Here is a 57,671-nt window from a genome sequence, read left to right on the forward strand (position 1 = left end):
TTTCCCAATGGTTCGAATTGCCTGTAGACCTCATGGCGTTCCTGTTCCAGCCCTGGTCTATTGTCTCCTACTCTTTTTTCCATGCAGATTTCTTCCACCTGTTCTGGAATATGCTGTTGCTCTATTTCTCTGCCAGGATCTTTTTGAACCTGTTCTCTGCCCGTACCCTTGTTAATGTATACTTCCTGGGAGTAATCCTGGGCGGACTCCTATTCGTGCTCAGCTATAATGTCTTCCCCGTTTTCCTGGGATCCAATTCAGCCATCATAGGTGCCTCAGCCGGGGTAACCGCCGTACTGATCTTTATATGCGCCTATATCCCCAACCAGGAGGTGCGGGTCCTTTTTTTCAATATTAAATTATGGTACATAGGGGCATTTTTTGTCCTTGTCGATCTCATCAGTATCCCGGCCAGCAACTCTGGTGGACATCTGGCCCACCTCGGCGGGGCACTCCTGGGCTATGTTTACGCCCGTCAACTCGCTAAGGGAAAGGATATAGGTGAAGGTTTTTCGAAACTACTGGATGGCCTGGGAGCCATGTTCAAACCCCGGGAGAAGAAGGCCCCCATGAAGACCGTATACCGTAAAAAAAGTAAGGTCTCCAGCTCCAAGATCGATTATGACAAGGAGAGTCGGCAGCGAAAAATAGACAACATCCTCGACAAGATCAGCAAGTCGGGGTACGAAAGCCTGTCCAAGGCCGAAAAGGACTTCCTCTTCAAGGCGGGGAAGGAAGAATGAGTTGGATGAAAAGATCGGCTTTTTTTACTTTTTAGGCAGAGTGGTCTTACTTGCAGTATCCTTCACCCTACTGCTCTTTTGTCTCTATAAGACAGTATGTAATGCAGAAATCGTTTCCTTAGATCTCCAGTCCATAGTTCTTCCTACTTCCTAACACTAGTGTCCACCTCAATTTCGACGTTCAGTATTCAGACCATTATCCGGTCAGGGCATCATTCCGCCTTCCCCCCCGATAAAAAGGCAGTCCGTCCAATCTGCCAGCATGTGAAGCAACAATCCGATCCCCCAGATCCGCAAGGGTTTGAAAAATAGAAAGAGCGTATATACGCCCATGGCCCAATAGGTATGAAGCGGATGGAAATTGATGCTGCAGCGGTTAGGGTCAAAGATGGGATCAGCCCAAAGATGGTCTAAATCGATCAAAATGGCAGAAAGGAGTATCAATACCGCACGCCAGGGACGAGCCCTGTAAAACAGGAAAGCTACTGCAAAGGGCAATAAAAAGTGTATCCCGTAATGTAGGAAGAGTCTAAGCATGTTCCAAATTTAATGGCAGGGACCTCAGGTAATCCGCTGCGTGGGTCCCTTCGTTAAACAGGAGATCCAGTATACTGAGGTTGGGAACAAATCCGTGTTTTTCCGTAAATACCTGGGTATATTGAGGAGGTTCAAAGGCCAATGGTTTTTTTGCGTTCACCAGATGCCTCATGTCTCTGACACCCTTCAGAACAGGTTCGTATTGTTCCGTTCTCCCTACCGGGAAAGGGAGTCCGAGGAGGGTACAAATCACATGGATGCATTCCAGGTTGAAGTCGAGCAGAAACGTATGTGATTCACGGAACAATGGGGCCAGATCCTCCTCGTAGTATTCAAAGAATGGGGAAGACCTGTAGGCGGTTTCCAGGGTGCGCCAGTGCAGCCTTTGCCAGGCATAGGAATTGTCGACCTTTACATCCCTGTAATACTGTTTTCCCTGTTTCCCGCCTACGTGTTTGATCGGGATGCTTATCAGGTGTTTTCCCTGATCCGTACAGATACAGGTCCTGTTCCTGAAAGTCTGTTTCTGGTAAAAGTCACAGACTTCCCACTGACACTCCTCTCGGGTGATGAGGGCCATCGTGCCTATATTAGGAAAATACGCGGGATGAAGGACATGGAGCATGACTACAAGGCTCGGATCTATTTCGTGCTGCTTTTTTTCCTCCGCTTGCGGACAAAATCAAAGAGAAACCAGGCCGCCAGGGCCATGAGGAAATAGCGGAAATAGGACACGGGTTCCCCCTCTCCATTTACCGTGGTAAAGATCCGGTCCCACCGGGGTTTCCAGTGTGCTATCCCTTCGTTGAAATTGTCAAAGCTCAACCAGATGAAAATGGGGGTCCCCACGATATGGTTTTCGGGGACATAGCCCCAGGTCCGGCTGTCCTCCGAATGGTCCCTGTTGTCTCCCATCATCCAGTAGTAATCCTGTTGGAAGGTGTATTGCTGTACCGCCTCCCCGTTCACGAGTACCTGGTTTCCGGAAACACCTACGGTGTTGCCCTCGTAATCCCGGATGATCTTTTTATAGAGGGGAAGTACATCGACATTGAGTGATACCGTACTCCCCTTCGCGGGAATGAAGATGGGTCCGAAATTGTCATTGTTCCATGGATATTCAGGATTCTGAGGAAAAACACTAATGTCTCTATCCCCTTTAGGTTCGATGATCTTAACGACGGAATCGATCTGAGGGTTGGCGCGGAGCTGGGCCACCATCTCATCGGTAAGGGTGGCCCGTCGCTCCCTGTCCGTGATCTCCCGAAGGGACAACCCCAGGCTTCTTATTACCTCAGCGGGGATCCCTCTGCTGTCCGTGAGGATCACAGGGGGGTTATTCTGGCCGAAGACCGCAAATCCTGAAGACTGGAGGGCCATTATCTGTTGCGGACTAAGGGTTTGTGCCACATAGGTCCTGTTGAATTCAGAAACGCCAAGCTCCAGCAACAACCTGGAGGAAACCCCATCCTGGGCGTACAGCATATAATCATACTGGGGCTTCGCCCGGTCAGACAGTTGGAGTTGCTTTCCGTCTATATACACATAGCCGTCCCTGATTTCGAGAGAATCCCCGGGAAGCCCAACGCACCGTTTTACATAGTTGGATTTCTTGTCAATGGGTTTGACCACCCCTGCTTCCTTCTTGAAAAAGGCCCTGACCGTATCGGCCGGCCAGCTGAAGACCACAATGTCATTGCGATCTACCTTGGTAAAGCCGGGCAGCCTGAAATAGGGGAGTTGCGGTTTTTTAAGGTAGGAACGCGTCCCAAATACTGGTAGCGTATCATGAACCATAGGGGCTGCGATGGTGGTCATGGGTGCCCTTGCCCCGTAGTGGAATTTGCTGACGAACAACAGGTCACCTATACGTAGGGTGCGTTCCAGGGAACCTGTCGGGATCACATAAGGCTGAATAAAATAGGTATGTACCAGGGTGGCTGCCACCACTGCAAAGACGATCGAACTGACCCATTCCCCGGAACTGCTCTTGGGATGCAGGCTTCTATCCTTGATGTGGCTCACTTCCAGGGCGTAGTTGACGTAATAAATATAGAATCCCAGGGTCAGGATGGTCAGCCAGGTATCTGCCAGGCTGTTGCGTCCAAAACTCCTGACGGTCTCCACCCAGATGACCGGGAACATGAGCAGGTTGATGATGGGGATGAATAGGAGGATCACCCACCAGGCCGGACGGTTGATGATCTTCATCAATACCACGGCATTATAGATGGGAATGGCTGCTTCCCAGGGTTTTCTGCCCGCTATTTTATAGAGTTTCCAGGTACCCAGAAAGTGGATGACCTGTACCAGAAGTATAAAGAGGATCCATTGTGTTACGTCCATTTGAAGCTTTTTTTGGCGTTACGGGGGCAAGGTATCATTTTGTGTTCACTTACGACCGAGGTTTAACACGTCTTTCATACTAAAGACCCCCTGTTTTCCGAGGATCCATTCAGCGGCCACCACCGCCCCCAATGCAAATCCCTTCCTGCTGAAGGCCTCGTGGCTGATACGTATCTCATCAACCCCCCCTGTATAGGTAATCACGTGGGTGCCTGGAACCTCCCCCTCCCTGTGGGAATAGATCGGAATGGTTTCCGGCCCCTCTTTGTCCAGAGCCCATTTTTTATAGCCCGAATTCTCAATGATCCCTTCGGCCAGGGTGATGGCCGTGCCGCTGGGGGTATCCAGTTTGTGGATGTGGTGGGTTTCGTCTATGCCGACCTCGTATTCACCTGTTTTGTCGACCATACTGGCCAGGATCCTGTTGAGTTCAAAAAAGATATTGACGCCCAGGCTGAAATTGGAGGCATAGAGGAATGCGCCTTTCACTTTTTCACAGTGGTCGCTCACCTCCCCAAATCGCTCCAGCCAGCCCGTGGTACCTGAAATCACCGGAACACCTTTGGAAAGGCAGCCTTTGATATTGGTTACGGCCGACTCAGGTACGCTGAAATCGATAGCGACCTCCATTTCACCATAAGGGATCTCCCCGGGTTTTTCGTCTATCCGTGCTACGATCTGGTGCCCTCGTTCAAGGCTGATCTCGTCGATCATCCTGCCCATTTTCCCGTATCCGAACAATGCGATCTTCACCCGCTAGAATTTAATGACCATGGCGACCCCGTAATTCGGGGCAGATGTGATGGGATGGTTTTCCAAATAAGGCCTGACATCCAGGCTGAGGTCGTCATTGACATTGAACTGTTTCAGGTGGGCATCCACATTGGCATCGATAATATTGAAGGCATAAAGACCGATGGTGATCAACAAAGCCAGGTCGCGGTCTCTCTGGTATCTTTCCTGAGCGTCCTGCAGGGCCTCGTCCGAGAGGTCCGGACTTCCGGCTACGATCCCGCTCCCGTTGATATCGTAGAATTCATCATCCGTAAAACCGGCCCTTCGGCGTTTGAAGGCGGATCGGAAACGATCGTAGAGATCGTCGTTGTAGACATAGGCATATACACCGGTACCAATGGCTCCGTAAACGATAGGGACCTTCCAGTACCTGCGGTTGTATATCTGTCCCAGTCCGGGGAGTATGGCGGAATAAAAGGCTGCTTTGCTGGGAGCCAGGGGGTTTACTTTTTTCTTCTCGATACGGCCGTCGACAACGATCCCTTTACCCTTGAGGTTGTTCCTCAGAGAATCCGTATCCGATTCCTTCTTCTGAGCATGGGACTGGGCCAAACAGAAAAACAGCAGGAGAAAAAAAAAAGGCCCCTTATTCACCAGTGATCAGTTTAATGATTCGGTTCAACTCCTCTTTGGACCTGAATGAGATGGTCATCTTCCCCTTTTCATTGTCCTGCGTATTCAGGGAGACATCGGTTTCCAGGTAGTGGGACAGGGCGATCTCGTTGTTGATAATAAAAAGGGACTTATCGGACCTTTTACTGACCGTTTTGTTCTGGACCTTCCCGGATTCGTGATATTTCCTCACGAGGTCCTCTGTTTGCCTCACAGAAAGACTGTTCTCAATGATCTGTTCGTAAATCTCAAGCTGGTCTGATCGCTTTTCGATGTTGACAAGTGCCCGGCCGTGGCCCATGGTGATAAAACCATCCCTCATCCCCGTCTGAATAATCGGGTCTAGTCTCAGCAGGCGCAGATAATTGGTGATGGTCGACCTTTTCTTGCCCACCCGGTCACTCAATTTTTCCTGTGTCAGTTCGATCTCTTCGATCAGGCGCTGATAGGACAGGGCGATCTCTATGGGGTCGAGGTCTTCCCTTTGAATATTTTCCACCAGGGCCATTTCAAGGGATTCCTGGTCATTGGCGATTCGGATGTAGGCCGGGATAGTCTCCAGACCGACCAACCTGGAGGCCCTGTAACGGCGCTCCCCCGATACCAGCTGGTATTTGTTGAAGTCCAGTTTCCTGACCGTAATCGGCTGTATGACCCCGAGTTCCCTGATAGAGGAGGCGAGCTCCTGAAGGGCTTCATCATTGAAGTTAGACCTGGGCTGGAACGGGTTTACATCTATGGAGTCGAGATCGAGTTCCACGATATTTCCGACCACCTTATCCGCATTCTTGTCGGAGACGGATCGAATGTCGTTCTCAGGGTCTTTAAGCAAGGCCGATAATCCGCGGCCCAGGGCCTGTTTTTTGGTAGCTTTTGCCATTACACTTTCTCTTTGTTCTTCTTGAGAAGCTCGTTGGCCATATTCAGGTAATTAACTGCTCCTTTACTGCTGGCATCGTATTTTATAATGCTTTCCCCATAGCTAGGCGCTTCTCCAAGCCTTACATTCCTCTGGATGATCGTATCGAAGACCATGTCCGAGAAATGTTTCTTCACTTCCTCCACTACCTGGTTAGACAAGCGGAGCCGGGCGTCGTACATGGTGAGTACCATGCCTTCTATGTCGAGGTCCGGATTGTGGATGCGCTGAACGCTCTTGATCGTATTCAACAGTTTCCCGAGGCCCTCAAGGGCAAAATACTCGCACTGTATGGGGATGATCACCGAATCAGCCGCTGTCAGTGCGTTAAGGGTGAGTAACCCCAGGGAAGGGGCGCAATCGATCAGGATATAATCGTAGTCCTCCTTCAGGTCTACAATGGCCTTCTTCATCATATACTCCCTGTCATCCTTATCCACCAGTTCGATCTCTATGGCCACCAGGTCTATGTGGGAGGGGATCAGGTCCACGTTGGGAGAGGAGGTCTTTATAATGGTTTCTTTTGCGGAACAGCTATGCTCCAGTACCTGATAAGTTCCGAGATCCACGGATTCTACGTCAATTCCGAGGCCGGAGGTCGCATTCGCCTGGGGATCCGCATCGATCAGGAGTACCTTTTTTTCCAAAACACCGAGGGAGGCAGCCAGGTTAACTGTGGTAGTGGTTTTACCCACCCCGCCCTTTTGGTTTGCAATAGCAATAATTTTGCCCATCGTCATAGTAAGTTAGGGGTTAAAAATACAATTATTTGACCAGCCAGAAAATGTATTTTGTTAACAGAAAGTGGATAACTCTGGGAGGTTCGGTCCGATATGAGACCCCAGATGCATCCGGTAATAAGGCAGGTGTTATCCCCTTAGTCGAGTAGGATCTCCAGGATCTGAATGGCGGCATCGCTGATCCTGGTACCCGGGCCAAAAACGGCCACGGCCCCGGAGTCGAACAAATAATCGTAGTCCTGTTTTGGAATCACTCCTCCCACGATCACCATGATATCGCTCCTGCCGTATTTTCTGAGAGCCTCTATGACCTGGGGGACCAGGGTCTTATGTCCTCCGGCCAGGGAGGAGACCCCCAGGATATGAACGTCGTTTTCCACGGCTTGTTTGGCGGCTTCTTCCGGGGTCTGAAAAAGCGGGCCGATGTCCACATCAAATCCCAGGTCGGCATAGCCCGTGGCGACCACTTTGGCACCCCGATCGTGTCCGTCCTGTCCCATCTTTGCGATCATGATACGGGGTCTGCGCCCGTCCTGAAGGGCGAAGGCGTCCGCTAGTTGCCGGGCTTTCTTAAAGTTCTCGTCGTCCTTGATTTCTTTGGAATACACTCCTGAAAAGGTCTGGATTTTAGCGTTGTAACGGTTGAATACGGCCTCCAGAGCACTGCTGATCTCCCCCAGGGTAGCCCTTTTGCGGGCCGCATCCACGGCTAAAGCTAACAAATTAAGCTCATTTTTTCCGTTTGATTCTTCCGACTTTTTACGGGCTGCCTCAGTGAGCCGGTCCAGGGCCTCGCCAACTGCCCTGGCATCCCTTTCCTTTTTGATTTTTTCAAGCCTCTCGATCTGCTGTTTTCTCACCTTGGCGTTGTCTACTTCCAGGATCTGCAACATTTCTTCTTCTTCCAGCCTATATTTGTTCATCCCCACGATGATATCCTGCCCGCTGTCTATACGGGCCTGTTTTTTGGCCGCCGCTTCCTCTATCCTCAGCTTGGGGATCCCGGCCTCAATCGCCTTGGTCATCCCCCCCAGTTCCTCGACCTCTTCGATCAACTTCCAGGCTTTCCTGGCCAGGGCATCGGTGAGGTATTCCACATAATAGGAACCGGCCCATGGGTCTACCGTCCTTGTGATCCCGGTCTCCTCCTGCAGGTAGATCTGTGTATTCCTCGCGATCCTCGCCGAGAAATCCGTGGGCAAGGCGATGGCCTCATCCAGGGCGTTGGTGTGCAGGCTCTGGGTGCCACCGAAGGCCGCAGCCGCAGCTTCAATGGTCGTCCTGGCTACATTGTTAAAAGGGTCCTGCTCGGTCAGGCTCCATCCACTGGTCTGACAATGGGTCCGCAAGGCCAGGGATTTGTCGTTTTGAGGGTTGAACTGACTTACCAGTTTTGCCCAGAGCATACGTCCTGCCCTAAGCTTGGCGATCTCCATAAAATGGTTCATCCCAATGGCCCAGAAAAAAGACAGGCGGGGTGCAAAGGCGTCTATATCCAGGCCGGCTTTCAGGCCTGTCCTGATATATTCAAGGCCGTCTGCCAGGGTATACGCCAGTTCGATATCCGCCGTGGCGCCCGCCTCGTGCATATGGTAGCCGGAGATACTGATGCTGTTGAACCGGGGCATAAACCGACTTGTAAATTCGAAGATGTCTGCTACGATCTTCATGGATGGCCCGGGGGGATAGATATAGGTATTCCGGACCATGAATTCTTTTAGGATGTCATTCTGAATGGTGCCTGCGAGTTTTTCCGGGGGTACGCCCTGCTCTTCGGCTGCCACGATGTAAAAGGCCATGATGGGAAGGACCGCCCCGTTCATAGTCATGGACACGGACATCTGGTCTAAGGGGATCCCGTCAAAGAGGATCTTCATGTCCTCTACGCTGTCGATCGCCACTCCCGCCTTGCCCACGTCTCCCTGAACCCGATCATGGTCGCTGTCATACCCCCGGTGGGTGGGGAGGTCGAAGGCCACTGAAAGCCCTTTCTGACCTGCGGCCAGGTTCCTCCTGTAGAAGGCGTTGCTTTCTTCAGCCGTGGAAAATCCTGCATACTGCCGAATGGTCCAGGGCCGTTGCACGTACATGGTGGGGTAGGGTCCCCTGAGGAATGGCGGGATCCCGGCAGCAAAGTCGAGGTGTTCCAGGTCAGAGATATCTTCCTTCTTAAATCGCCGGGGCAGGTCGATCCCCTCAGCAAAAAGGGCGGTCCTTTCTGCTCCTGTGAAAGTGTCAGAATGGCCTTCAAGTTTCATATTTTGCAGGTTCTTCCTATTCATGCTCCAGTCTTTTTTTCTCCATGTTCTCTGCCAGCCTCTTTTCCAGGATAGGCTCCAAAAGGGTCTTTTCCGCCCGCTTCTGTGCAAAAGGAGTAACCTCCAACTCTCCTTTCATACGGTCCTCAGGGTTGGAGTAGGCATTCGTCCCGACCAGTACCAGTTCGTTTTGGTCAAAAGATTCCTGCTCCTTAGCCGCCTGCTCACGGATCTTCTTTTGTATGACGTGTTTTTTAAGGGCGGAGAGGAAGCCCCCTGAGGCTTCTATGGATTTAAATACCGCCAAAGCCTTTTTGGCCAGCTGGGAGGTCAGGGTCTCTATGTAATACGCCCCGTCTGCCGGATTGCTCACGGAGCCCAGGTAGGCCTCTTCCTTGAGGATCAGTAGCTGGTTCCTCGCGATGCGGTCACCAAATGGGTTTTCCTTGTGATAGAGTGCGTCGTAGGGCAGGTTGAGGACCGTGTCTGCCCCTCCGTTCACCGCCGCCATGCATTCCATGGTGGTCCTCAACATATTGGCGTTGTATTCGTAAAGGGTCTTGTTCCTCCGGGTAGGGCGGGCGATAATGTGGCAATCTTCCGGAGCCCCAAACTCCCGGGCAAGGGAAGCCCATAATAACCTCATGGCCCTGAGTTTAGCGATCTCGAAAAAATAATTGGAATCCACGGCCATCCTGAAAACGGGTTGCCGGAATGATTTCTCTTTTCCTTCGGATGCAAGGAGGTGCATGTATTCACAGGCATGGGCCAGGGTATATGCCAATTGTTGCACCCGGGTGGCACCGGCATTCTGGTAGAGGGTTCCATCCACAGAAAAAGGGTGTATACCAAACTGGCCACGGATAAGACCCACGCCCATCTCCAGGTCCTGTTTCATGGAATGGTGCCAGTTGCCGGTTCGGGCCAGTTGCCCGATGACATCCCAATGCAGGAATAAGGGCCCTTTTCCGGTACGAATAACGGAATTGTATTGTTCGGTGAATGAGTGGGATATGAAGGGTATCTCAAAATGCAAGGGAACCGTGCTGAGCTCCTTATCTGTTAAAAGATCTTTTAGATCGAACTCCTCTTCGACCTTAAAATAGAGGCTTTCAGCTCCTTTTTCGAGGGCTTCTAACGCCTTTTCCCTGGCTGTTTTGGCGTCCTTGGCGTCAATGATCTGTCCGATTATCCAGCCATCGGGAGATTTAATGTGCCGCTCGGCGAGGCCTTGCAGGTCCTCTGCATGGTAGAAGGGTTTTACCTTGAGTTGGTCCGGGCTGTCCCATACCAGGAGGTCATTGTAGTCCTTTCCCTTGAGCCCTACCTGTATTTGCTGCTTCCACTCCTTTGCGGTCACGGGCGGGAAATCGTAGAAAGGGGTCTTACTCTTCATCTTTTTTGTTTTTCAGGCTGTCCTCGTATTCAATGAGGTAGATCTCTTCTTCCTTTTTCTTAAGGTAGTACTTTTCCCTGGCGAATTTTTCGAGTTCCTCGGGATCCGACAGCAATTCGAGCGTTTTGCGGTCCTTTTCGATCTCGCTTTTCAGGAATTCCTTTTGTTTTTCAAGGTCGTTTATCTGTTTTTGCAATTCCCTATGGATCAAGAGGGAGTTCGTATCGAAAAAGACCATCCATACCACAAAGGCGGTCAGGACCACTACATACAAATTAGTGGCGATGGAAAACCATTTCTTCTTTCTCAGGTCCTTTAATCCCATACCGCTCAGTTCAATTTGTCATTAATTATGGTCCTCACAATGTCTACGGCCACCGTATTGTATTTGTTGTTGGGAATGATGATATCTGCGTATTCCTTGGTAGGCTCTATGAACTGGTCGTGCATGGGTTTTAGGGTGGTCTGGTACCTGGTCAGGACCTCCTGCAGGTCTCTTCCCCTCTCGTGTATATCCCGTTTGAGCCTTCTTATGAGCCTTTCGTCTGAGTCGGCGTGGACGAAGATCTTGATGTCGAACATCTTGCGGATTTCAGGATGGGTGAGTATCAGAATGCCTTCCACGATCATCACCTTCCGGGGATGGGTCCTGATGACGTCGCCCGTCCGGTTGTGTTTTGAAAAAGAGTAGACGGGCTGGTCAATGGGTTGCCCATTTCGGAGTAAGCCGAGGTGCTCTCTCAACAGATCAAAATCGATGGCCCGGGGATGGTCAAAGTTGATCTTTGCCCTTTCTTCATAGGACAGATGGGAAAGATCGTTGTAATAGGAATCCTGAGAGATCACTCCAACCTCTTTCTCCGGTATCTCATTGATGATCTGGTTGACTACCGTGGTCTTTCCGCATCCCGTGCCTCCGGCAATCCCAATGATAAGCATGCAGTTTACTTTTTGTTCAAAAATAAGGGTTTTAACCTTTACTTGTCGCCTGCCTGGCCGATGAATTTGCCCCGGTATCTTTACCCTCCGGAACCCGATGTGCTTTTTATAGAATTCAGGCGCAACATCTCTTTAAATCTGCTTGTCCTCGAGGCAGAACTATCCTTCCCCGGGCCCAAAAGGACATGGGTAAATAAATTTCACCCCCTTTTTAATTTTACATATCTTGCCTGTGGTACGCAATAAAAACAACTTCCGCGATATGCCTAAACCGTATAAGGTTACTGTCAATGGGACCTACGATTTTGAATTGTCTGAAAAGGATCTGGAGTCCCTCGACATCCTGAAAACCTCCACATCGAGGTACCACGTATTAAAGGAAAATGAACCCTTTCCCTCAGAGGTCCTCTCGAGCGATTTTAATGGGAAGACCTATCGCATTAAGGTCAGGAATGACATTTACGAGGTGCGTCTTCAAAATGAACTGGACCAGCAGATATCCCGGATGGGATTTTCACTCGGCTCTGTCAAGAATATCACTGCCATCTCGGCGCCTATGCCCGGACTCATACTTGAGATCAGGGTCAGGGAAGGGGATCAGGTCGCCGAGGACGCTCCTTTGCTGATCCTGGAGGCCATGAAGATGGAGAATGTGATCACTTCCCCGAGGGAGGGTGTCATCGAGAGCATTTCCGTCAAGGTGGGTGAATCGGTAGACAAGAAACAATTGCTCATTACATACGCCTAAAGTCCGAAACTTTATGAAAAAAATACTGGTCGCAAATCGGGGTGAGATCGCCATTAGGGTCATGAGGACCGCCAGGAAAATGGGCATCAAGACCATTGCCGTGTATTCCACGGCAGACCGCCATGCCCCTCACGTAAAATTTGCGGATGAAGCCGTCTGCATAGGGGAAGCCCCTTCTAAAGAATCCTACCTCAACGGGAAGAGGATTATAGAGGAAGCCACTCGTCTCGGGGCCGATGCTATACATCCCGGATATGGGTTCCTGAGTGAGAATGCCGCTTTTGCAAAGGCGGTGACCGAGAGTGGGATCACCTTTATAGGCCCGGGTCCCAGGGCCATCGAAATGATGGGCAGCAAACTGGCAGCCAAGGAAGCGGTCAAAAAATATGATATCCCCATGGTCCCCGGGGTCGATGAGGCTATTTCCGATGTGAATAAAGCCAGGGCTATTGCCAGGGAGATCGGGTTCCCGATCCTTATCAAGGCTTCGGCAGGTGGAGGGGGAAAAGGCATGCGGATCGTGGAAAAGGAAAAAGACCTGGAATCACAGATGGAACGCGCTATTTCGGAGGCCACCTCGGCATTCGGGGACGGTTCTGTATTTATCGAAAAGTATGTGAGTTCTCCCAGGCATATAGAAATACAGATCATGGCAGACTCCCATGGGAACATCCTGTATTTCTTTGAACGCGAATGCAGTATACAACGCCGCCACCAGAAAGTAGTGGAGGAGGCACCCTCCGCTATCCTTACCCCGGAATTAAGGCGGGAAATGGGCATTGCCGCCACCAAGGTGGCTCGTTCCTGTTACTATCTGGGTGCGGGGACCGTGGAATTCCTGATGGACGCAGGCCACAATTTCTATTTCCTCGAGATGAATACGAGGCTGCAGGTTGAACATCCAGTAACGGAGTTGGTTACCGGGGTAGACCTGGTAGAACTTCAGATCCGGGTTGCCAGGGGAGAAGAACTGCCTATGAAACAGGAAGACCTGACCATCAGGGGACATGCTCTGGAACTCCGCGTGTATGCAGAAGATCCTCTTAACAATTTTCTGCCAAGCGTCGGGACACTGGAGAGATATCGCCTGCCGTCAGGGGAGGGGATACGGGTAGACAACGGCTTTGAGGAGGGGATGGAGATCCCCATTTTCTATGACCCTATGCTAGCCAAGTTATGCACGTACGGCAAGAGCCGGCAGGAAGCCATTCAGCGTATGATCGAGGCCATAGACCAGTACGAAGTGGAAGGAATACAGACCACATTGCCCTTCGGTCGATTTGTATGTGAGCACGAAGCCTTCCGCAGCGGACAGTTCGACACCCATTTTGTTAAGAACCACTATTCCCCTGAAGTGCTTTTGAAAAAGGAACAGGAAGAAGCTCGGATTGCAGCACATATCGCGTTAAAAAAATACCTTGAAGATCAGAAATCGTTAAGGATACCAACTTCATAGAAGATGAGCTCGAATATTGAGAAATTGAATGAACGTATAACCCAGGCCAAACTGGGTGGGGGTCAGAAGCGGATAGACCGCCAACACCAGAACAAAAAACTGACAGCCCGTGAACGCGTCGAATACCTCCTGGATGAAGGATCCTTTGAGGAGATGGGCATACTGGTCACCCACAGGACGACCGATTTCGGGATGGATAAGGAGATCTATTTCGGGGATGGGGTGGTCACGGGCTATGGAACCATCCATGGAAGGCTGGTCTATGTATACGCCCAGGACTTTACCGTTTTTGGCGGGGCCTTGTCGGAAACACATGCCGAGAAGATCTGCAAGATCATGGACCTGGCGATGAACGTAGGCGCACCTGTCATCGGGCTCAACGACTCAGGGGGAGCCAGGATTCAGGAAGGCGTTAGGTCCCTGGGGGGCTACGCCGATATCTTTTACCGCAATGTAAAGGCTTCCGGGGTCATTCCCCAGCTATCCGCCATCATGGGGCCATGTGCCGGTGGGGCCGTCTACTCACCGGCGATCACAGATTTTACACTGATGGTAGAGGGAACCAGCTATATGTTCGTCACCGGACCCAACGTGGTCAAGACCGTGACCAATGAGGAGGTTACCTCGGAAGAACTGGGAGGAGCCAGTGCCCACGCCATCAAATCAGGGGTAGCCCATAAAACTTCCTCCAATGACGTGGAATGCCTGGAAGACCTGAAGAACCTGCTGAGTTACCTCCCACAAAGCCATAAGGAAAAGCCAATGGACCTCCCTTTCGAATTGGGGGAAGAGTACAGGGACGTTTTGGAAACCATCGTACCGGACAGTCCCAACAAACCGTATGATATGCACGAGGTGATCCGGGGGATCATAGACGAGGGCAGCTTTTATGAGATCCACAAGGATTTTGCCGAGAATATCATTGTAGGCTTTGCCCGTATGGCAGGGAAAAGTATTGGAATCGTGGCAAACCAGCCCATGTTCCTGGCCGGGGTGCTGGACGTGAACTCATCCCGGAAAGCGGCCCGTTTTACCCGTTTCTGCGACAGTTTCAATATCCCGCTTCTGGTCCTGGTGGATGTGCCCGGCTTCCTGCCCGGAACGGACCAGGAATGGAATGGGATCATCGTGCACGGGGCCAAGCTGCTGTATGCCCTGAGCGAGGCCACGGTGCCCAAGGTCACCGTGATCACTCGTAAAGCGTATGGGGGTGCTTACGACGTAATGAATTCCAAGCATATTGGCGCCGATTTCAACTACGCCTGGCCCACGGCAGAGATCGCGGTAATGGGAGCGAAAGGAGCCAGTGAGATCATCTTTCGGAAAGAGATCAGGGAAGCGGAGGATACCGCAAAAGAACTGGCAGAGAAGGAAGCCGAATACGCAGAGAAATTTGCTAACCCTTTTAAGGCGGCCAGGAGGGGATTTATTGACGAAGTGATCCTGCCCAGGGAAACGAGGAGGAAACTCATCAAGACCTTCAGCATGCTCGAGAATAAAGACGTGTCCATGCCGCCGAAGAAACACGGAAATATCCCTCTTTAGGTATCCTTTGAAATCGCGGACTAACTCGGGAGAAAGACCACTCCGGAGGAGGAGTCCCTTTTGGCACCGGTGACCGAACTGAGTACGTTGATCTCCTGTTCTATCCTCAGTACACCCATAAAAGCGAATACCAGGGCCTCTTTGAATTCGATCAGTTCCCGGGAAGGGATCTCGAGGATGATGTGCTCCACTGTTTTCTGCTGCAACACTTCGGTGAGGTAGGTGTTGAACGCGCCTCCCCCTGTCACCAGCAGGGTTTTGGAGTCCTTTGAACTGAGTTTTCGTACCTCCCTGCCGATCTGTCCGCAGATATGATGAACGGCGGTATGTAGCAAGGATTCCATCGAGGCCTTTTCCGCATCGATAAGAGGTGCTACTTCGGAAATGAACCATTCGTACCCGGTCGACTTAGGATAGGGTTTTTTGTAGTATTCGAGACCGTCCAGAGCCTTTAGAAGTGATGGGTTGAGCTTTCCCTTCCGGGCCAGTTGCCCTCCCTTGTCATAGGGGATGTCCTCCTTTGCAGTGATATGGTTGAGCAACATATTAGCCACTCCTATATCATAGGCGATCCGCTTGCCATTGCTGTGAAAGGAGATATTGCTGATCCCGCCCAGATTCAGGCAGAAATCATAAGAAGCGAAGAGGAAATGGTCCCCTACAGGCACCAGGGGTGCCCCCTGTCCTCCCAGGGCCACATCGTTGGTTCGGAAATCGCAGATGGTACGTATTCCACTGGCATTGGCCAGGTGCTGCCCGGAACCTATCTGGAATGTCAGGCCCTTTTCGGGCTGATGGTGCACGGTATGTCCATGGCTGGATATAAAATCGACTTCCAGACCTTCCTCGTCCTTAAAAAGCCTGGATTGCTCCCCCAGCCAGGTGCCATAATCGTTGTGAAGTTGAAACAATTGATCTGCAGGCAGGCTGATGGCCGATTTGAGTTTTTCATATCTCTTTTTGTCATAAGCAATGCTCCGGGTGGTCTTGATTTCGAACTCCCAGCGGGTTAGGTTCTTCCAGATATGACAATAGCACAGGTCCAGCGCATCCAGGGAGGTGCCAGACATAAGGCCGATAACTTTGTAGATCTTCATAGGCTTGTGTTAGATGGAAACCGGTAAAACGCCGGTTGCCTCAAATTGACCCAGAAAGTGTTCTGCGGCTATTTCCTCAAAACCCTTCAGGTCCTGGTAACAAAGGATGATGGCTTCCATTTTGTCCTGCGGAAGATACCTGAGGAAATAAGGGTTGCCAAACAAATATACGATGACCTTGTAATTTTCAATAAGTCGAATGATCAAATCCAAGGTCTTTTCGTGAAGCCCGAACCGACCTTCAGGTTTCGCCCTGGGGAGAAAGATCGATAACAGGACTCGCGATCCTTCGCCTATCTTTTCCTGAACGTGCGAAAATTCCGGGTAGCCTTTAACTTCCAGGTAACTATTCCTTTTAAGACCCAGCTTTCTGATAAATTTCACCCCTTTTTCCTTTCCCATAGAAATAGCGAAAAACCCTTTATCCCTGAATTCCGAAAGGATTTCCTGCTGCCCTTTATGGAAGGTAAGGCTGTTCCTAGCTGACATTTTGTTATAGGTGTCGGGCACACTTAGGGAGGGGACGGGCCCTGAACTCTGAAAAGCCTTCTCTTTAAGTCGCCATACCCTTTTGAAACTCTCCTCTATCCGCTTTTCGGTAGCATTTTCGAGGATCTTGTCTATTCCATCCCCTACATGTTCTGCAAAGCAAAGCACATCCGTGCCCGCCTCAAAGGCGGTCCATTCAAGGCTGCCCTTTTCCGGGAATGCCTTGGAAACACTGTGCATATTCAGGGCATCGGAGACTACCACCCCCTGGTATCCCAGAGTTTTTCTAAGGAGGCCGTCTATGATCTCCCCGGAAACCGAAGCGGAGACAGGGGTTCCATTTGTCAGGGCGGGTACGGCGATATGTCCTACCATCACCGCATCCACCCCGTTCCGGATAAGGGCCTGAAAAGGGATGAGTTCTTCTGCCAACAGGTCGGAACCCGATTTAGAGAGTACCGGTAGATGAAGATGGGAATCTGTTGCCGTGTCCCCGTGACCAGGGAAGTGCTTGGCACAGCTGAGGGTCCCTGCGTCCTGCAGGCCCCTGGAAAACGCCGTGGCATTCATGCTTACCTTTTCCTTATTCTCTCCGAAAGAGCGGTATCCTATGACCGGGTTGTCCGGGTTGCTGTTGATGTCGGCCACCGGGGCGAAGTTCCACTGAATGCCCGCTGCCTTGCAGTCCTGTCCGATTTGTTTCCCGATCTCGTAGACCAGGAGGGGATCCTCTCCTGCCCCCAGGGTCATGGCGTAAGGATATTGGGGTGTTTCCTCTACGCGCATGGCCAGGCCCCACTCGGCATCAATACTGATCAGAAGAGGATATTTCGCAGCTTTTTGGTATCGGTCGATCAGGTTTCTAAGGAGGTCATAGCTCTTTTTATTGTAGATCACCTTTTTCTTCCCCTCAAAATTGGTCGCCGCACTGGCCCTGCTGTGGAAGAAGCAGATCCCCCCAACAGCGCCTTCTCTGATAAGGCCTTCCAGGGTCCTGATCTCCTCCTCAGAGTCATTGATAAACGCAGCCGGCATAAAGAACTGCCCCACTTTTTCCTTAGGAGAAAGGAGAAGGGTGGCCTGGTCATAGGGAACCACCTTCATCTCAGGTCTCTCTTTTCTTTCCATAGTCAGGAGGATATTGGATGTATTTCAGGAGCCACAGGGAGGGCAGGGCGGCAAGTACCACCCAAACAAAAAATCCGTCATATCCCAGCCATTCCTGTATATAACCGCTGGCAAGCCCGGGAAGCATCATGCCCAGGGCCATAAAGCCAGTCGCAATGGCATAATGGGAGGTTTTCGAGATCCCTTCCGCCAGGTAAATCAGATAGACCATAAATCCCGCGATCGCAAAACCATAGCCGAATTGTTCCAGGACCACCGTGGTGATCACTGCCGGAAGACTCTCGGTATGGGTAATAGCCAGGAGGGCGTAGAAGGCATTGGGGATGTTCAGGGTCAGGATCATGGGGAGGAACCACCGTTTAAGTCCGTGCCTTGAGATCAGGATTCCTCCAAGAATTCCTCCGGCTGTGAGCATGACAACACCTATGGTGCCGTAAATGGTTCCTACTTCGGCAGTACTGTATCCGAGTCCGCCTGCCTCCGGAGCATCCAGCAGAAAAGGAGCCGCCATTTTCACCAGTTGGGACTCCCCCAGCCGGAAAAAGAGGATGAATGCCAATGCTGTGCCTATGCCGGATTTGTTGAAGAAAGAGGAAAAGACCTCCCAAAAACTTCCGGGTTTTTGCAGTACAATGGCTTCAGAAGATTCATATCGGGGACAGAGGAAGGCGTTGGTGATGGTAAGGAGTAACATCAGGCAGGCCGTGATGATCATCGTTAGAGACCAGGCCTTGTCACTTTGCCCGTAATAGTTTTCAAGAAATCCGGCTAAAATGACCAGCAATCCCTGGCCCGTGACCATGGATAACCGGTAAAAGGTACTCCTGACACCGACAAAGAAGGACTGTTTCTCTTCGGTGAGCCCGATCATGTAATATCCGTCAGAAGCAATATCATTGGTGGCAGAGGCGAAGGAAGCCATCCAGAAACACGCCAGGGTGGTCACGAAGAAAATATTGGTAGGGAGCAGGAAGCCTATGGCCAGGAAGGAAAGGGCGATCAGCAGTTGCATTCCTAAAAACCAGTTGCGTTTGGTGCCGAAAAGCTCCAGGAAAGGGCTCCAAAGCGGTTTCAGGACCCAAGGCAGGTAAAGCCAGCTGGTATACAGGCCTATATCCGCATTGCTGATACCGAGTTTCTTGTACATGATCACGGAGACCGTGACGATCATTACATAAGGCAGACCCTGCGTAAAGTACAGGGAAGGGATCCAGGCCCAGGCCCGTTTATTCTTCTGTATCATTCCGTTTTATACACGCTAAAAATAAGCAAATAAACAAGGTATGCCGCTCCCCACCCGATAAATGTACCGGGTAGGGAACGGCATCCTGCCTTGCCTGTATCACATGAAATGGTAGCGCACAAATCCCTCCATGGCCTCGTATTCAGCCATGCCCAGGGCATTGTATTTCTTTGCGGTTTCCTTGTTCCGCTGTTCGGCACGTTGCCAGAATTCCCTCTGGTCGTTGCCGGGGAACATCGCACTGTCCTTCTGGGACTGGTGCTTGAAAATGGCATTCTTTTTTCGCTGCATATCGGCCGGACCTATGGGGATCGTCATTTCCATGTCTGCAATGTCCCATTCCTGCCAGGCTCCCCTGTATAGCCATACGTAGCAGTCTTTGATCCAGGAAGCTTTCTCCTTCACAAGCCGGTCCAGGGCCCTGTAGATGATGTTGAGGCAAACCCTGTGTGTGCCATGAGGGTCAGACAGGTCGCCCGCAGCAAAGATCTGATGGGGTTTTATCTTCTGTAGCAAGTCATAGGTTTGCTGGATGTCGGCTTCCGAATAGGGTTTTTTCTTTACGGTACCGGTCTCGTAGAAGGGGAGGTTCTGGAAATGGGCGTTCTCTTCCGCGACCCCGCAATAGCGGCAGGCGGCAAGTGCCTCTCCTTTTCTGATCAGTCCTTTGAGCTGCTGGATCAGGGGGCTGTCTACCTGCCCGGGTGTTTTCTTGTCCAGGAAATCCCGAACTTCCAGCACTTGTTTCTGCAGGACTTTGTCATCTTTTTGGAGATCCCTGGCAAAGTCGAGGAACCGGATCACTTCGTCATCGAATACCGCAATATTTCCTGAGGTCTGGTAGGCTACATGCACCTCGTGCCCCTGGTCTACGAGGCGGAGCAAGGTACCTCCCATGGAGATGACATCGTCATCGGGATGCGGACTGAAGATGAGGGAGGTTTTGGGGTAAGGATCCTTCCTTTCAGGCCTTTTGCTGTCGTCTGCATTGGGTTTGCCCCCGGGCCAGCCTGTAATGGTTCGCTGCAGCTGGTTAAAGACGATCAGGTTGATGTGTTCGGCGGAGCCGATCTCGGCGATCAGGTTACCCATCCCGTATTCGTTGTAATCCTCGTTGGTAAGTTTCAGGATAGCCTTGTCTAATTTCCCTGAGAGCCAGATGGCGGCCTTCTTGATCAGGGTGTCATTCCACTGGCATTCGCTGACCAGCCAGGGGGTGGAGACGCGGGTTAGGGCAGAGGCGGCAGCCTCATCCACGATAAAGTCGCAGTTCTGGTGGTGTTGAAGGAAGGTGGCGGGAACGGATTCTTTGATAGGACCTTCCACGGCTTTTTTGATCACTTCCGACTTTCCTTCGCCCCAGGCCATCAGGATGATGCGCTTGGCGGAGAGGATGGTTCCAACACCCATGGTGATGGCGCGGGCCGGAACGTTTTCAAGGCCAAAGAAGTCACTGGCGGCATCGAGTTTGGTGACCCTGTCGAGCCTTACCAGCCTGGTCTTGCTGACCAGGGAAGAACCGGGTTCGTTAAAACCGATGTGGCCGGTTCGGCCTATACCGAGGACCTGGATATCGATCCCACCTGCTTTGAGGATCTTTTGTTCATAGGCCTGGCAGTAATCGCGCACATCCTCTTTCTCCAGGGAGCCGTCCGGTATATGGATGTTTTCCTTTCGTATGTCTATATGGTCGAAGAGGTGCTCTTCCATGAACCTCACGTAGCTATGGATGGAATCCGGCTGCATGGGAAAGTATTCGTCCAGGTTGAAGGTGATCACGTTCTTGAAACTCAGCCCTTCCTCCTTATGGAATTTAACCAGGTATTCATAGACCTTGGTGGGGGTCGACCCGGTAGCAAGACCGAGGACTACCTTCTTGCCGCTTTTTTGCCTTTGGCGGATGAGGTCGGCAATCTCATTGGCAACGTAGAAGGAGGCTTCGTCCGAATTCTCGTGGATTTTGGTTCTGATCCTTTCAAATTTTCTAGACTCTTCATCTGTGGGAAAGGAACTGGTTTCTGAGGCCAGGGGGGAGGTGATCATAGTATGTCATATTAAGTTGTCCGGGTCAAAGGTAGGAAATAAAATTATATCTTGCAGTATTTTGCAAGAAAATATGCAGTAATGTGCAATATATTATTTATTTTAGTCGAAATATTACATGAAACAGCAATAAATAGAAGGCGGTAACGGCCAAAAAATCAAATAGAACTATGCTAAAGGAAGAACGGCAACAACTCATCTTAAACGAGGTAGACCTCCACAACCGGGTCTTGCTCACGGACCTGGCCGAAAAACTGGAGGTCTCCATAGATACGGTGAGGCGGGATGTGAAGGAACTCGATGGGGGCAGTAAACTGAGGAAGGTCCACGGCGGGGCCGTCTCTTTGGGCTACACTCATACGGCGGCCCGAAGTTCGAATGTATATGCCCTCAATGAGAAGATGGCCATAGCCGAAAAGGCGGTCGGCCTGCTCAAGGAAGGCGCCGTCGTTTTTATCGACGGGGGGACCACCTGTCTGGAGATGGCCAGGATGATCCCGCCCAAATTAAAACTGACCTGTTTTACCTTTAGCCTGCCCGTAGCCATCCAGTTGGCGGGTATGCCGCATGTGGACCTCATTTTTATAGGAGGCAGGATCTCCCCGGAATCCATGATCTCTAATGGGGCCTATACCATTCAGCGTCTCGCTGAAGTGCGTTTTGATTATGCCTTCCTCGGTACGGGGTACGTCGATGCCCTGCACGGACTGACGGAATTCGACTGGGATGTGGTACAGCTAAAAAAGGCCGTGATTCGGGCTTCCAAAAAAGCTGTACTTTTGTGTATCTCGGAAAAACTCAATTCTCAGCATCGTTTCAAGACTTGTGATATCAATGAGATCAATACGATGATCACGGAATTATCCCCCGAGAGCAATCTGTTAAACCTTTTCAGAAACCAGGATCTTCGCCTGTTATAACTATGTCTGCATTTAAAAAAATCACGGAAGGGGATTCCGATTACGATCGCCTGGAGGAAATGTCAACCGCTGAACTCCTTACCAATATCAACAGGGAAGACCAGAAGGTGGCAGAGGCCGTGGCCCTTGCCATTCCGCAAATTGAATGGCTTGTCGAACAACTCGCGGAACGATTCCTGAAAGGAGGCAGGCTCTTTTATATTGGAGCAGGGACCAGTGGTCGGCTTGGTATCCTGGACGCTTCCGAGATCCCACCTACCTTCGGACTGCCCCATGAACGTGTAATCGGCCTGATAGCCGGAGGGGACTCAGCCATCAGGAAGGCCGTGGAATTCGCCGAAGATGACAGAGAACAGGCCTGGAAGGACCTGGAGGCTTATGGGATCAACTCCCTGGACACGGTGGTGGGAATTGCCTCCTCAGGTACCACACCCTATGTGATCGGAGGGGTGAAAACTGCCCGCAGGAATGGGCTATTGACTGCAGGGATCACGAACAACCCCGGATCTCCTCTTGCCCTGGAAGCCGAGATCCCCATCGAAATTCCCGTTGGACCCGAATTTGTTACGGGTAGCACCCGAATGAAGGGGGGTACCTCCCAGAAACTGGCCTTGAACATGATCTCCACAGCCCTTATGATCCGAATTGGCAGGGTCAGGGGGAACAAAATGGTGAATATGCAGCTGAGTAACAACAAGCTGGTAGACCGGGGTACCAGATACCTAATGGACAGCCTGGGGCTCGACTATGAGAAGGCCACCGAGGTCCTCAGGGAGTACGGGTCTGTCAAAAAGGCCATGGACGCATACGGGAAGTAAGCTCTAGTCCTTCGGAACCAGTTTAAAGATCCCTTTCCCTTCCACAGCCACGTAGATAAAACCATCCGGCCCCTGTCTTACGTTCCGGACCCGCCCGATATTTTCCATCAGTTTTTCACGGGATACCACGGTCTCTCCCTCCATTTGCAGGCGTTCCAGGTATTGGAAAGACAATGAGCCTACCAGCAGGTCCCCATTCCAGTCGGGATACAGGGAGGAGGTTACGAAGGTCATTCCACTGGGGGCGATCGATGGGATCCAGTAGTGGATCGGCTGTTCCATGCCTTCCATATGTGTTTTATCGGTGATCGGGGTCCCGCTGTAATTGATCCCGTAGGTAATGACAGGCCAGCCGTAGTTTACGCCTTTTTTCACGATATTGATCTCATCCCCTCCTCTGGGGCCGTGTTCGTGGATCCAGATCTCGCCGGTTACCGGGTTTTTGACCATCCCCTGGGGATTCCTGTTGCCGTAGGTATAGATGGCCGATTTGGCTCCTGCTTCGTTTATAAAAGGGTTATCGGCCGGGATACTTCCGTCATCATGGATACGGTATACCTTGCCTCCGTCTCGGGTTATATCCTGTGGATTCACATCGCGATCCCCCCTCTCTCCTATGGTGAAATACAGGTATCCACTATCGTCAAATTCGAGCCTGGAACCGAAATGCTGTCCGCTGGTCGTATTGGGGGTTGCTTTGTAAAGCGCCTGGATGTCAGATAGGGCATTCCCGCTCAGTTTGGCCCTGGCGATGGCGGTATTTCCTCCTTTGTCATCGCCTTCCTCTGAGGCATAGGAGAGGTAGATCCACCCATTTTCGGCATATCGGGGATGCAATTCTATGTCGAGCAGGCCTCCCTGCCCACGATTATAAACGACAGGTACATTGCTGATCTGGGTTTTCTCACCATCCTTGAAGTGTATGATCTCACCCGATTTTTCGGTGATCAGCATACTCCCGTCTGGCAGAAAAACCATACCCCAGGGGATCTGTAGACCATCCACAATCAACTCGGCTGAAAAGTTCGTTTCCTCGGGAGTTTTTATCCCGTTATCAGATTTCTGAGCACACGAAATCACCGTCAATACAACGAAAAAACTGGTGATGAGGATACTTTTTTGCATTTTCTAACGTTAGAGAAATTAATAATAATAATGGTCGTGGACCAAAGATAAAGAGAAAATTATAGATCGATAACTACGCTCTGAATATACTGATCCCAAATCAACATATTCTTGCCATAATATGGTTTAACCTATGCTCCCTAAAAAAATCAGGCATTTTGCGTATGCCTTGCTGTGGTTGGCACTTTTTGTAATAGGTACTTCCGCCATAGCAAATCCAAGCATAATACGTTTCGTCTCTTCCGCAGGCGCGACCTCCCTGTTTGAGGACATAGCCGAGGAGCCCGAGAGTCAGGAGGACTCGTCTTCAATTCCCGGAGATGCCCTGGAAATAGACGCTTTTTCTTCATCGGCACCTATGTTCGTCACCATCATACAGGGGGCGAATGAAGAAGTGACCTGCCCTAATGACGGGAGTACGCTGGCCAAATTCTTCCTTTGCGGTACCAGTGACGTACGCACCATCAGCCTGAGCATTTCCGGTTCCAGCTATCAATGGCAAAAACTAGATCCCAACCGATGTGCAGCATCGGTCATCGAGGATTGTGCCAATACGAATAATACTTGTTATGACACGGTGGGTACGGGAGCTACCTACAACCTGTCAACGAGCGGGGAATTCAGGGTCAGAGTGGATGGAGGTCAGTATTACTATTTCAAATCCACTTTGAACCCCCTGAACCCCCAGCTGATCAAGGAAGATATCATTTGTGGTAACCCGGGAAGGGTAGAGATCACCAACGTACCTGCGGGGTATGAATACAGCCTCAACACTCCTGCCGGCCCCTATCAGGACACACCTTATTTTGATATTTCCGCCCCGGGAAGCTACATGGTCTATGTTAGGTTGAAGAACGTTTCCTCCAGTTCCTGTGTGTTCCCATCCAATTCAGTAACCGTACAGGACCTCGACATCAATGTGGATGTGACCGCCAATGATATCCTTTGTAGCGGCCAGTTGGGGAGCATAGACGTTCAGGTGACCGGTGTACCCGGATTTTATACCTACCGACTGATCAAGAATTCCGTGACCGTAGATACTTTTGGACCCAGCGGAGCGAGCAATTATACCTTCGCGAATGTTAGCCCGGGGACCTACAGTGTAAGGGTAGAGACCAACAAGTGTAATGAACTTATCACCCTGGATGTCAATTCGGATCCCATCGTCATAGGGAATGGGATCAGCCCGATCGCAGTTTCTGCCACCGCCAATGACAGTTTTGGGTGTGGGGCAGCGACCGTGGATGTGACGATTAATACCTCGGGGGGAACTGCCCCCTATCGCTACAGCCTGGATGGGGGTGGGAGTTTCAGTGCCCCTTATGCCAGTACCGCCGTATTTACGGTTTCCTCTGCGGGCACCTATCCCATCCTGGTGGAAGATGCCAACGGTTGCCGCAGGTCTGCCAGTGTGGACGTGGAAGACCTGCCACCACCGGTCTATACCGTGACCACTCAGGATGCCAATTGCGGGGGAGCCAATGACGGCCGCATCACGGTGAATGTGACGAACGGCTACGGATATAACCTGGAATTCAGCAACAACAATGGAGTGAGCTACCAGGGGAGCAATGTCTTCAATGGTCTGGCTCCCGGCAGCTATGACGTAATTATCCGTTATCAGCAGGGGAGTTTTATATGTACTACCCCGGCTACCGTTGAGACCGTGGGGACCCCTTCCAATATAACCGCTACCGTCACAGCAAACAGTGTTCCCACCTGTTCGAACGAGACCGGGGGGCAGATCACTATCTCAGGGGTCTCGGGAGGTACACCGCCCTACGATTACAGTATTGGTGCCGGATTTAGCGCTACTACGGTATTTACAAACCTCGGGGTGGGTACCTATACACCCCAGATAAGGGATGCGAACGGGTGTGTACAGAGCCTGGCCCCCATCGTTTTTAACCCACTTAACAAACCTACCGATATGGATTTTACCATATCGAGCATAGACTGTATTACGAGCACTGCATCGGTGACCGTGGCCGTTACGAACGGAACGGCGCCTTTTACCTATGAGATCATTGCTCCTGCAGCCAGCGCAGTAAACAACGGGAACAATCCCGTCTTTACAGGTTTGGGACTAGGCACCTATACCTTCAGGGTAACCGATAACGAGGGGTGTTCCTACAATGAGGTATTCGCCATCACGGATATCAGCTCAATCTCCGTTCAGGCCCAGGCCACCAGGGTGGTCACTTGCGTGGGTGACAGCGACGGGGAAGGCAGGTTCCTGGTCGATGGCTTTGCCACTACCTACAGTTACAGCATTGATGCTGGCCCCCTCAATACGGGCGAAAGCAACGGGATCATTTCCCTTGCCGGACTTAGTGCCGGAAGTTATGTGATCAATGTGACCGACGAAGACACCAATTGTACCGATTCTGCCACCCTGGTCATACAGGAACCTGCTACCGCCTTTGCCATCAGCAGCCTGAATGTAACTCCGATGAGTTGCCAGAACGGGAATATAGGAAGTGTTACCATCAATACAGTAGGCGGTTGGGGAGGAAACCGGTATACCCTTATCCAACCCGACCTGTCCGTCAGAGGCCCGAAGAACGGTAATACCTTCTCGAACCTGTCCCTGGACGGACTGTATCAGGTCAGCGTTACAGATGCCAACGGGTGTACCGTAACAGACAGTTTTACGCTTACTTCCCTGGCGGCACCCGTACTGACCATCGATGCCTCGACAGATTTCTGCTATGACAATGTGGATGCAGCTACGATCGTTGTAAATGCCGCAGGGGGTCTTCCTCCATATCAATACAGGATCAACGGCGGGCCCTGGGTGGGGGCGAGCTCTTTCAGCGGCCTTACCCCGAATACCTATACCGTTCAGGTAAGGGATGCCAACGATTGCCGGGATGACGTTACGGTCACCATTCAGCCTGAAATCACAGCCACGGCCGTGACCATCACCGAACTCAACTGCGGGGGACCCCCGGCCGAGATTCAGGTGACCATCAGCAACGGATACCCTTCAGGAGGTAACTACGACATTTACGAGGTGAGCATCGATGGGGCTGCCTATACTTCCAACTCGAATCCCATCGCAGGGAATTCCTTTGTATACAGTATTCCCAACGATGGCTCTATCACTACAGACACCACTTTCCAGTTCCTGGTGAGCGACAGTCGAGGGTGTACAACGGAAACCAATGTGGTGACGATTTCACCCCCGGAGACCATTGCGGGTACGGCTGTACCCACGGATACGAGCTGCGGGGATAACAACGGGATCATCACCCTGGTGCCGGATACCAATTTCGGGGTTCCGCCATATCAATTCAGCGATGATAGTGGTGCCACCTTCAGTTCCCAGAATGTATTTTCTGGGTTCGCCCCAGGGGTATACAATACCTTTATGATCCGTGACAGCAGGGGTTGTACAACGCCTTTGCTTTCTGCAACCATAAATGCCAGTGTGGCCATAGATGCCAGTGTGGTGGCCAATGACGCCCTATGCGCCGCAGGAACCACCTATGGCTCCATAGACGTGACCGCCGTGGCCAATGGAAACCCTAACTATACGTACATCGTACAGGATATCAACGGGGTGACGGTAGCCACCGTGGGCCCCACAGCCAGTACAAGCGCAAATTTCCCCAATCTGGTGCCGGGTACCTATACCGTGATCACACAGGATGCCTCCGGGTGTGAGGACAGGGATACGGTCACCATCATACAGAACCAGATTGACCTGGTTCCCGTAGCCACGACCACTCCCCCGGATTGTACCACGGCCTTTACCTACATTGTGGATATTGTGGGAGGCACGCCTCCATACCAGATCGGACTTTTGGGAGGTCCCCTGGGTCCGCCTAACGTGGATATAGACACGCACGATTTTACAGGCCAGATTTCCTATGGGATCACCTATTTTGTAGAGGTGATCGACGCTCTGGGATGCCGGTATATCGAACAAATTGACCCTATTCTCGGCCCTTCACCCATATCCGTGGTGGCCACGGCTACTTCAGCGGCCTGTGCACCGAATGCGAATGGATCTATTGACTTCCAGGTTGCCGGAATAGGTTCCCCTGCAGATATCACGATACAGCTACAGGATACCAATACCGGAGCCATAGTGAGCGGACCTGTGGTGCTTAACAACGAACCCATCCCTTATAACGGCAGTTTCACAGGCCTTCCCGCAGGGAATTATCAGATCCTCGTGGAGGATAACAATACCAGTTGTGACGCCAGTACCCTGGTGGATATTGTTCCCAATGTGCCTGCGATCGTAATAGACAGCAACCTGCCAGCTACCTGTAACGTAGGCGCCCTGGTAACGGTTAGGGGCAATGGAGGCACGCCCCCTTACGGTTTTGCCTATGTGCCTGCCGGTGATCCGGCCCCTGGTGTTTTCACACCCCAGACCACCTATGAGATTCCCGGACCCTATCCGGCCAACTATGATTTTTATGTGCAGGACAGTTTTGGGTGTACCAGTTTTACCACGGTGACTGTCACGGCTGAACCTGGAGTCCCTGTTCCTACCGTTGACGTTGTCAACCAGTGTACGGCCGTAGCCAACTATACGGTGAATGTGACCTCCCCTCTCAGTACGGGATCCGGCCTGCCGGAAGAGACTTTCCAATACGATATAGGTGGCGGATTCCAGACCAGCCCCAATTTTGTGGTCCCAAACCCAGGAGATTATACGATCACGGTGAGGGATGGAAATGGATGTACCAATACTGTGGTCGCGAGGGTATTCGATTTCTTTGCCATCTCTGCAAATGCCACTTCCGAACCCACTTGTAATGCGGGAGACGGCGTGATCACGGTCAATACCAGCGGGGGTAGTGGCAATTTCCGATATGAACTGGATGATGGGTTCAATCCCCCTGTGGTTCAGGTGAATGATCCCGTCTTTATCAATATTGCTCCGGGGACGTATTCCATCATCGTTACAGACCTTGATTCCAATACCGTTCCCCTCTGTACGGATACAGCCACTGTGGACGTTACGGTAGTGACCAACCCCGTGATCTCGGCAACGCCTATGGGTGATGTTACCTGTAACGGCGCCAACGATGGTTATATCGGAGTTGAGCTCCAGCCGGGAACGGATACCGACGGGCCATTCACGTATGTCTTGTATGATGGCAGTACTTCTACCGTTCTCGCCGGACCTCAGGGGACTTCACTTTTCGATAATCTCGCCCCGGGTACCTACCAGGTGGAAGTGATCTCGGACCGCGGATGTACGGACCGTTCGGGGGATGTGATTATCACAGAACCCTCACCCCTGCAGATCAATACGGTAAATACGGATTTTACCTGTGATCCCAGCAGTAACCGTTTCAATACGGCTACCATTACCATCTACACGGATACGAACGGAGATGGCACAGGGGTAGATACCGGTACTGCCCCCTATACCTATAGTATGAATGACGGAACCCCGGCCTTTGACGGGACAAATTTCCAGACCAGCAATACGTTCGAGGTCATTGACAACGGTACCAACCAGACGATCACCCTGACAGCCAGGGACCAGAATGGCTGTGAAATCACGCAGACGATCACCATCAACGCGCCCACAGATCTGACCTTTACGTACAACGTGAACCCGCTTACCTGCGATGCCAGTGGAGTAGGGGTTAATCCAGGCTCTATCGAGATCATCATAGACCAGGGACCCGGCAACTACGATGTGGAGATCCTACCCCTGGGCTCTGCCGCGGTCCAGAACTCCGGTGGTACAGACCGGGTTATCTGGAGTATCGACACTCCGGGCGATTATATCTTTACCGTTACGGATATAGGCAATGCCGGATGTTCCTACCTTACCGCTGTAGTTAATGTACCTGAATACAACACCATAGACGCCGTCATTGCAGAGACGGAACCCGTAACCTGCTTTAACGGCTCTGATGGGGAGATCAGTATCCAGATCAACGGATACAGTGGGGTCTACAACTACGAGGTATTTTCAAGGGATAATTTCGGAGTAGAGACTACTACGGGGGTCACCGGGACCTTTGATACCACTATTGCCGGACAGAACCCCGTGGTGATTACCGGCCTGCCCGCTGGTAACCTGGTGGTGCATGTGGAAGCTCTGGACAATCCTTTCTGCGACACGGTGAGCAATGTGGCTACCGTAAGACAGCCAGACCGAGCCCTGACAGTGGTGGCTCAGCAAACAGCAGAGGTTACCTGTGCGATTCCCGGATTGGGCGAGATCTTCCTGACCGGCGACGGAGGATGGGGCACCTATGAATACCAGGTCATTGCCCCTGACGGATCGACCATCCTGCAGGATTTTCCGAGTACCAACAGGATCATTACCGACCTGTCTGACGGTACCTATACCATTAATGTGCGCGATATAGAGGGTTGTACGGCCACCAATACCATAACATTAGCCTTGCCCACCCCTATCTATGCCGATATACAGATCACTTCTCCCCTGAGATGTAACAACGACAACGATGCGGTCATAGAAGCGTTCAATGTCAGTGGTGGACAAGGGCCGGGGAATTACCTCTACCAACTGAACAGGATCACGGACGGAACCAGCAGCGGACTGCAAACGACACCTTCTTTTGCGAACCTGTCTTCCGGCGACTATTCCATCACCGTGTTCGACGGATGGTCCTGTAGTTATACCACGATTCCGATCACCATTACCGATCCACCGGTGGTCGTAGCCGAACTGGTTGAATTGCAGCCACCGGGCTGCGGTGATTTCGGGATCATGGAACTGACCATAACAAACCCTGAACCTGGGGTCAGCTATTTCTACAGAAGGTCGGGGACCTCAGACCCATTTCTGCCTTTGAGTACGATAGATCCTTTGGCTACGGTGGTTCAGATCACTGAAGACATCACCCTGGATCCCGGACCTTTCCAGTACGACGTACAAAATTCAAACGGATGTCCTTTCGAGATCTCAAACCAGATCTCCCTGGATCCGGCAGCCCCTCTGGTGATCTCCCTGGATCTTACCAACGCCACCATTAACTGTGCCGGAGAGGCAACAGGGATCATCAGGTCAGAAGCGTTTGGTGGCATCGGGAATTATGTGTACACCCTCCTGAATTCGGATGTTCCTCCTGTTCCGACGGCAGGCAACACAGTGAGAGCGGCCCAGTCGTCCGGAATATTCCGGAACCTTGGACCCGGAACCTACTGGGTATTCGCTCAGAGTGGTGGATGTACAGCTATTTCAACTCCTATAACCATTGTGGATCCGCCACCTCTGGTGCTGGATTACATAGAAGCAGTCCCCGTGAGTTGTTTCGGAGATGTAGACGGTCAGCTGATCATAGAGGCCAGCGGGGGAACCGGTGTGATCCGATACTCCATCGCAGATCAGCTCAGCGAGTTCTTCGAAGGGGACGACCCTATGTTCCCGAATCGCAAGACCTTTACGGACCTTGCTCCCAGAAGCTACGAGGTGATCATACAAGACGACCTTGGGTGTACTATCACCCAGACCATCACCATTACGGAGCCCACTGAACTGGTAGCGGGAATTGGGAATTCCATTCCCGAGACCTGTCTTGGGGATGAGGACGGAGCGGTTACTGTCTTCGTGAACGGAGGTACGCCTCCCTACGAGTTCGCTATGAACTCCTCCGACCCGGCCGACTTTGCGCCTAACCCTACCATGACCTTCACCAACCTGAGGGGAGGGGAGACCTATGTGGTCTTTATCAGGGATTCCCGTGGATGTGAGACCAATGTGGTCGTGCCAATAGGGATAGGGGTTGATCTCCAGCCTGAAGTCGTGGTGAATTACGGATGTGACGGTATTTTCCCAAATAACATGACCGTGGTGTCCGTGGCGGATACCTCGCAATATGCGGACCTCCTTTTTGTGCTGGACCCCGCAGATCCAACGGATGCCATTACCGCTCAGGCGGATGTGGACCGCACCTGGGGAGATCTCCCGGCAGGGGATCACACGGTGTATATTTACCATTCCAATGGATGTAGCACTTTCGTGGATTTCACTATAGACCCGTATGACCCATTGACGCTTACCCTGGTTAAATCGGCTCCCAACGAGCTCACGGCCACAGCTACCGGAGGTTTCGGAGGATATGAATACTTCTTCCAGGGAGTTTCCCAGGGCAGTGTGAATACGTACGAGGTGAATGAGGATGCTACGGTAACGGTACGGGTGGTCGATGCCCAGGGGTGTGAGGCGATCATGTCTATCCCATTCGACTTTACCGGTATGCTCGATATTCCGAACTTCTTTACCCCGGATGGGGACAACAACAATGATCTGTGGTTCCCGAGGAACCGGGAATTCTTCCCGAATATAGAGGTGAAGATCTATGACCGCTACGGCCGAGTCGTGGCTGTCTTAGACCAGGTGTCAGGCTGGGATGGAACCTATGACGGCAGAGAAGTACCCACTGGGGATTACTGGTATGTGGTCAACGCCAACGACAAGGAGAAACAGCAGTATGTAGGGCATTTCACCCTGTATAGATAAAGCACCTGGGATGGGGATGCTATAATCTAATGGAAAGATGTATCCAGAATGGTACCGTTTTCCAGAAGAATGGGATAGGAATACCCGCTTCCCAGGTCTACATCGAGTCGAACCAAAGCCCTTACAGTTATGGTTTTACCTTTCTTAACAGGTTCCAAAGTGGTGATCACCAGGTCATAGCTGTCCTTGCTGCCGTCCTGCAGATGTATCCAGTTCCTGCCCATGATCCCTTCATTCACCTTGGTTACAGCACCCTTTAGCTCCACTTTTTTCCCCTCGTATTTTTGCGGGTCATCCACCAGGTCTTCAATTTTTATTCGTCCAGCGAAAACAGCTGTACTGTCCTGCTCCTCTGCAATACTCTTTTTAATGACCTTTACCTGCTCCTGGTCGAGGGGATCCTTGCTGAATCCGTGCATATCCTTTCCGTGTGCTTCGGTTACCAGGGAGGTAACCAGGTACATGGTATCAAAGACCCTTTTCAGCTCCTTACTCTCGAAGTCGGTCTTCATTATGGACTCGTTGAAGTAATAGACGTCTCCTGGTTTTAATTCCATTTTCTGGGTGGAGATCCAAAATGTATGATCCTCCTCCCTGACCTGGGCGTAGATGTACTTTTCGCCCGGGATCACTTCTGTGACCAACACTTTGCGCATTTCACGGCTTACATCCGGGTCTAAAATAGCCTTGTCAATAGTCCGTGTGATTGTATAGGGTTCCTTTGATTTAGGGCCATCCAGGCAGGATGTAATAATCATCAGAAGGGCAAAGATTCCCGTAAAATGCATTGTGTTCCTCATGTATTCTCGTTCTTAGATTGGCTGTGTTATGTCTTCAGTCCGAATTGAAGACCGCATTTTCTGCGATCAGGTCAAGGATGTGATCTTCTTCGGTAGAACGACATTTCTGGTGATATAGCTGTCTGATCACCCGATTCATTACGATCTCCACCTTTTCAGGATCATTCGTATTCAATTTCTCGTGCAGGTAGCCTTCCGTGTTTCTTCGGATCAGTATCTTGTGTTTTCCGAGTACGGAGCGCAAGGAATTTTCCTCTACCCAATTCCTGAAAGAATCGAGTTCTTCTCCTATAATGTGCTTTACCGACTCCATGGCCTGGGCCCGTTGCACTTTTGTGTTTTCGAGTTGGGCCGAAATGGCGTCCAGGTTAAAAAGGGTGATTCCTGCCTGGTGAGAAAGTTCGTGGTCCATGTTCGAGGGAAGTCCCAGGTCTATCAAAAGCCTGGGCCTCTGGTTGTCCTCTATCGTTTTGACGAGGTGCCTGCTGTTACCCGCAGCCCCGACGATGATATCAAAATCCGAGAATTCATTGGCTTGCACCCTTTCCCAATCGTAGATCTCACATCCGAATCTCTTGGAAAGCGCAACCGCATTTTTTCTGGTCCGGTTACTGACGGATATCCTTTTAAATTTGAATTTACGGTTATACTTAAACAACTGCCTGACGATTTCTCCGGCTCCTATGAAGAGAATTTTTTTGTCATGCATCTCCTCCTCCCCGTAGACCTGAACCATGGTTTTCAGCGACTTATAGGCCAGGGAAGTGGTACCATCCCTGAAGTGTGTCTCATTCCTTACCCTCTTGTGGTTCCTGAACACTATCTGCATGGCCCTTTCCAGCAAGGACCCCTGTAATTCCAGGGCCAGGGAGAATTGATAGGCTCTTTTGATCTGAGCAATGATCTCCGCATCCCCCAGCACTTTAGAGAGCAGTCCAGAAGATACGTTCAGTAAATGTTCCGCCGTTTTTAGGGTGTCATCCGTACGTGAAAATAAGGCCGACTTTCCGGTATTCCCGTCAACCGACATGTACTCCAGGAAGAAATCCAGGAATTGGGAGGAATCTGTAGAGGCCGACTCAAAGTATACTTCCGTCCTGTTACAGGTCACCAATAGCATCAAACCACTGATATCCGGAAAGCGCTTCCGACTAGTATCGATAAAGGTCTTTTTTTCCTCCTCGGGAAAATAGAACCTTTCGCGATCCTTGACAGAGGCTGATATATGAGAGATACTGATTGACCTCAGGTTGGTATTCATGTCATTAACAAAATTGAACTTTCAATTCAAGGGCTTTGCTGTACCAAACTTAAAAAGCAGGCATTTCTTTATTCATCAAGCAAATGATGGGAACCTATTCCTTCAGGGTACGCATGTAGTTCACCACGAGCCAGCGATCTTCGTCACTGGGGATCTTCTTGGTATACTCAGGCATATCATCCTTGCCGAAAGTGGTCTTGTAGAACAGTTCCCCATCGGTCTGTTTGTGAAACTCCTCTGAGGAAAAATCGCCCAGGTCTCCCTTCATTTCGGCAGCTTTTGGTCCGTCTCCGTAACCTTCCTTGCCATGGCAGGATTTGCAGTGCTTGTCGTATAGGGATTTACCGATATCCAGGTCTTCCTTCGGATTGGTAGGATTTTTCATGTTCACGTATTTCTCCGGTACCACCCATTTATCTTGTACAAGGGTAGTAAAGGAATAGAAGGTGAAGGATACCACCCCGATGATCATCAAAAATTTAATTGTTTTCATGTTTGTTTATTAAGATTTAGAAATTTTATACAGGTTTCGGATTAAATACAGTATGGGACCCCAGGTTACCACAATGAGTAATATAGTGAAAATCACTATAAATATGGGTGTTTTGCTTCTCGGTGACCATAAGGTTCTCTCGTTAAAACTGGTATCCAGGACGATCGGCTTTCCATAGGGAGCTTCGACTATTGCTTTTACGGTACCGTAATCCTCGCTTTCGGGCAGTACCACTTCGATATTCAGAAGTCCATCTAACCCAGGGATACCTGCTTCAACAGGTACAAATACAGTGCCATTCTCGTCCGTATAATTAAATTCTTCACCAATTCTAAGGGGTCGGATCAGCCTCTGTACCTGTACCCTCAGGGAGACATCCGGTACCGGAAGCCCGGTGCCGGTATCGGTCAGGGTAGCCTCAACATAATTCGTACTATCCCTTTGCTCCAGTCGGGTCTCGATGCGGGCATCCCTGAAGTTTACGGTTCTGGAACCCCTTTTGAATTCGTCATTTCCTCCGAAGGATACACCCAGGGTATACATGCCTGTTGAATCGGCCTTCATTTCGGATAAGGGAGGCAGCATAAACCTGCTTTTTCCGCTCATATCGGTCTTTGCGCTGCCCAGGGGAAATTCTTCGTAATCGTATTCGTAGTACACCTCCATGTCCAGATCAGGAACGTCGACCATCTGCCGGTCTATACGGGAGATCACCTTGATATCCAGGTAACTCTGTCCGTCCATCACCTTGGTATAGTCGGCTTTGATCCGAACGCTGTTTTTTTCACTTTGAGCGTGTAACCCTGATATCAGAGTCAAGGACATAAAGATCGCGAGGGTAATACCAAAAAGGAATTTTATGGAAGTATGTATTTTCATGACGCGATCTTTTTAAGTGAGGCTTCCGCCTTCGTTTCCATTTCATCTGCTGTGCGTTGTACAGGCACGGCAGGAAGGAAACGGACCAGCAGGGTGATGATCAAAAGGGCCATGGCCAGGGTGGCTATGGTGATGATCCATTCGTGAGCGCTGGGAAAATAGGTGCGCCAGGATTCCGGTACTCCCTGAATCGGCATAAAGGGCTCCAGCAGGGTAGGAGTAATGATGATATAGCGTTTCCACCAGGAACCGATCACCACCACTATGCCAATAAAGAACATTGGCAACGGTTTACGGCCCTTTTTAAAGAGCAGTAAAAAGATGGGCAGCACCAGCCCTGCCAGGGTCACAAACCAGAATAGTCCGGCGTAGTGACCTGTGAGAAGGGATTCCAAATGTGCATCTTCCCCTTTCTTGGCAGTAAAGAATGGGATCACGTATTCGTTGATATTGAAATAGAGGTAGATGATACAGGCCAGGGTCAGCAGTTTCCCCATTTTGTCGAAGTGGCCTTCTGTAATATATTCCTCCAATTTGCGGGTCCGCCTGACGATGTAAATAACGGTTACCAATGCACCTATGCCGGCTACGAAAGCCCCGGAGATAAAATAAGGGGCGAAGGCAGAGCTGTCCCATCCTGTGCGGTAGGTGGTGGAGAACAACCAGGCATCAATGGTCTGTAACATGACTCCTGCTATCAGGATCAATACGGACAGCACCATGATGGATCTCGAGTGAAGGGCCTTTTGGGCAGAGCTGCCGGTCCATTTCAGGGAAAGCCTACCGTACCATCTGCTCAGCCGGGGTTTGGAGGTCTCGAAGTGTTTTTTCATGAGGGCAAAATCCGGCAAGAGAGGGAAATAAAGCATCAACAGGCTGATCACAATAAAGGTGGGGATGATGATGATGTCCCAGGTGATAGGCGACTGGAGTCGGGCGTGAATAAACAGGTTCATGACCCGGTCTGGCCTTGCCATGTCGATCGTAATAGTGATCCCGGCCATCACGATACAGGCCAGGGTAATGATCTCGGCGATCCTCACCAGGGGTGTACGCCAGGAGTTGTTGGTAAGCCTGAGGATTGCGACTGTCGCAGATCCTACGAAACTCGTAGCCACAAAGAACACAAAATTGGAAATATAGATCCCCCAAAGGGCGTAGTCCCTCATATTGGTCACTTTCTGGCCCTGTATGACCTGATCTGCGTAGGCCACTATACCCAGAATGACAAGAACGACCAGAAAACCTATCCAGGCCAGTCCGGTCTTCCCGAATTCCCTGGGAGCCAGATCCGATACGATGTCATCGAATTTTTTCATTCTTCAGAGGGTTTTTCAACAGATTCGAATTCCTTGAACTCGGACATACCTTCTTCAAAGTCCACCAGTCGGTCTACCGGAGGCAGATAATACACGCTGGGTTCTGTTCCCAGGCTTTCCAGCAGTCGGTATCCCGCTTTGTCTTCGAGCAGTTTGCTGAGCCTTAAGGTCTCTTCCCCGTTAGTGACCGTATCCTCGTATTTATCTCCAAAGTAGAAAACGCCATTGGGGCAGGCGGTGACGCAGTGGGGAAGTTCTCCTTCCTTCACCATGTGCGGACAAAAATCACATTTGTCTACAGTCCCTTTTAAACTGGGCCTGCCCGCATACTCGGGGGTAGGTTCTACACCGGTCATGTCCATATTCAGGGTGACTTCCTGACCGGGATCCCCCCAGTTGAAAACACGCGTAGAATAAGGGCATGCGGCCATACAGAAACGGCAGCCAATGCAGCGTTCATTGTCTATAAGGACCAGGCCATCCTCCCTCTTAAAGGTGGCATCCACCGGGCAAACTGTGACACAGGCAGGTTTGTCGCAATGCTGACACATAGTAGGTAGCCAGTAGGGTGCGGTATCCGCAGATTCCTGCATTTTATAGACCTTCAGCCAGGCATTGTCTCCTGTTATGTAGTGGTTCTTGTTACAGGATTGCTGGCATTTTAAGGCGTTTTTACATTTGGCAAGGTCTACTACCATTACGAATTTCCTGTTCGGGATCCCTTCCCTAACGTTGTAGTCCATGGAGTAGTGGTGGTGGTGCTCCACTTCCATTACCTCAGAGGTGTCTATCTCCACGATAGTGCCGTCCGTGGTCATGAGTTCCATGGTCTCCCCGGTCGGGGCTTTGTCATCAGGCGCGAATTTAGCCGACAGTTTTGACAGGCCTATTCCGCCCAACACACCGGCAACGCCGAGTTTTAAGCCTCGGTCCAGGAATTTTCGCCTCGTTTTTTTGTTGTTTTCGTCCATAATTGATAGCCTGCTTAACTCTTTTTATCCAGCCACTTCAGGAAGGTGGAGTTGGGGATATTTTTCTTAACGACCTTGGATTTCTTCAGCGTGTTGACCTTCACCTTAACAATGGTCCCATCGGGTTTTAAAAGGGTCTCGTATTGTTCTTCCCCTTCGTTCTTCTTCATACTGGTTTTCTTTTCTTCTTTAGAGAAGCCCAGGAAGGGAAGGAGGAGAGTGGTGCCCAATAGGGGGAGGAGCCCCCTTCTTGAGATGGGGTTGTCTTTTTTTGGTGGTTGTGCCATCGTTATATGAACATTAGAAATTATAGAGACGGGTTATGTTGAAACCGATCAGGAAATCCCCGTCAAAGAAATTGTTCTGGTTAAACATGATGTTCTTTTGAGGGACGATCCCCTGGTAGCTCGACAAGAACAATTGGAATGCGTGAGATGAGGTCCTGAACTCAACACCTACGCTGAATCCGGGTTCCGGATCCATATCCAGTTTTACCCCGTCCAGGTGATGGACAAAGGGCTGGGTATAATCCACCAGGATAGAGGTTTGTGAACTTACCTTATATCTGCCACCCAGAGACATAGCGACCACATCATTTCGCATACGCTGGGGAACCAGGTTGTAGTGGGAAACACTGGCGGAACCCTGGAGGGAGAGTTTTGAGTTGAATCTCCTGGAGATGATCAGCTGGTTAAAATAGGAATACCTGTGTTGTTCTACCAGGAATCTATCTGCACTTCTGGCGTCGATCACAAAATTCCCGTAGTAGGTAACGTTCACGGGTATCTTGTTTGAACGGGTCTGCCGTAGCAGGGCCACTTTCCAGTTAAAATCCTGCAGGCGGTCAAATTTGGTGGTCCCGTACCCCAGGGTCAGCCTTTCGTGAGGAGCATAGCTCAACGCGATCCTGATATTGGCCGGAGCCCAGATCCCGATAAGGTCGTTATCCCCTCCGTTCACGGTTCCGAACCGGTGTGCCATATGCACTTCCAGGGTGTTCTTGATAAAGGTGACATCGGTAGGGTTATCGATGATATACGAACTCTCAAATGCCGGCCTTTCCGGTCTTTCGACCACCTTTTCCACGATGGTGTCCTGTGATAACAGTGAGATGGGGGCTATCAGGAAAGAAACAAATATGAAGCTCAATTTTTTCATGTTGAAGGGTCTTATCGGGTTAATTGTTTTCGGCTCCACGGTCTATCCATGCTTTGATCAGGGCGATGTCTGCATTGTCCATGACAAAACCGACGTCCAGGGGATGTCCGTTCCCGGGTAGTCTTTGGTAAAATTCGCTGCCCTCGGCGTCTCCGGCTACGATCAGGGCGATGATATTGGTATAGGCATTACCGGCCCTTAGGTCGGGGTTGGCGACATTTCCGTTATGGCAGGCGGTACAATCCTTTCCGGTTTTTGAAAAAATGGGTGCTATGTCGGAACTGAATGATATGGGCTGATCTACCGGGATGTCGGGCAGTGGCTGACTCAGATCGATCTCCTGGTCGTAGTAGCACGAGAAGTTGAATACGATCAGGCTACTGATCAGAAAGAAGGAGATGCGCTTTTTCATTTTCTTCATTTTAGTTTTATAGATTTCCGGGTTCCATTCCCTATCATTAAGGTCACCTATTAGGCAGACCCGAATTATAATAAGAGATCCCGAAATTGGTTTTAAAAAGCCCGGGCAGGGAATAAGGCCCGGGCTTTATTTGATTGCTAATCCTGCAATGCCTCAATAGAGTTTTTGAGCAATGCCCTGGTGTAGTTCGGGTTGTGAATACCTTTACTTTGATCTTCCAAAAGGGTTCTGTAGTTCCAGGCCGCCTGACCTACTTCAGCTGAATATGTACCGAGTACGTAATAACCGTCTGCATCGAATATATTCCTTGCTGCTAGCAATGCTTCCAAGGTGGCCATATCTTCTGTAAAACCGGCTATCTCATCCGGAGCTCCGCTTGGGTGGCATGCGACACATGCTGCTGCAGTAGGATTCCAGGAGTGGATCCCAGTGCTGGTATCGGAAGATTCTCCCATATGGCATGCTACACAGGAAGAGCCTGTTCTGTGCGCTGCAGTTCCCACGGCGGGATAGGTTTCAGATCCGGGAATATTGGCAGCCATGATCCCTTCGAGCATGGTAGCCTGTGGACTGTGGTGAGGTCCGTAACGTTTATTAGTAATGGTCACACTATCTGTTCCTCCTGGAACGGGATAGCTGTTCCTGGGCTGGTGGCAGGTGATACAGTTGTTACTGGACCCTCCAAAATCAAGAACGGTGGCGTTGTCGATCACCAGGGTAACCGCATCAATATTTCTCAATGCATAATCAAAGCCGTCATTTTCAAAATCGAAAGTGCTGTGGCGGTCGTGGCAGGTGGCGCAATTCATGGGTTCTACATTGGAATATCCGGCAGTGTCCACCATTCCGGTTTCAATATAATCGACATAGCCTTTATCCCCATGACACTGGGCACAGTTGGCTGAACCTCCCCTTGCGAACGCTCCATCCTCAGCTGCGTGTTGTGAAATGGAGAAAGAGGCAAAGATAGGTTCTCTGGTGGCATTGGAGTGGCAGCTCACGCAGGAAGCGGTGCCATCAACCCCGTCAACCCCGTCTATTCCATCCCTTCCGTCTGCACCGGGAGGTCCGGCGATCGGATCGGGTATTTCGAGGTCACTGGTACATTGGATCATTAAAAATCCTGATGCTATGATCATCAGGCTGCGAAGGAGGTGTGAAGTTTTCATGTAATTCCCAATTAGATGTATAAATTATTCGGTGAAATTAGGGGTGGAATGAGAGCATTCATATGATTTTTATCATGTTTTAAAAAAATCTTAAAACCCCGTCTGATTTCTTAATTTACTGTTAAAATAAAAAAACTTTAAAAAAATCCAAATGTTGAATTCGTGAAGAAATTGTTATCCTTTTCCAGGAATGTTTTCTATTTTTGCGCTCGGATTTCTAAGTCGTATCCAATCTTTCATTGTTGATTCAGCAAGATGTGCTGCCTCCTCAAAAGAGTTTGGAATTTGGAACTTGGGATTTGGAATTTTTGTTCGAAAGAACATCCTCGGGATGTGGCGCAGTCTGGTAGCGTATCCCGCAGGGCGGGATGGTCGATGAGGGATGAGTTATTTAGTGTACGTTCTTTATAGTGAAAGACTCGAAAAGTATTATGTAGGATACACCAAGGATCTAGATGAACGGATGTCTCGACATAATACAGGGCGCAGCAGATTTACCTCAAAGGGTTTACCTTGGAAACTGATTAGAGTTTTCAATTGCACCTCGAGACTGGAGGCTATTCGATTGGAAAAGATCATAAAATCCAGGGGAATTAAACGGTTTCTTGAGGAGAATTAATCTGGATGTGGCTTATTCCCTGTAAATCAGGGACAGGCTGGTAGCGTATCCCGCAGGGCGGGATGGTCGCTGGTTCAGTCAGAACTATTGAATTGAGAATGATATTGGGCTTGTTCACTGCAGGGCAGGACAGGCTGGTAGCGTATCCCGCAGGGCGGGATGGTCGCTGGTTCGGTCAGAACTATTGAATTGAGATTGAAATTGGGCTTGTTCACTGCAGGGCAGGACAGGCTGGTAGCGTATCCCGCAGGGCGGGATGGTCGCTGGTTCAGTCAGAACTATTGAATTGAGAATGATATTGGGCTTGTTCACTGCAGGGCAGGACAGGCTGGTAGCGTATCCCGCAGGGCGGGATGGTCGCTCGCTCTTATTGACATATTGAATTAAAATTAATCGGGATGTGGCGCAGTCTGGTAGCGTACGCGCATGGGGTGCGCGTGGTCGCTGGTTCGAATCCAGTCATCCCGACAGTAAAGTAGAACCATCGTCTTTAGGCGATGGTTTTTTATTTTCCTGAACCGAGTGGAATTTATTCTGATGAAAGTCAGGAAAATAAAAAACGAAGTGAGCGCAGCTAAGGGGTTCACTTTACTGTCTACACCCTGCTCTGGATCACCCCCGGAAAGTAGAGCACAGCTCACTTTCGGGGCGTAATCCAGGCCAGCGCACCGGCTGGCTCCTCGCTAAAAGCGCTCCACTGGAGCCCTTTTAGTCGCTCGGCCCGGATCACGCGAGGAACGAGCGTAATCCAGGAAATCGAAAGCACCAAATTCCAATCCCGATAGTAATCGGGACTATCGGGACTATCGGGACCAAATTCCTAAGCTATAGGCCTGCAGGCAGGTTCCAAACCCATGGTTCAGAAGATCATTTTAACCCACATTACAATGTAGCCCGGATCCGAGTTAGCCCGGGAGATAAGGATCAAGAGGCTGATCTCATCGTACTGTGTTTGTGCATATATTTCCCAATGCGATTTTTCCATCTCTCTGCCCTCTCGATCTCGTGATCCTGAGCGTAAACTACCTCCTGATCGAAAAAGTTCAAAAGGGTACGCTTCTCGGGCTGAGCTGCGTAGATCAGCTCCAGGTCGACCTTTAACAAACGGAAATCGACTTTCCCCTTCGTTTTTTGTTTCGCCTGCTGGATCAGCACGTTACAGGAATTGATTGAATCCAGGGAGATCTCTTTCCTGATCAGTTTTCCTGTTAAGCTCCGCATGTAGATCAGCTTTGAACTCTTTTGATCGAGGCCCACAAAGGTATTTCCCCATTGTTCCTGTTCATCCAAGTGAAGTCCAAGCTTTCGCGCTTTCTTGTAAAAGAGTTTGTTTCTCTGTTTTGATTGTCGTTTCCCCAGATAGGCGATATAGAAAAACGGCAAGAATACGATAGTGATGAGTATGGCCGAAACGAGGCCCATTGAATAGTCCATAGTGATATTTTTTTAAATGAGTTTATGATGCTGAAATAAAAGAATGTGCAAATACCCCTGAGTGCAAGGGCCGGCGCATCACAAAAAACTATGGAAGGGGTACATCAAAAGCCTTTCGTATTGAAGGTGTTGATAAGGGGATGAAGAAGCACTTATTGAATGAAGAGTCCTGTAAACCAGTCGTTCAGCTGCCGGATTCACGAAACCGTGGGAAGGACTGTACCTGATGGTGGGCAGATCCTCCGTCGAGGTAATTATTTCTTCAGGAATGAGAACAAATGCGCGATCCTGAAGCTGCCCGCTATGTTCTCTGTTAGCAACACGGATCGTTTCGTTCTCTGTAACGAGTTTGTCTGGACAAGTGAAAGGAACTGTCCAAAGAAGAAATAGATTCAGGATGAGCTTCAAAAACCCCATGGAATCTCAAAATATGACTCAAAAGTACGTCATTTTTATATTCGGGAGACCAATCCAAACCTCTAAATTAATCCTATTAAATCCAGTACTGCATTAGATAATAAACTGGCATTTAAAATAGAGTGCACGCCATGGACTCGTGCCTTTTGTTTAATATCGAGCTTTCTAATGTCTGGAGAAAACTGCCACACAAAAAAAAGCTCGGATTATCCTCAATTACAGGATAATCCGAGCTTTTTTGTCGTCCCTAAAACATCTCAACGATGTCTTAATTCGATGGGATCAGGTTTTATTAATCGTCCAGCAGGTCGATGTGAGCCTTGATGGCATTGCGGATGCTTTGTGCGAGTTCATTGTTGCCATCGGGATCAGAAGGGCTGATCTCTATGGTCCCGTCCTGGTTTCCGTCCATGGCCTGGGTAAGGTCTACTCCGGCCGTGCCGTCAAAGATCAGGCTCAGATCGAAGTCGATCACAATTCCTTCGGGAGTTTCTGAAATGGCAATATCAAAGTTAGGATCTTCAAAATCCACTTCCACCTCATCCTCAAAATCATGCCAGAAGATAAAAGGGGTGCCTTGTACGGTTCCCTGTATCAGGACCGATTTACCGAAAAGATCACTGGTGGGATCCGTTCCCTCGTCAAACTTGAACTCCAGCTCTTCGAATTTACCCATGGGCAGGGTAACATTCAAAAAGTTGATCTGTCCCGCCATCAGGTCGAGTTCGAAAGGTCCGGCTAGTTCGATCTCATCCTCGAAATCGTAATAGCCGTCATCATCCCAGTCATCATTCTCGTCCATTTCGTAATCTTCGCCTGGATCTTCCATGTCGAATTCCAGTTCAAATTCCTTGAGGTTCATGCGGAAATCGGTGATTTCGACATCATTGTTGATACTCTTACCAGAGGCGGATTTACCGGTTCCGGCACTGCTGAAGGTACCTTTGGCACTGATACTCAATCGTCCCTCGCCTGAAGGAGTTTCGTCTTTTGAGCAACCTACCAGTGAAATGGCCAGCAGACTTGCAAATGCAGCAAAAAAATTGGTCAATCTGAAATGTTTCATCTTTAAGAGATTTGGGTTTTTAATAGAATTTACTTTTGTATATAAAACAACTCAGTTTAAAGAACTCCTGAAAAGTTTCTTATTTTTTTCAGAACCGACTGAAAAACGGACAGTTATAGTATGGTCCCTAATGCGCAAAAACATTCAAAAACAGGCGATTAGGTGTCTTTTTTGAAAGGGGTACGCCTGTGTATTTCCAACGAAAAATCTCATGGATATTGTGCTGAAGACCACAAATAATAATGGATCTAAGCCAAGTGCATGAGAATTTTAACTCCGATATACTTATCAGTTCTCAACAGAGACAGACCTTTTTGAGAGGCAGGAAAATCGGGCCGGAGCCTTAATCAGGGGTTACGCCGGATCCCGAAAATGAAAGTATGGATATATTTCACGAGAACCGACTGGTTGTTTACCGATGGCAAGGTTGGGAAGGTGCCCATGCGATCCGTGTTGTAGCCTGAATTCAGCACGATCCAAAGGTCCTGACCTTCCCGGAAATTGTAGCGGAAGCGTGCATTGAAGGAAAAAATATCCTGGGCCCCATTGTACTGGAAGAGTCCGTTAAGGGAAAGTTTGCGGTCCAAAGCGGTCCCTACCCGGAGTCGGGCTATATGGAAATCAAGTCGGTCATCCCTTGCATCAAACGTGCCGTTGTTGTAGACGTATTCCAGGTTGAGCTGGAGGTGTTTTGAAAGGTACCAGCTGGGGCTGATACTCAGACTGTGCAACCAGCCGTCGTAGAAGCTCCCCGTTTCATATTCAATCCCCGTGCGCAGGGTACGGTCAATAGCCTGGGTGTAGCGTGCGCCTATCCTGTAGAAATCGTATTGCCCTACCGGGAGTATCACGCCCTGTGCCAGGCTAAATTCCGAGGTCAGCCTTTCGTAAGCCTTGGTAAACTTCAGTCCCCCGCTGTCCTGATTCCGCCTGGTAAATGCCCATTCCAGACCGTATTCTGAGGAGATCACCCGATCTTCCCTGTTGTCCAGAAAGGTATTGCCAAAGGGTTGGAGGGTATGAAAGATAAAAGGCCCCTTCTGGTTCAACCATGTCTGGGAGAGGAGGGCGGTTACGTATTTGAAATTGCTCCGGTCTACAAAACCGACTCCGGGGTTGTAATTCTCCCCGGAAAAAATGGTCCCCAGGGTATACCCCAGTCCCTGTCTTCGCCTTCGGGTCATTTCCAGGGCCAGCCGGCCATTTTTAAAATTGTCCGAGGCCCCCTCGGGAAGTCGGCTGTCAAAGGCCTGGGCCCATTGCACCGTCAGGTAGTCATCTCCCGCCACCCGGATCAGTCCGTCCAGGCCATAGGCCAGGTTCGATTCGCCGTTTGCATCAAGTCTGCTCGTAAACATCGCCCCCAAAAAGCTGTTCTGGTTGAATACGCGTTTTCGAACGCGCAGCACCCCGAAATTCTCTGAGGGGATGGTGTCCAGGGACTGGGTTTGCATGTCGAGCAGGCCGAAATCCCAGTCGTCCGACCTACCTATAAGCCGGATCCCCCCGTAGATAGGCACCTGTTCCCCTGTACTGGTCAGGCCGATCCGCCTGCTGAAGAAAAGTCGGCTGATCCCCCCGGTCCGGAAGTCAAAGATGGCAGAGCGCTCCTGGAAGAACTGCCGCTTTTCCGGAAAGAACAGGGAGAACCGGGTCAGGTTCACCAGTTGGTCATCGGCTTCGGCCTGGGCAAAATCCGTGTTGATGGTAAAGTCGGCCGTCAGGTTATTGGTGATGGAGTATTTTACGTCACCCCCCACATTCCATTGGGTATCCTTGTTTTCCAGGTAGGCGTCTCCCGATTCATTGAGTGTAAAGCCCCGGTCATAGCCCCCCAACACATAAGGGGTGACATAGATGGTTTTGCTCGGGCGTATGCCGGTAAACACGATTTTTTGGGCCAGGGAAGGGCGCAGAAAGGCCCAGTTGGTAATCGGCGGTACGGCCGGGAAAACGAGTCGTTCGTTCTTGTGGGCGATCTTGCGTTGGACGATGATCCCCATGGTGACCTGCCCGTCAATCTCCTGAAAACGAAGACTGGTAAAGGGGATCCTCATCTCTGCGGTCCATCCCTGGTCGCTCATTACGCTTTCGGCATCCCAGAAGGTATTGAAGTCCCGGTTGAAGGCACCTCCTGAAGAAAGGGTACTCACAATGGCATCATTGAATACTTCCGCATCGTTTCGTATCCCGGTAGGGGTGGTGGTGAAAATGTACCCCGTCTGGTTGTCATTGTAGGTATCCAGGAGTATCTCCAGGTGGTCCGACCCCGCGATGCGGTCCCGGTAAAGGGAAGTAGCGCGAATCTCATTTTCGTGGCTTTCAAAGGCGCGTATAGAAACGTAGAGGTAGGTATCGTCGAAGGCCAGACGGATCTCAGATCGTTCCGTGGGAGGTTCACCTGCCCGTGGCTCGTATTGGACCAGCGGCAGGGGTTCTATGGCTTCCCATTCGGGTTCGTCTACTTTCCCATCAAAGTGGATGTTACCGACCCTGTCAATGGACATGGGAGGTCCCGCCTGGGCGGAGATGTCCAGCAGACCTGCCAGCAGGAAGGCGATGAAAATAAAGCGTTGCAGCTTCACGACTCCCTAAGGTAGCGAATATTCGCATGGGTATGATGAGGGAGCCCTGTTCTTTTCTGATTCGGTAGCTGGATTAGTTCCGAAGTATCAGATGACTGTGCCCCTTGGGATCACTGCCCCTTTTTTCAGTACAACGATGCCATCCCGGACAACATAGGTATCTGTCTCCTGGTCTTCCAGGTGGGAGCCCCCTTTGATGGTCACATCATCCCCAATACGGCAATTCTTGTCTACAATGACGTTCTCGATATGACATCGTTCCCCTATTCCCATCAGGATATCTATCTTGAAATTCTCAATTTCCTTCAGGGTTTCGTAATAATCACTACCCATGACATAGCAGTTGCGCACCACGGAATCCTTACCTACCCTGGTGCGGATACCAATGATTGACCGCTCGATGCTGGCGGCGTGGATAATGCAGCCATCTGCAACGACGGCATTCGTCATCTTTGTACCGCTGATCTTTGTGGTTGGCAGCATGCGGGCACGGGTGAAAATTCGATTATTCTTGTCGTACAGGTTGAACTTGGGGATCTCGTCGCACAGGCCCAGGTTGGCTTCGAAAAATGAGGAGATGTTCCCGATATCCGTCCAGTAGCCTTCAAACGGATAGCTCAGGGTCTTGTGCTTGTGAATGTTTTGAGGGATGATCTCCTTGCCAAAATCGACCGTGGAAGTATCGTTCATCAGATCGATCAAGAGGTCACGGTTAAAGACGTAGATCCCCATGGAGGCCAGGTAATGCCTGCCCTGGGATTTCATTTCCTCGCTCACATCCGAGGTCCAGTCGGGCAACAATTCCGTGGCGGGTTTCTCGATAAAGGAGGTGATGTTGTTTTCCTCGTCTGCTTTGAGGATACCGAAGGCCGGGGCGTCATTCGCGTGTACCGGAATGGTCCCTATAGTGATCGCTGCCCCACTCTTTACATGGGCTTCGAGCATGAGGTTGTAATCCATCTGATAGAGCTGGTCCCCTGACAGAATAAGGGCATAGTCAAAATCGTGGCGTACGAAATGGTGCATACATTGCCTCACGGCATCTGCCGTTCCCTGGTACCAGGTAGTATTTCCTATGGTCTGTTCAGCGGCCAGGATATCCACGAAAGCCGAACTGAAGAAACTGAAGTGATAGGTATTCTTGATGTGTTTGTTGAGGGAGGCCGAGTTGAACTGGGTGAGGACAAACATGCGTTTGATCTCAGAATTGATGCAGTTGGAGATCGGTATGTCTACCAGCCGGTATTTTCCCGCAATGGGTACGGCTGGTTTGGACCTCGATTCAGTAAGCGGATATAATCGCGTTCCCTGTCCGCCTCCAAGTATGATAGCCAGTGTGTTTGTATTGAGCATAAGAGTCAAATTAAAGTTTGATATAAATTTTTGACCTGCTGGGCGATTGCTTCCCAGTCAAAGGTCTCTTCCACGCGTTTTCGGCCGTTCACTGCCATTCGGTTTCTCAAATTCTCATCCCGGATCAGTGTGTTGATACCTTCGGCCAGGTCACGCGCAAAAGCATCGGGGTCTACGGGTTCGAAAGGGGCCGTTTTCTGCTGTTCCAGGGGAACCAGGATTCCGGTCTCCCCGTGCACGACGACTTCCTTGATGCCTCCCACGGCACTAGCCACCACCGCTGTTTTGCACGCCATGGCTTCAATGTTGATGATCCCGAAAGGCTCGTAGATAGAAGGACAGCAAAAGACATCGGAATGGGAGTATAATTGGATGACCGATTTTTTGTCGAGCATCTTGTCTATCCAGATGACGTTATCCCGGGTCTTCCTGATGGCCTGAATGCCCTCTTCCATTTCCTTTGCGATTTCTTTAGTATCCGGAGCACCGGCACAGAGCACCACCTGTGTATCGGGATCTATGTATTGGATGGCGTTCATCAGGTGGATGATCCCCTTCTGACGGGTGATCCTGCCCACGAAGAGCACATAGGGTTTTGAGGGATCCACCCCGTACTCCTCCAGGGCCGAGGTGTCTTCGGTGACCTGGTATTCCTTTAAATTGATGCCGTTGTATATTACCGAGATCCGGCTCTCATCCACATCGAAGAATTTCAGGACGTCCTCACGGGTCTCCTCGGAGACGGCTATGATGGAATCAGCCATCTCAATAGCGGTCTTTTCTATCCAAGAAGAGGCATCGTACCCAAGGCCTAGCTGTTCCCGTTTCCAGGGTCTGAGCGGTTCCAGGGAATGAATGGTGATCACCAGGGGTTTTCCATAACACAATTTAGCCACGATCCCCGCAAAGTGGGCGTACCAGGTATGGCAATGGACAATATCTGCATCCACTTCTTCTGCATTAAACTGCACGCAGGTATTCAGGGTCTGCAATACCCCTTTCAGCTTGTCATCGGTTTTGCTGAAGTCAGGGCTGTCATAAGGGAAACCCTTTACGGAGAGCTGGCCGGAGGTCTCGTCCTGGTCACCGAAACAGCGGACATCCACCTCCATCAGTTTGGAGAGTTCCGCTGCCAGGTATTCCACGTGGACCCCGGCTCCTCCATAGACGTAAGGAGGATATTCCCTGGTAAAAAACTGTACTTTCATTCAAGAGCGATTAAGGTTTGTTCTGCGCGGTTCGTTCAAATCCTGCATGGCGAATTTCATTCTACCAAAGTAAGGATACGCGGCCGACTATGGCAGCACTTTACAAAAATTTTGACACAAACTTACTGAGCAATGGGATAGGATCTGCCTGGGCTTTTGATTCTCTATCATGCCGGAATGCTTACGTCCTGCCATTTGATCGAATTGACTACCAGATTCCGGGCCTGCGGATCATATCGATCTCAAAATAAGAATTACCCCTTAATTTACGAATGATAAATGTCACAATATGTCACAGGAGCAACAATTTGGTCCTGGCATTACGGAACGGGAATAAGGAAACACTGGCGGAATTTCCCTGAGATGTTGGTCTGATGCCTCCGCAACCCCATTGATTTCATTATCATACGCGGGAAATCTGATAGAACAGGCGACAAAAATCACAAAATTGAAGTATCTTCAATACGTTCTAAAGGGCGCCCATGAAATCTCAAATGGATAAATCCCTTTCTGCGACCAAGGCAAACTTTGGTACGCTTCCCGTATTCCTGACGGCCATCTCGACCATCCTGGGAGCCGTGATGTTCCTGCGTTTCGGTTTTGCGGTTGGTTCTGTGGGTTTTGCCGGCACCTTGCTCATCATCATCATTGGGCACCTGGTGACTATCCCCACGGCCATGGCCCTGGCGGAGATCGCTACCAACCAGAAGGTAGAAGGAGGAGGTGAGTATTTTATAATTTCACGATCCTTCGGGGTGAATATAGGAGCGGCCATCGGGATTGCCCTCTACCTCTCCCAGGCCATCAGTGTGGCCTTTTACGTCATCGCCTTTGCCGAAGCCTTTGAGGCCATCAAGCCCTGGGTGGAAAGCGAGCTGGGTTACATCCTCTACGACAACCGCCTCTTCAGTATCCCGGCCATGATCGGACTTATCTGGCTTATGGTAAGCCGGGGAGCAGACCTGGGGATGAAGGCGCTGTACGTAGTGGTGACCATCCTGGCGATCTCCCTCGTCCTGTTCTTCCTGGGCAATACGGAGTATGCCGAGGTATTCGATGCCTCACAACTTTTTAAAGGGTCGGATTCCGGATATGGATTTTTCTTTGTTTTCGCGATCATCTTTCCTGCTTTTACGGGGATGACAGCCGGAGTAGGGCTTTCCGGGGATCTTCGGGATCCCAAAAAAGCGATTCCCGTAGGTACCCTGTCTGCTACCATCATCGGAATGATCATTTACGTATTCATTGCCTATAAACTGGCAAGTTCCGCATCTCCGCAGGACCTGCTCAACGATCAGCTGGTGATGAGCAGGATTGCCCTCTGGGGACCGATCATCCCTATCGGCCTGGCGGCTGCTACCATATCGTCTGCCCTGGGCTCCTTTATGGTCGCCCCAAGGACGCTACAGGCTATTGGAGGAGACAAGGTCTTTCCGAATCGGTTCCTGAACCACTGGGTCTCCAGGGGGAGCCATAAAAGCAACGAACCCCGCAACGCCACCATATTGACCAGCATCATCGCATTTGTCTTCGTTTTGATGGGCGATGTGAATGCCGTGGCAGAGATCATCTCCATGTTCTTTATGGTCACCTATGGCTCTCTTTGTCTGATCTCCTTCCTCCAGCATTTTGCGGCAGACCCTGCATACCGGCCTTCCTTCAAATCGAAGTGGTACCTCTCCCTTCTGGGAGCCGTGATGTGTGTCTATCTTATGTTCAAGATCAATACGCCCTATGCTTTCGCGGCCATCCTCGTCATGATAGGCCTGTATTTCTATATCTCTTCCAAAAGTGACTCGAAAAAGGGGATGGCCAGTATTTTCCAGGGGGTGATCTACCAGTTGAGCCGAACCCTCCAGGTATTCCTTCAAAAAGCGGACAAGGCCAAGTCAGAAGAAGACTGGAGGCCCGCCGTACTGTGTCTTTCAAAAGATTCCTTTGAACGCTACGGGGCGCTCGACCTCATGAAATGGATTTCCCACCGCTATGGCTTCGGGACTTATATCCATTTCGAAAAGGCCTTTTTTTCCAAGGAATCCAAGGCAGCTGCCGAGGACAAATTGCAGAAACTTATCCATATCGCCTCGGCTAGCAAATCCAACATCTTCCTGGAGACCATCATCTCACCCTCCAACACGGCCGCAATCGTACAGGCCATTCAACAACCGGGTATTTCGGGAAAACCCAATAATATGATGCTCTTTGAATACAAGAAAGGGGAGAAGGAGTGGCTGGGCCATATCCTGGACAATTACAGCGTCCTGAAGGCAGCCCATTACGACCTTTGCATCCTGGCCAGTTCAGACCGGGGTTTTGGCTTTCACAAAGACATCCACATCTGGATTCAAAAGGAGGATTATGAGAATGCGAGCCTGATGATCCTTCTCTCTTATATCATATTGGGGCATTCAGACTGGAAACACGGGGAGATCAAGATCTACGCCACTTTCCCTAAGGAACACCTGGCCCGTGAACAGGAACAGCTCATCAAGCTCACCTCCAGTGGGAGGCTGCCGATCTCAGCCAAGAATATACGGGTGATCGCTGTGGAAGAGGACATGGACCGAAAACAACTGATCAATGGATATTCCATGGATGCCGATCTCACCCTGATCGGGTTCCACGAAGGGAACATCAAAAAAGAAAACAATCTGGATGTCTTCTCGGGATACGAAGAGATCGGAAATATTCTGTTCGTGAATACCTTTACCTCGAAATTTATAAAGTAACTTTTGTCATTCCTTGTTGCGACCCTCTTCCACCTGGTATGGATTTGGGATTTTTAAAGGACTACGCTCCGACTCTTTTATACGAACTGGCTTCCTAAACTTTTCACAACCAGTGCAATAAATGCATTTATTTTGTAGTTTTGTAGGCGTATGCATGCAGTTTTACACAAAATGGGGGCTCTGGCCCTGGCCTTTATGGTCCTGTTCTCCACGATGTCTTTTGCCGTGGATATGCATTTTTGTGGAAAGACGCTGGTAGATCTGAAGTTCTATCAGCAAGCAGATTCCTGTGGCATGGAGATGGCCGGTATGGAGATGGCCTCTGACAAAGCGGAATCCCATTGCTGCAGTGACGTGGTCCTGGTGATTCCCGGGCAGGATGACCTCCAGGCTTCATTTGACACCCTCTCTTTCGAACAGCAGACCTTTCTGGTCTCCTTCGTACATACCTATTTTCTGCTTATACCCGATTTGGAGGAAGCGCAGGATCCATTCATGGATTATGCTCCGCCTCCCCTGATCCGGGATGTCCAGATCCTGGACCAGACCTTCCTTATTTGATCTGAAACTTACCAAAACTGTCCCTGTTGTCATTGCAAGAGGGGATCGGGCAATTTTAATATGCCCAGAGTCAAGGAATTTCTAAGTTTAATGATCAAAAACCATGCTCAACAGAAGTATTAAGTTCCTGATAGAAAACAAGCTGGTAGCGTTTATCCTGCTGGTCCTGTTCCTTTCGTGGGGGGTAGTGAACGCCCCCTTCAACTGGAAAACCGGGATCCTTCCCTCAGATCCGGTCGCAGTCGACGCCATTCCCGACATAGGAGAGAACCAGCAAATCGTCTTTACCGAATGGGAGGGACGATCCCCCCAGGACATCGAGGACCAGGTAACCTATCCTCTAACCAGTTCCCTCCTGGGTATTGCTGGCGTGAAGACCATCCGGAGTACCTCCATGTTCGGGTATTCCAGCATCTACATCATCTTTGAGGAGGATGTGGAATTCTACTGGTCCCGGAGCCGGATCCTGGAAAAACTCAATTCCCTTCCCTCGGGGGTGCTGCCAGAAGGGGTGACCCCGTCCCTGGGTCCCGATGCCACCGGGTTGGGGCAGATCTTCTGGTATACCCTGGAAGGTCGCGATCCCGATGGGAATGTGACAGGGGGGTGGGACCTGCAGGAATTGAGGAGCATACAGGATTTTACCGTTAAGTATGCCCTTTCCTCAGCGAGCGGGGTTTCGGAAGTAGCCTCCATAGGCGGGTTTGTCAAGGAATACCAGGTGGATGTGGACCCTGAATTGATGCGCCAATACAACGTCAGCCTTGCCGACATCGCCCGGGCAGTAGGCCAGAGCAATCAGGATATCGGGGCCCAGACCATTGAGATGAACCAGGCGGAATACCTCGTCAGGGGGCTGGGCTTTGTGAAGTCGGTAGCCGATGTGGAAAACGCGGTGGTCCGATCCGAGGACTTTACGGCCATTCGGGTAAAAGATATCGGAAAGGTAACGCTGGGGCCAGCCACCCGCAGGGGGATACTCGATAAGGAAGGTGCAGAGGTAGTCGGCGGTGTCGTGGTGGCCAGGTATGGGGCAAACCCCCTGGAGGTCATAGAGAATGTCAAGGGACAGATAGACGAAGTGAGTGCGGGACTTCCCTCAAAGGTTCTGCCCGATGGCAGAACCTCAAAGGTGACGATCGTTCCCTTTTACGACCGGACGGAGCTGATACAGGAAACCCTCGGAACCCTTAATGAGGCACTCACCTATGAGGTACTGATCACGATTCTGGTCATCGTCATTATGGTCTTCAACCTGAGAGCCTCTATCCTGATCTCCGGACTTCTTCCCCTGGGGATCCTCATGGTCTTCATCGCCATGAAGCTCTTTAACGTGGATGCCAATATTGTAGCCCTTTCGGGTATCGCCATCGCCATAGGCACCATGGTGGATGTGGGGGTCATCCTTGCAGAAAACGTGATACGGCATATGGAGGATCCTCAGCTCACACAGGGGGAAGACGGAAAAGAATACAGTACGGATGAGATCGTGTTCAATGCGACCTCCGAGGTTTCCGGCGCCATCCTCACAGCGGTCATGACCACCATCATCAGTTTCCTGCCGGTCTTTACCATGATAGGGGCAGAGGGCAAACTGTTCAGACCCCTGGCCTTTACCAAGACCATGGCGCTCACGGCTTCCCTGGTGATCGCCCTTTTCCTGATCCCGCCATTTGCGGCATGGGTGTTTCGAAAGAGGAACCTCAAAATGCCATTCAGGCAGATCCTGAACGGTGCCCTCGTGGTGGTTGGACTGGCCTCCATCGCAATGGGATACGGTCTCGGTATCCTGTTGGTCGCCTTCGGTGCTGCAGGGCTCTGGTTCGGAAAGATGAAGGATAAAAACCCCCGGTTTTCCATTGGGGGAATTCCATTCAACCTGACACCCAATGGGGTTAATATCTTCCTGGTCTCCGTTGGTATTGTCTTCCTGCTGGCAGAATATTGGAGACCCCTGGGCTTTAACAGGAGCATTGCGGTAAACCTTATTTTCGTTGCCCTCATTTGTTTCGGTCTCCTTGGGATCTTCGCCCTCTTTAAAAACTATTACTCCAGGATCCTAACATGGGCCCTGGCGAACAGGTTACTCTTCCTCTCGATACCGGCTATCGTCCTTACCCTTGGGACACTGATCATGGTCAATACCGGGAAGGAATTTATGCCATCCCTGGACGAGGGGACGTTTCTACTTATGCCCACTTCCCTTCCGCATGCCGGTGTAGAAGAGAACAGGAGGGTCCTGCAACAACTGGATATGGCGGTAGCCTCCATCCCCGAGATCGAGACGGTCGTCGGCAAATCCGGGCGTGCAGAATCGGCTTTGGATCCTGCTCCTTTATCCATGTATGAAAACGTCATCCAATACAAACCCGAATACATGCGAAACGCCAAAGGCGAACGCCAGCGTTACCGGGTAAACGATGAGGGGTTGTTCTTGCTGAACAATGGCAATTTGGTTTGGAATCCGAACCTCACAGAGGTAGACGAGACCAGTATCGACCTGTCGAAATTTCAGCGGAGTGCTACCCGGGAGGAACTGATCCCGGACAAAGGGGGAGAGTATTACCGCAACTGGAGGCCCGAGATAAGGAACCCCGGTGATATCTGGGATGAGATCGTGAGGGTCACGCGCCTGCCTGGCGTGACCTCGGCACCGAAGTTGCAACCTATAGAAACCCGCCTGGTTATGTTACAGACCGGGATGCGGGCTCCCATGGGGATCAAGGTCAAGGGAAAGGACCTGCTGGAGATCGAACAGTTCGGCCTGCAGCTCGAATCTCAGCTGAAACAGGTAAAAGGGGTAAAGCAGGAAGCCGTTTTTGCGGACCGAATCGTAGGGAAACCCTACCTTCTTATCGACATAAAGCGCGAGCAACTTGCCCGTTATGGGATCACGGTGATGGACGTGCAGGAGATACTGCAGGTGGCCGTGGGAGGCATGCCCCTAACCCGGACCGTGGAGGGACGCGAGCGTTATGCCATCCGTGTGAGGTACCCCAGGGAATTGCGGGACAGCCCTGAAGACCTGAAGAAGATCTATGTGCCCGTAGAAAAGGGCAGTCCCGTTCCCCTTGGAGAACTGGTAGATATACGATATGAGAAAGGTCCACAGGAGATCAAGAGCGAGGACAGCTTCCTGGTGGGCTATGTGCTATTCGACAAGCTCGATGGATTTGCCGAGGTGGATGTGGTAGAAAATGCACAATCCTTCCTGAGAGAAAAGATCGAAAAAGGTGAACTGGTGGTGCCTGAGGGGATCAGCTACCGGTTTACGGGGACCTATGAAAATCAATTGAGAGCAGAGAAGACCCTTTCGGTCGTGGTACCTCTGTGCCTCATCATCATCTTCCTGATCCTCTATTTCCAATTCAGGTCCGTTTCCACATCCATGATGGTCTTCACGGGGATCGCCGTGGCTTTTGCCGGGGGTTTTATCATGATTTGGCTCTACGGCCAGGGCTGGTTCCTGAATTTCGAGCTGTTCGGACAAAATTTGCGGGATCTTTTCAACATGAAGACCATCAATCTCAGCGTGGCTGTTTGGGTAGGATTCATCGCCCTTTTTGGTATTGCCACGGATGATGGGGTGGTCATGGCCACGTATCTGACCCAGACCTTTGACCAGGAGGAGCCAAAGGACAAGATCGGGATAAGGCGCTCTACTCTGGAAGCCGCTGAAAAGCGCATCAGGCCATGTTTGATGACCACGGTCACCACCATCCTGGCCCTGCTCCCTGTGATGACTTCCTCCGGGAAGGGCAGCGACATCATGATCCCTATGGCGATCCCCATTTTCGGGGGGATGGTCATTGATATTACCTCCTATTTTATCGTACCCGTGCTGTACAGCTGGAGAAAGGAATTACAACTAAAACGACTAAACCCATGAAGAGGCTGAGATATCAATTATGTCTGTCGATGCTTTTATTCATTTCAGGCATTCGTGCACAGGATCTGCAATCCTACATCCGGGAAGCCGAGGCCAACAATCCGATGATCCAGGCTTCTGAATTGAGGTACAGCATTGCCAAAGAAAAGATCAATGAAGTGAACACCCTGCCCAACACCAGTTTTGGCGTAGGCTATTTTGCCAGTGAACCGGAAACGCGTACCGGTGCCCAGAGGGCCAGGTTCTCGGTCAACCAGATGCTTCCCTGGTTCGGTACCATAACCGCCAGGGAGAACTATGCCAGTTCCATGGCAGAGGCCGAATACATGGAAATAGCCATTGCCAAGCGCGACCTGGCCCTTTCCGTGGCAAGGTCGTATTATGAACTCTATGCCATACGGGCTAAACAGAAGGTCCTGGATGCCAATATCAGGTTGTTGGCTACTTATGAGGAACTGGCGCTGAGATCCGTTGAGGTGGCTCAGGCCTCAGCAGTGGATGTGCTCAGGCTACAGATACGTCAGAATGAGCTCAGGCAACAGAAAAGGATATTACAGGAAGCGGATCGGGCAGAGCAGGCTCAATTCAATTACCTGAGGAACCAGAAGGAGACCCTGGCCGTTGAGGTGGTTGACGAGTTGGCATTGCCAGAAGAAGACCCTGTGCAATCATTTGGCCGACTCGAGCTCAATCCCGTATTGCTCAAATACGACCGTTTGTTCGAATCCGTCATGCAATCCGAGGCCCTCAATCAGAAGGAAAGTGCCCCGGACCTGGGAATCGGCCTGGATTACGTGCCGGTATCCGAAAGGAAAGACCTGCAAATTCCGGATACGGGGAAGGATGTGATCATGCCTATGGTGTCGGTCTCCATTCCGATCTTTAACAATCGATATAAATCGGTTTCCCTCCAGAATGCCTTGAGGAAGGAGGAGATACAGTATCAGAGACAGGACCGCCTCAATACCCTGA

At 50.6% G+C, this 57,671-nt stretch carries 43 protein-coding genes and 1 tRNA gene (2 of these 44 cut by a window edge); 13 read left to right on the forward strand and 31 right to left on the reverse strand.

Going from position 1 to position 57,671, the window contains the following annotated elements; translation table 11 throughout:
• A protein-coding gene (locus GWK09_RS09895) for a rhomboid family intramembrane serine protease (RefSeq protein ID WP_163693208.1) crosses the window boundary here: on the forward strand, positions 1–743 show its 3' portion. The gene continues 130 nt to the left of window position 1, outside the view; the window shows 743 of its 873 coding nt (coding positions 131–873); its start codon lies beyond the left edge, outside the window; it ends in the stop codon at positions 741–743.
• 204 nt (positions 744–947) lie between these two features.
• Here the strand turns inward: GWK09_RS09895 and GWK09_RS09900 are convergent, their stop codons facing one another.
• The 11 genes from GWK09_RS09900 to udk form a co-directional block, all read right to left on the reverse strand.
• A complete protein-coding gene (locus GWK09_RS09900) occupies positions 948–1,280 on the reverse strand; it encodes a DUF6122 family protein (protein WP_163693209.1) in 333 nt (110 codons plus the stop codon).
• Complete coding sequence (locus tag GWK09_RS09905; RefSeq protein ID WP_163693210.1) at positions 1,273–1,905, reverse strand: WbqC family protein; 633 nt, start codon at positions 1,903–1,905, stop codon at positions 1,273–1,275. Before GWK09_RS09905 ends, GWK09_RS09900 begins: the two co-directional genes overlap by 8 nt.
• Before the next feature lie 17 nt (positions 1,906–1,922).
• Complete coding sequence (lepB, locus tag GWK09_RS09910; protein ID WP_163693211.1) at positions 1,923–3,626, reverse strand: signal peptidase I; 1,704 nt, start codon at positions 3,624–3,626, stop codon at positions 1,923–1,925.
• Between the two features lie 45 nt (positions 3,627–3,671).
• Complete coding sequence (gene dapB, locus GWK09_RS09915; RefSeq protein WP_163693212.1) at positions 3,672–4,379, reverse strand: 4-hydroxy-tetrahydrodipicolinate reductase; 708 nt, start codon at positions 4,377–4,379, stop codon at positions 3,672–3,674.
• A 3-nt stretch (positions 4,380–4,382) separates the two neighbouring features.
• Positions 4,383–5,018, reverse strand: coding sequence for a DUF5683 domain-containing protein (locus GWK09_RS09920; protein ID WP_394367579.1), 636 nt, complete (start codon positions 5,016–5,018; stop codon positions 4,383–4,385).
• Positions 5,008–5,913, reverse strand: a complete 906-nt coding sequence (locus GWK09_RS09925; RefSeq protein WP_163693213.1) for a ParB/RepB/Spo0J family partition protein — start codon at positions 5,911–5,913, stop codon at positions 5,008–5,010. The genes GWK09_RS09920 and GWK09_RS09925 overlap by 11 nt, the downstream gene beginning before the upstream one ends.
• On the reverse strand, positions 5,913–6,686 hold the full coding sequence (locus GWK09_RS09930; protein ID WP_163693214.1) for a ParA family protein: 774 nt from the start codon (positions 6,684–6,686) through the stop codon (positions 5,913–5,915). Before GWK09_RS09930 ends, GWK09_RS09925 begins: the two co-directional genes overlap by 1 nt.
• A 143-nt stretch (positions 6,687–6,829) precedes the next feature.
• On the reverse strand, positions 6,830–8,974 hold the full coding sequence (gene scpA, locus GWK09_RS09935; protein WP_163693216.1) for a methylmalonyl-CoA mutase: 2,145 nt from the start codon (positions 8,972–8,974) through the stop codon (positions 6,830–6,832).
• Complete coding sequence (locus tag GWK09_RS09940) at positions 8,967–10,346, reverse strand: methylmalonyl-CoA mutase subunit beta (protein WP_163693218.1); 1,380 nt, start codon at positions 10,344–10,346, stop codon at positions 8,967–8,969. Before GWK09_RS09940 ends, scpA begins: the two co-directional genes overlap by 8 nt.
• Positions 10,336–10,671: an FtsB family cell division protein gene (locus GWK09_RS09945; protein ID WP_163693221.1), complete on the reverse strand. Its 336-nt coding sequence runs from the start codon at positions 10,669–10,671 to the stop codon at positions 10,336–10,338. Before GWK09_RS09945 ends, GWK09_RS09940 begins: the two co-directional genes overlap by 11 nt.
• A 5-nt stretch (positions 10,672–10,676) precedes the next feature.
• The gene (udk, locus tag GWK09_RS09950) at positions 10,677–11,285 is read right to left on the reverse strand and encodes a uridine kinase (RefSeq protein ID WP_163693222.1); all 609 of its coding nucleotides are present in this window, start codon (positions 11,283–11,285) and stop codon (positions 10,677–10,679) included.
• Positions 11,286–11,547: 262 nt separating this feature from the next.
• On the opposite strand from udk, the gene GWK09_RS09955 reads away from it, so the two are divergent.
• From GWK09_RS09955 to GWK09_RS09965, 3 genes are read left to right on the forward strand one after another with little or no spacing between them, the layout of a single operon-like run.
• Complete coding sequence (locus tag GWK09_RS09955) at positions 11,548–12,033, forward strand: acetyl-CoA carboxylase biotin carboxyl carrier protein subunit (protein ID WP_163693224.1); 486 nt, start codon at positions 11,548–11,550, stop codon at positions 12,031–12,033.
• Positions 12,034–12,046: 13 nt separating this feature from the next.
• Positions 12,047–13,489 carry an acetyl-CoA carboxylase biotin carboxylase subunit gene (gene accC, locus GWK09_RS09960; RefSeq protein WP_163693226.1) on the forward strand — a complete coding sequence of 481 codons (1,443 nt, stop codon included), beginning with the start codon at positions 12,047–12,049 and terminating at the stop codon, positions 13,487–13,489.
• Positions 13,490–13,492: 3 nt separating this feature from the next.
• The gene (locus GWK09_RS09965) at positions 13,493–15,034 is read left to right on the forward strand and encodes an acyl-CoA carboxylase subunit beta (RefSeq protein ID WP_163693228.1); all 1,542 of its coding nucleotides are present in this window, start codon (positions 13,493–13,495) and stop codon (positions 15,032–15,034) included.
• Between the two features lie 20 nt (positions 15,035–15,054).
• Here GWK09_RS09965 and GWK09_RS09970 read toward each other — a convergent pair whose 3' ends face one another.
• From GWK09_RS09970 to nagB, 4 genes are all read right to left on the reverse strand, one after another.
• Positions 15,055–16,131 (reverse strand): anhydro-N-acetylmuramic acid kinase, encoded by a 1,077-nt coding sequence (locus GWK09_RS09970; RefSeq protein WP_163693229.1) that lies wholly within the window; start codon positions 16,129–16,131, stop codon positions 15,055–15,057.
• Between the two features lie 9 nt (positions 16,132–16,140).
• Positions 16,141–17,748 (reverse strand): glycoside hydrolase family 3 protein, encoded by a 1,608-nt coding sequence (locus GWK09_RS09975; protein ID WP_163693231.1) that lies wholly within the window; start codon positions 17,746–17,748, stop codon positions 16,141–16,143.
• Positions 17,726–18,991 (reverse strand): MFS transporter, encoded by a 1,266-nt coding sequence (locus tag GWK09_RS09980; RefSeq protein ID WP_163693233.1) that lies wholly within the window; start codon positions 18,989–18,991, stop codon positions 17,726–17,728. The genes GWK09_RS09975 and GWK09_RS09980 overlap by 23 nt, the downstream gene beginning before the upstream one ends.
• A gap of 99 nt (positions 18,992–19,090) precedes the next feature.
• The gene (gene nagB / locus GWK09_RS09985; RefSeq protein ID WP_163693235.1) at positions 19,091–21,034 is read right to left on the reverse strand and encodes a glucosamine-6-phosphate deaminase; all 1,944 of its coding nucleotides are present in this window, start codon (positions 21,032–21,034) and stop codon (positions 19,091–19,093) included.
• A 170-nt stretch (positions 21,035–21,204) separates the two neighbouring features.
• Here nagB and GWK09_RS09990 point away from each other — a divergent pair, with 170 nt between their 5' ends.
• Positions 21,205–21,954, forward strand: coding sequence for a DeoR/GlpR family DNA-binding transcription regulator (locus GWK09_RS09990; protein WP_163693238.1), 750 nt, complete (start codon positions 21,205–21,207; stop codon positions 21,952–21,954).
• A 2-nt stretch (positions 21,955–21,956) separates the two neighbouring features.
• Positions 21,957–22,772: an N-acetylmuramic acid 6-phosphate etherase gene (locus GWK09_RS09995; protein ID WP_163693240.1), complete on the forward strand. Its 816-nt coding sequence runs from the start codon at positions 21,957–21,959 to the stop codon at positions 22,770–22,772.
• Between the two features lie 3 nt (positions 22,773–22,775).
• Here GWK09_RS09995 and GWK09_RS10000 read toward each other — a convergent pair whose 3' ends face one another.
• Positions 22,776–23,897, reverse strand: coding sequence for a PQQ-dependent sugar dehydrogenase (locus GWK09_RS10000; protein WP_163693241.1), 1,122 nt, complete (start codon positions 23,895–23,897; stop codon positions 22,776–22,778).
• A gap of 133 nt (positions 23,898–24,030) precedes the next feature.
• On the opposite strand from GWK09_RS10000, the gene GWK09_RS10005 reads away from it, so the two are divergent.
• On the forward strand, positions 24,031–32,367 hold the full coding sequence (locus tag GWK09_RS10005; protein ID WP_163693243.1) for a T9SS type B sorting domain-containing protein: 8,337 nt from the start codon (positions 24,031–24,033) through the stop codon (positions 32,365–32,367).
• Between the two features lie 26 nt (positions 32,368–32,393).
• On the opposite strand, the gene GWK09_RS10010 is transcribed toward GWK09_RS10005, so the two are convergent.
• The 10 genes from GWK09_RS10010 to GWK09_RS10055 form a co-directional block, all read right to left on the reverse strand.
• Entirely contained in the window at positions 32,394–33,167 is a 774-nt protein-coding gene (locus GWK09_RS10010; protein WP_163693245.1) for a hypothetical protein, read from the reverse strand.
• A 34-nt stretch (positions 33,168–33,201) separates the two neighbouring features.
• Positions 33,202–34,428, reverse strand: coding sequence for a glutamyl-tRNA reductase (locus GWK09_RS10015; RefSeq protein WP_163693247.1), 1,227 nt, complete (start codon positions 34,426–34,428; stop codon positions 33,202–33,204).
• A 94-nt stretch (positions 34,429–34,522) separates the two neighbouring features.
• Positions 34,523–34,921 (reverse strand): c-type cytochrome, encoded by a 399-nt coding sequence (locus GWK09_RS10020; protein WP_239530896.1) that lies wholly within the window; start codon positions 34,919–34,921, stop codon positions 34,523–34,525.
• Positions 34,922–34,930: 9 nt separating this feature from the next.
• Positions 34,931–35,800 (reverse strand): hypothetical protein, encoded by an 870-nt coding sequence (locus tag GWK09_RS10025; RefSeq protein ID WP_163693248.1) that lies wholly within the window; start codon positions 35,798–35,800, stop codon positions 34,931–34,933.
• Positions 35,797–37,119: an NrfD/PsrC family molybdoenzyme membrane anchor subunit gene (gene nrfD, locus GWK09_RS10030; protein WP_163693250.1), complete on the reverse strand. Its 1,323-nt coding sequence runs from the start codon at positions 37,117–37,119 to the stop codon at positions 35,797–35,799. The genes GWK09_RS10025 and nrfD overlap by 4 nt, the downstream gene beginning before the upstream one ends.
• A complete protein-coding gene (locus GWK09_RS10035; RefSeq protein WP_163693252.1) occupies positions 37,116–38,090 on the reverse strand; it encodes a 4Fe-4S dicluster domain-containing protein in 975 nt (324 codons plus the stop codon). The genes nrfD and GWK09_RS10035 overlap by 4 nt, the downstream gene beginning before the upstream one ends.
• A 14-nt stretch (positions 38,091–38,104) precedes the next feature.
• The gene (locus GWK09_RS10040; RefSeq protein ID WP_163693254.1) at positions 38,105–38,377 is read right to left on the reverse strand and encodes a hypothetical protein; all 273 of its coding nucleotides are present in this window, start codon (positions 38,375–38,377) and stop codon (positions 38,105–38,107) included.
• 13 nt (positions 38,378–38,390) lie between these two features.
• Positions 38,391–39,248 (reverse strand): DUF5777 family beta-barrel protein, encoded by an 858-nt coding sequence (locus tag GWK09_RS10045; protein ID WP_163693256.1) that lies wholly within the window; start codon positions 39,246–39,248, stop codon positions 38,391–38,393.
• A 19-nt stretch (positions 39,249–39,267) separates the two neighbouring features.
• A complete protein-coding gene (locus GWK09_RS10050; protein WP_163693258.1) occupies positions 39,268–39,660 on the reverse strand; it encodes a hypothetical protein in 393 nt (130 codons plus the stop codon).
• A 146-nt stretch (positions 39,661–39,806) separates the two neighbouring features.
• Entirely contained in the window at positions 39,807–40,838 is a 1,032-nt protein-coding gene (locus GWK09_RS10055; RefSeq protein WP_163693260.1) for a hypothetical protein, read from the reverse strand.
• Positions 40,839–41,220: 382 nt separating this feature from the next.
• Between GWK09_RS10055 and GWK09_RS15130 the strand changes: the two genes are divergently transcribed.
• Both GWK09_RS15130 and GWK09_RS10065 read left to right on the forward strand, forming a co-directional pair.
• The gene (locus GWK09_RS15130; RefSeq protein WP_163693262.1) at positions 41,221–41,457 is read left to right on the forward strand and encodes a GIY-YIG nuclease family protein; all 237 of its coding nucleotides are present in this window, start codon (positions 41,221–41,223) and stop codon (positions 41,455–41,457) included.
• Between the two features lie 394 nt (positions 41,458–41,851).
• Positions 41,852–41,925 (forward strand) — tRNA-Pro (locus tag GWK09_RS10065).
• Positions 41,926–42,381: 456 nt separating this feature from the next.
• On the opposite strand, the gene GWK09_RS10070 is transcribed toward GWK09_RS10065, so the two are convergent.
• The 5 genes from GWK09_RS10070 to glgA all read right to left on the reverse strand — a co-directional run bounded on the left by GWK09_RS10070 (position 42,382) and on the right by glgA (position 49,520).
• Positions 42,382–42,891 carry a hypothetical protein gene (locus tag GWK09_RS10070; protein ID WP_163693264.1) on the reverse strand — a complete coding sequence of 170 codons (510 nt, stop codon included), beginning with the start codon at positions 42,889–42,891 and terminating at the stop codon, positions 42,382–42,384.
• A 709-nt stretch (positions 42,892–43,600) separates the two neighbouring features.
• Positions 43,601–44,374: a hypothetical protein gene (locus GWK09_RS10075; RefSeq protein WP_163693266.1), complete on the reverse strand. Its 774-nt coding sequence runs from the start codon at positions 44,372–44,374 to the stop codon at positions 43,601–43,603.
• Between the two features lie 347 nt (positions 44,375–44,721).
• Positions 44,722–46,959: a carbohydrate binding family 9 domain-containing protein gene (locus tag GWK09_RS10080; RefSeq protein WP_163693267.1), complete on the reverse strand. Its 2,238-nt coding sequence runs from the start codon at positions 46,957–46,959 to the stop codon at positions 44,722–44,724.
• 87 nt (positions 46,960–47,046) lie between these two features.
• Positions 47,047–48,312, reverse strand: a complete 1,266-nt coding sequence (locus GWK09_RS10085) for a glucose-1-phosphate adenylyltransferase (RefSeq protein WP_163693268.1) — start codon at positions 48,310–48,312, stop codon at positions 47,047–47,049.
• Between the two features lie 5 nt (positions 48,313–48,317).
• Positions 48,318–49,520: a glycogen synthase gene (gene glgA, locus GWK09_RS10090; RefSeq protein ID WP_163693269.1), complete on the reverse strand. Its 1,203-nt coding sequence runs from the start codon at positions 49,518–49,520 to the stop codon at positions 48,318–48,320.
• Positions 49,521–50,002: 482 nt separating this feature from the next.
• On the opposite strand from glgA, the gene GWK09_RS10095 reads away from it, so the two are divergent.
• From GWK09_RS10095 to GWK09_RS10110, 4 genes are all read left to right on the forward strand, one after another.
• Complete coding sequence (locus GWK09_RS10095; RefSeq protein ID WP_204260422.1) at positions 50,003–52,249, forward strand: APC family permease; 2,247 nt, start codon at positions 50,003–50,005, stop codon at positions 52,247–52,249.
• Between the two features lie 150 nt (positions 52,250–52,399).
• Entirely contained in the window at positions 52,400–52,810 is a 411-nt protein-coding gene (locus GWK09_RS10100; protein ID WP_163693270.1) for an HYC_CC_PP family protein, read from the forward strand.
• A 103-nt stretch (positions 52,811–52,913) separates the two neighbouring features.
• Complete coding sequence (locus GWK09_RS10105; protein ID WP_163693271.1) at positions 52,914–56,699, forward strand: efflux RND transporter permease subunit; 3,786 nt, start codon at positions 52,914–52,916, stop codon at positions 56,697–56,699.
• Positions 56,696–57,671, forward strand: partial view of a TolC family protein gene (locus tag GWK09_RS10110; protein WP_163693272.1) — the 5' portion only. The gene runs 248 nt beyond the window's last position; 976 of the gene's 1,224 nt are visible here — the first part of the coding sequence; the start codon lies at positions 56,696–56,698; its stop codon lies beyond the right edge, outside the window. The genes GWK09_RS10105 and GWK09_RS10110 overlap by 4 nt, the downstream gene beginning before the upstream one ends.

Origin of the sequence: Muriicola jejuensis, assembly GCF_010671595.1 — a bacterium.
Taxonomy (GTDB): Bacteria; Bacteroidota; Bacteroidia; order Flavobacteriales; family Flavobacteriaceae; genus Muriicola; species Muriicola jejuensis.

Excerpts from the sequence above, each read along its gene's own strand:
- GWK09_RS09900 (WP_163693209.1), bottom strand. The coding sequence starts at position 1,280 with ATGCTTAGACTCTTCCTACATTACGGGATACACTTTTTATTGCCCTTT.
- GWK09_RS09905 (WP_163693210.1), bottom strand. The coding sequence starts at position 1,905 with ATGCTCCATGTCCTTCATCCCGCGTATTTTCCTAATATAGGCACGATG.
- lepB (WP_163693211.1), bottom strand. The coding sequence starts at position 3,626 with ATGGACGTAACACAATGGATCCTCTTTATACTTCTGGTACAGGTCATC.
- GWK09_RS09925 (WP_163693213.1), bottom strand. The coding sequence starts at position 5,913 with ATGGCAAAAGCTACCAAAAAACAGGCCCTGGGCCGCGGATTATCGGCC.
- GWK09_RS09930 (WP_163693214.1), bottom strand. The coding sequence starts at position 6,686 with ATGGGCAAAATTATTGCTATTGCAAACCAAAAGGGCGGGGTGGGTAAA.
- scpA (WP_163693216.1), bottom strand. The coding sequence starts at position 8,974 with ATGAATAGGAAGAACCTGCAAAATATGAAACTTGAAGGCCATTCTGAC.
- GWK09_RS09940 (WP_163693218.1), bottom strand. The coding sequence starts at position 10,346 with ATGAAGAGTAAGACCCCTTTCTACGATTTCCCGCCCGTGACCGCAAAG.
- GWK09_RS09945 (WP_163693221.1), bottom strand. The coding sequence starts at position 10,671 with ATGGGATTAAAGGACCTGAGAAAGAAGAAATGGTTTTCCATCGCCACT.
- udk (WP_163693222.1), bottom strand. The coding sequence starts at position 11,285 with ATGCTTATCATTGGGATTGCCGGAGGCACGGGATGCGGAAAGACCACG.
- GWK09_RS09955 (WP_163693224.1), top strand. The coding sequence starts at position 11,548 with ATGCCTAAACCGTATAAGGTTACTGTCAATGGGACCTACGATTTTGAA.
- accC (WP_163693226.1), top strand. The coding sequence starts at position 12,047 with ATGAAAAAAATACTGGTCGCAAATCGGGGTGAGATCGCCATTAGGGTC.
- GWK09_RS09965 (WP_163693228.1), top strand. The coding sequence starts at position 13,493 with ATGAGCTCGAATATTGAGAAATTGAATGAACGTATAACCCAGGCCAAA.
- GWK09_RS09970 (WP_163693229.1), bottom strand. The coding sequence starts at position 16,131 with ATGAAGATCTACAAAGTTATCGGCCTTATGTCTGGCACCTCCCTGGAT.
- GWK09_RS09975 (WP_163693231.1), bottom strand. The coding sequence starts at position 17,748 with ATGGAAAGAAAAGAGAGACCTGAGATGAAGGTGGTTCCCTATGACCAG.
- GWK09_RS09980 (WP_163693233.1), bottom strand. The coding sequence starts at position 18,991 with ATGATACAGAAGAATAAACGGGCCTGGGCCTGGATCCCTTCCCTGTAC.
- nagB (WP_163693235.1), bottom strand. The coding sequence starts at position 21,034 with ATGATCACCTCCCCCCTGGCCTCAGAAACCAGTTCCTTTCCCACAGAT.
- GWK09_RS09990 (WP_163693238.1), top strand. The coding sequence starts at position 21,205 with ATGCTAAAGGAAGAACGGCAACAACTCATCTTAAACGAGGTAGACCTC.
- GWK09_RS09995 (WP_163693240.1), top strand. The coding sequence starts at position 21,957 with ATGTCTGCATTTAAAAAAATCACGGAAGGGGATTCCGATTACGATCGC.
- GWK09_RS10000 (WP_163693241.1), bottom strand. The coding sequence starts at position 23,897 with ATGCAAAAAAGTATCCTCATCACCAGTTTTTTCGTTGTATTGACGGTG.
- GWK09_RS10005 (WP_163693243.1), top strand. The coding sequence starts at position 24,031 with ATGCTCCCTAAAAAAATCAGGCATTTTGCGTATGCCTTGCTGTGGTTG.
- GWK09_RS10010 (WP_163693245.1), bottom strand. The coding sequence starts at position 33,167 with ATGAGGAACACAATGCATTTTACGGGAATCTTTGCCCTTCTGATGATT.
- GWK09_RS10015 (WP_163693247.1), bottom strand. The coding sequence starts at position 34,428 with ATGAATACCAACCTGAGGTCAATCAGTATCTCTCATATATCAGCCTCT.
- GWK09_RS10020 (WP_239530896.1), bottom strand. The coding sequence starts at position 34,921 with ATGAAAACAATTAAATTTTTGATGATCATCGGGGTGGTATCCTTCACC.
- GWK09_RS10025 (WP_163693248.1), bottom strand. The coding sequence starts at position 35,800 with ATGAAAATACATACTTCCATAAAATTCCTTTTTGGTATTACCCTCGCG.
- nrfD (WP_163693250.1), bottom strand. The coding sequence starts at position 37,119 with ATGAAAAAATTCGATGACATCGTATCGGATCTGGCTCCCAGGGAATTC.
- GWK09_RS10035 (WP_163693252.1), bottom strand. The coding sequence starts at position 38,090 with ATGGACGAAAACAACAAAAAAACGAGGCGAAAATTCCTGGACCGAGGC.
- GWK09_RS10040 (WP_163693254.1), bottom strand. The coding sequence starts at position 38,377 with ATGGCACAACCACCAAAAAAAGACAACCCCATCTCAAGAAGGGGGCTC.
- GWK09_RS10045 (WP_163693256.1), bottom strand. The coding sequence starts at position 39,248 with ATGAAAAAATTGAGCTTCATATTTGTTTCTTTCCTGATAGCCCCCATC.
- GWK09_RS10050 (WP_163693258.1), bottom strand. The coding sequence starts at position 39,660 with ATGAAAAAGCGCATCTCCTTCTTTCTGATCAGTAGCCTGATCGTATTC.
- GWK09_RS10055 (WP_163693260.1), bottom strand. The coding sequence starts at position 40,838 with ATGAAAACTTCACACCTCCTTCGCAGCCTGATGATCATAGCATCAGGA.
- GWK09_RS15130 (WP_163693262.1), top strand. The coding sequence starts at position 41,221 with ATGAGTTATTTAGTGTACGTTCTTTATAGTGAAAGACTCGAAAAGTAT.
- GWK09_RS10070 (WP_163693264.1), bottom strand. The coding sequence starts at position 42,891 with ATGGACTATTCAATGGGCCTCGTTTCGGCCATACTCATCACTATCGTA.
- GWK09_RS10075 (WP_163693266.1), bottom strand. The coding sequence starts at position 44,374 with ATGAAACATTTCAGATTGACCAATTTTTTTGCTGCATTTGCAAGTCTG.
- GWK09_RS10085 (WP_163693268.1), bottom strand. The coding sequence starts at position 48,312 with ATGCTCAATACAAACACACTGGCTATCATACTTGGAGGCGGACAGGGA.
- glgA (WP_163693269.1), bottom strand. The coding sequence starts at position 49,520 with ATGAAAGTACAGTTTTTTACCAGGGAATATCCTCCTTACGTCTATGGA.
- GWK09_RS10095 (WP_204260422.1), top strand. The coding sequence starts at position 50,003 with ATGAAATCTCAAATGGATAAATCCCTTTCTGCGACCAAGGCAAACTTT.
- GWK09_RS10100 (WP_163693270.1), top strand. The coding sequence starts at position 52,400 with ATGCATGCAGTTTTACACAAAATGGGGGCTCTGGCCCTGGCCTTTATG.
- GWK09_RS10105 (WP_163693271.1), top strand. The coding sequence starts at position 52,914 with ATGCTCAACAGAAGTATTAAGTTCCTGATAGAAAACAAGCTGGTAGCG.